Genomic DNA, 57,671 nt, shown 5'->3' with positions numbered 1-57,671 from the left:
AAAAGTTTGGAGATAAAAGGTGAAATCAAAGGAACTTATCTATTTAGCCAGTACAGCTATATTGCTAGCAGCAACGGCTAACGTAGTACAGGCAGAAGAAAATGCGCCGACAACCACAGACCATGAAGTAGCTAAGGCAGAACTTCAAGTAGAAAAGGATCATCAACCTCAGCAGGTAGCCTTACCAGAAGCGGTATCCACAGATCGTCAAGTCAAACAAGAAAGCTCGGTCGCAAAAGCTGAAGCTAGTCCAGTATACAAGGCACCAGAAAATCTGGCACCTGCTGCTAGTCTGGTCAAGGAGAATGTGCCAGAAAATAAAGCGAGTGAACAAGCAAAATCAGCTGCTTCTGAAGAGATTCAGAATCCAGTAAAGGCTGAGCAGACTTCCCCAGCGATCAGCGCCAGTCCTGCATCCAAAAAAGGCAGTACTTCTTTTTATAATGCAGCTTCTTCATCTGGACAAACAGCGCGTGGGAATTCACAAGCAGAAATCAAGGGCTCTACCTTTGTGGATGTGAGTAGTCATAACGGCCATATCAGCGTAGAAGACTATCGCCAATTAGCATCCAAAGGTGTTGGCGGTGTCGTTGTCAAACTGACAGAAGGAACCCACTATACTAATCCTTATGCTGAGTCTCAGGTTCGAAATGCGCAAGCAGCTGGTTTGCAAGTATCAACCTATGCCTTCTCGCATTATACAAATGATGCAGAAGCGAGAGCAGAGGCCCGTTACTATGCTGCTTTTGCTAATAAACTGTCCTTGCCTAAAAATACAGTCATGGTCAGTGATATGGAAGACCCTAAAATGCAAACGGGGATCAACCAGCATACTCAGGCTTGGGCAGATGAAATGCGCAAGCAGGGATATGCAAATCTGATGTATTACACGAGCGCTAGCTGGGTTGACCAGAACAACCTACGCCACAAAGGTTCAATCAATACATCTCTCTTTGGCCTTGATAATTTTTGGATTGCTCAGTATCCAGCACCGAAGCTAAGTGCAAATGATGCTAAAAATTTGAAGTACAATAGCAGAGCAGGAGCTTGGCAATTTACTTCTCAAGCGCAGCTGCTTTCTGGTAAGCATGTTTTCGACCAAAGTATTGACTACTCTGGTAGATTTACAGCTAGAGCTACTTTGGTCAAACAACCGCTGACAGGTAAGATTAGTATTCAAAATAATAATCCAAAAACTGGCACATTTGATGTTGTTGTTTCCGAAGTTTCCGCACCACATGGAGTTCAGGAAGTTAAACTTCCGACTTGGTCCAGTGAGCGTGGGCAAGATGATATTGTTTGGTACACTGCACCGAAGCAAGCCAACGGAACTTATAAGCTGACTGTTAATGCTGCCAACCATAAAGGTTCTACGGGCGAATACAATGTTCATTTGTATTACGTTCAAGGTGACGGCAAGTTGGTTGGCGTCGGTGGTACAACGACTAAGGTTTCAGTTGCTAAACCAGAAGGTAAGTTGACTATTGCCAACAACAATCCCAAGACCGGTACATTCGATGTGATTGTTTCTGAGGTTTCTAGCCCACAAGGCGTTCGTGAAGTCTTGCTTCCGACTTGGTCAAATGAGAATGGTCAGGATGACATCATCTGGCACAAGGCACAAAGACAGTCAGACGGTACATATAAATTTACCGTCCGTTCTAGCGAACACAAAAACTCTGTCGGCGACTACAGTGTCCACTTGTACTATGTCCAAAACGACGGCAAGTTAGTCGGCGTTGGTGGTACGACGACTAAGGTTTCCGTTGCGAAACCAGAAGGCAAGCTGACTATTACCAACAACAATCCTAAGACTGGTACATTCGACGTGATCGTGTCCGAAGTTTCTAGTCCGCAAGGTGTTCGTGAAGTCTTGCTTCCGACTTGGTCAAATGAAAATGGTCAGGATGATATCATCTGGCACAAGGCACAAAGACAGTCAGACGGCACTTATAAATTCACCGTTCGTGCCAGTGAGCACAAAAACTCTGTCGGCGACTACAGTGTCCACTTGTACTATATCCAAAATGACGGCAAGTTAGTCGGCGTTGGTGGTACAACGACTAAGGTTTCAGTTGCGAAGCCAGAAGGCAAGCTGACTATTGCTAACAACAATCCCAAGACCGGTACATTCGATGTGATTGTTTCTGAGGTTTCTAGTCCACAAGGCGTTCGTGAAGTCTTGCTTCCAACTTGGTCACATGAGAATGGCCAGGATGATTTGATTTGGCGCAAGGCACAGAAACAGTCAGACGGTACATATAAATTTACCGTCCGTTCTAGCGAGCATAAGAATTCCGTTGGTGACTACAGTGTCCACTTGTACTATATCCAAAACGACGGCAAGTTAGTCGGTGTCGGTGGTACAACAACTAAGGTTTCAGTTGCTAAACCAGAAGGCAAGCTGACTATTGCCAACAATAATCCCAAGACCGGTACGTTCGATGTGATCGTGTCCGAGGTTTCTAGCCCACAAGGCGTTCGTGAAGTCTTGCTTCCGACTTGGTCAAATGAGAATGGTCAAGATGACATCATTTGGCACAAGGCACAAAGACAGTCAGACGGCACTTATAAATTCACCGTTCGTGCCAGTGAGCACAAAAACTCTGTCGGCGACTACAGTGTCCACTTGTACTATATCCAAAACGACGGCAAGTTGGTCGGCGTCGGTGGTACGACGACTAAGGTTTCAGTTGCTAAGCCAGAAGGCAAGCTGACTATTGCCAACAACAATCCTAAGACCGGTACTTTCGACGTGATCGTGTCCGAGGTTTCTAGCCCACAAGGGGTTCGTGAAGTACTGCTTCCAACTTGGTCAAATGAGAATGGCCAAGATGACATCATCTGGCATAAGGCGCAGAAACAGTCAGACGGTACATATAAATTCACGGTTCGAGCCAGCGAGCATAAGAATTCTGTCGGCGACTACAGTGTTCACTTGTACTATGTCCAAAACGATGGCAAGATGGTTGGCGTTGGTGGTACGACGACTAAGGTTAGTCTTGCTTCCGTTGATAAACCAGAAGGCAAGCTGACTATTGCCAACAACAATCCTAAGACCGGTACTTTCGACGTGATCGTGTCCGAAGTTTCTAGTCCGCAAGGTGTTCGTGAAGTCTTGCTTCCGACTTGGTCCAATGATCAAGGTCAGGACGACATCATTTGGCACAAAGCACAGAAACAGTCAGATGGTACTTATAAATTTACTGTCCGTTCCAGCGAGCATAAGAACTCCGTTGGTGACTACAGTGTCCACTTGTACTATGTCCAAAATGACGGCAAGATGGTCGGTGTTGGCGGTACAACGACCAAGGTTTCAGTTGCTAAGCCAGAAGGCAAGCTGACTATTGCCAACAACGATCCAAAGACCGGTACATTCGATGTGATCGTGTCAGAGGTTTCTAGCCCGCAAGGGGTTCGTGAAGTCTTGCTTCCGACTTGGTCAAATGAGCAAGGTCAGGATGATATTATCTGGCACAAGGCTCAAAGACAGTCAGACGGTACATATAAATTTACCGTTAGTGCCAGCGAGCACAAGAATTCCGTTGGTGACTACAGTGTTCATTTGTATTACGTTCAAGGTGACGGAAAGTTGGTAAACGTCGGTGGTACCACGACTAAGATTTCAGTTGCTAAGCCAGAAGGCAAGCTGACTATTGCCAACAACGATCCAAAGACCGGTACTTTCGACGTGATCGTATCCGAGGTTTCTAGCCCGCAAGGCCTTCGTGAAGTCTTGCTTCCGACTTGGTCAAATGAGCAAGGTCAGGATGATTTGATATGGCACAAGGCGCAGAAACAGTCAGACGGTACATATAAATTCACTGTTCGTGCCAGCGAGCACAAGAATTCCGTTGGTGACTACAGTGTCCACTTGTACTATGTTCAAAATGACGGCAAGATGGTCGGTGTTGGTGGTACAACAACCAAGGTGTCCATTGCGGCAGGGGAGAAACCACAGGGAAAAATCAGTATCCAAAATAAAAACAATGAAACTGGTGAATTTGATATCGTCGTTTCTGGTGTTGTAGCTCCAGAAGGTGTCAAAACTGTCTATTTGCCGACTTGGTCCAGTCAAAATGGACAAGATGATATTCAGTGGTATACGGCGGAACGTCAAGCTGATGGTACTTATCGCAAGCATGTTTATGCAAGAGACCATAAAAATAGCCAAGGCGAGTACAATGTTCACCTATATTACTTGAACAATCGCAATCAGCTGCAAGGAGCTGGTGGAGAGAAAACTACGGTTTCTATTAAACATCCTCAATCGCCTAGCAGTCAGCGTGATCGTGTTCTTGCAGCAGCAGCAGCGATGGTTGGCGTCAAGGGAGGCAGTGCTGAGCACCACCGTTTGGTCAATGACTATAATAGCGTTAGACCGCTACCAGTCGGTTATGCTGTGAAGAATTCAGATGACTGGTGCGATATTTTCACGACAGTTATTTTCCAAAGAGAAGGCTTGAGCGATCTCATCGGTCGTGAATGTGGTGTTGAGCGCCATATTCATATCTTTAAACGTCTAGGTATTTGGAATGAAGATGGAAATTCTACACCTAAAGCCGGCGATATTATCACCTTTAACTGGGACAAAGATACCCAGCAAAATGATGGCTGGGCTGATCATATCGGTATTGTCGAAAAAGTCGAAAATGGCATCATTCATACGATTGAAGGTAACAGTAATAACGAAGTTAAACGCAATACTTACCGTATCGGTCATGGAAATATCCGTGGTTTTGCATCACCTCGTTATAGATAAACACACAAAAAACCAAGGGAAACCTTGGTTTTTTAACGTCTTAGAATTTTCTTTATGAACTGAAGCAGCTTAAATTTGAGAGGGTTAGGATAATAACGGAAAGTTCCCATTTTTCGGATGATGAAGCCGTTGAAGTTCTGTTTGAAGCGCAGAATGCTGTCAGAACCATCGAAAATTCCCATAATACCGAGGAAATTGTAAAATGGAATGCCTCTCTTGATACTTTCGGTCATAACGTATTCCTGCAGCAGGGCTGGAGCGTAGAATTTATTAAACTCAGGATAGGAGCCGCTGAAGAGATAGGTTGCTTCCTGGGGGGTATAGATAAAGAGGCTGGCAGCCAGGATTTGGTCTTGGTCGCCGTACTTGGCAATCAGTTCTTGGGCTTCTGCTTTGCGGGTTTCAAAGCTGTCAAACTGGCTGGAAAGCTCTCGCAGCTGGTTTTGCTTCTTTTCAGATTGAGGATTTTTTTCCAAGTCCGCCTGCAGTTTCTGGATTTTCTGGCCCAGTTTCTCTTGATCCTTTTGTAAGTTCTGAAGATAGTCCTTGAAGTTGAGACTGGCTGCCATAAAGTCTGCTTGCTGACCAAAGCTATCATAAAAATCTTGATAGTAGTCTAGTGGCTTGTCATCGTACTCTCGCCGGTCAGAAGTAGCAGCTGTGATATCTTTGAAAACGCTGAGTTGGTCACGTTCCAGCCTTTTTAGCTTGATACCAAAGGTATTCGCCTTTTTGACGGTCGCCTTGCCATTTTTACTGAAGGATTTGAGCAAGTCTTTCTCCGTCAGACCAGTTAAGTCTTTGACATAATGCCAATCAGGCTCCCCGCCTGGATAGCCCGTCTGTAAGCCGTCAAAGTCAAAGCCCAAATCAGTCAGTTGCTGGATAAGCTCGGCTTTTTCATCAGATGTGGGCTGGCCATTGCTATCAAAAGTCTGATACGTCTCATAGGGCTTGAAAATCAGCTCTAGGGCGCCTTCTTTTTTAGCATAGGCCTGCAAAGCTTGATAGAAAGGAGTCAAGTATTGAGCATCAGTAGAGACAGGACCGCAGTTGATTTCCATATGGAGGCCGCCAGTCATCGGCATACTGTAAAGGACAGCAGACACCACGACCTGTCCCTGCGGGTCGGTATAGCCGACATACTGGGTACTGAAGCCCCGCTTACTCAGCAGCTCTGCCATTTCCACGGTCTGCATAAAAGAGCGTTGGGAGCTAGCTGAGGTATGCTGGATGAATTCTTCTTGGTTGAGAAGTTTAAAGGTCATAGGCTTCCTTTCTGTTAATGCTTGCTGCGCAGTTTCTTTCTGAAGGTGTAAGCGAAATTGGAAAGATGGTAGAGGGGATTGGTCGGAAGGTTAAACTCACCAGCAAATTCCTCAATGGTCGGATTGAACTTGGATTTAAAGCTATAGAGACCACCCTTGAGGTCGTTTTCGATTCCGCCCATATTTTGCCAATCAGCTCCGCGCTCAAAAGCATGTTTGGCTGTTTCGTACCAAGTGATGATGGCTGGCTGGTAACGGCGGTACTCCTCGTCCATCCCGGCATAGATATTTTCAGAGGTTTTGCCGTATTCCAAGACCAGTGTGCCAGACAGGGGAACGACAGCAGCCCCTTGGCTGATTTTGTCCTGCAGAAAGTCAATCTCTTCTTGGAGGCGTTTCTGTTCTTGCTGGTTATTCTCAATCTTGCCGGGCTTGGTTTTCTCGGTAAATTTCTCTGCTTCCTTGAGTGTCTTGGTCAGCTGAGTCTGCAAGTCTTCCAAGCGTGCCTTTAGATCAATGCTAGACAAGGTGATGTAGGAGTGCTCAGGATAAGTATCCAAGAGTTTTTGGTAATAGTCTTTGCCACGCAGGTGGATGTTTTTTCTATTTTCCGTTTTCTTCATCAGGGCTGAAAAGTCATCCAATAGTTCTGCTCCGCCAAATTGGATTTGAATGCCTTTGTTACGGGCTGTACGAATGGCTTGGCGAGTACTCTTAGAAAGCAGCTCCTCGCTGAAATCTTCTTTATGTATATTGGCCTGCAAGCGAGGCTGGATGGTTTCGTCCAGAGACTCAGTCCGTCCAACCCAGACAGCTCCTGCTTCCTGTAACTGTTGAATCAGCTCAACCGTCTCGGCTTTGTCTTGCAATTCGCCACCCATCTTGCTTTCTGCCAGAAAGAGGCTAGGGTCAAATTTGACAAAAAGAGCTTTTTTCTCCTTGGCAAATTTCTTGAGCGACGCCAAAACAAAGGTCAGCAGCTCCTTGTCACTATAGTCCATGATAGGACCGCGCGGGATATAAAGCATGGTCATCCCCAAAGGCAGTGGTTTGATCAGGACACTGGCTGCAGCAACCAAGTGGCCATCTTTGTAGAAGCCCAAGCGCTCATTTCCCCAGTTGTCCTTGATTTGAGCCCAGGTTGCACTCTGAAGGAGATTGGCCTGCGGATGAGCTGTGACAAAATCATCGTGTTCCTGAGCTGAAATTCCAATTTTGTAGCTAAACATTATTTTAAAACCCACTCTCTAATAGCGTGTGCTACGCCGGATTCTTCGTTCGACTTGGTAATGTATTTGGCGATTTTCTTGAGTTCTTCTCTGCCGTTTTCCATGACAACAGGAGAGCCGACTGCTTCTAGCATGGCGCGGTCGTTTTCTTCATCACCGATGGCCATGGTTTGCTCCTTGGTCAAGCCAAGTTTTTCAGCCAGATGGAGGATAGCAGCCCCTTTATTGACAGTTTTTTTGACAATTTCTAGATAGAAGGGAGCGGACTTGACCAGTGTATATTTTTCGGCCAATTCCGGTGGTAGCTTGGCAATGGCTGCATCCAGAATTTCTGGTTCATCAATATACATGCATTTGACGATTTCTTTATCAGCCATTTCTTCAGGTGTGCGATAGAAGATCGGCATGTTGACCAGATTGGATTCGTAAACAGTGTACTTGCCGATGTTGCGATTGGCTGTATAAATGCCGTCTTTTGTGATGGCATGCATGTGAATGCCTAATTTTCGCCCGAGCAGTTCGATATCCAGATAGTCCTCATAAGTCAGTGTTTCTTTGATTAATTCTTCACCTGTGACAGTATCCTGCACCAGTCCGCCATTGAAGGTCACGACATAGTTGTCTGGCTGATTAAGCTCTAGCTCCTCGAGAAGCCTTTGAACACCAGCAATAGGTCGGCCGGTTGCAATGACAATCTTGACGCCAGCAGCCTTGGCATCCTGAACAGCGCTGAAGACTTCAGGAGTGATTTCTTTTTGGTTATTTAAAAGGGTGCCGTCAATGTCGACGGCAACTAATTTGATAGACATATTTATTCTCCGTAGGTAAATTGGTCGTTTTTGATATAATGCATAAAGGCCTGGTTTTTTTCGCTGAAAAGTCCGGTCTCTGCCAGCATTTCCTTGGGGAAGTAGAAGCGATTATCGCCTTGTCTAGTTCCGGCTAGCGAATGAACGATAGGAGACAGGCTGGACAGTTCTGCTAAGCAGCCATCTTTTTGCAGAATTTCTATCTGAGTCCGGGGTTTTTCAACGTCAGGCCGGTAGAAATCATAGGGCAAATCAAAATTACGATGAATAGCAGTATAGTAATCAGGGTCAAAGCCAACCTGTCCAACTAGGTCTCGCATGATATCCAAATGTGTTTCGTTTTCCTGAGAGAAGACGATAGACTTAAAGACCTTGCGATTGATAAAACGCTGAGCCAAGTCAGATAAAATCTTGTCGGGACTCGTCATCCAAACTTGGAAATAGGTATTCATAACACCATCATCCAAGGCCAGATAATCCTGCAGGGTCACTCTGTTTTCAAAGAACGGAATGAGATTGGGCGATGACAGCGCAAAATAATCCTTCTGAGCCGGATAGAGAAACTTGGCCCGCTTGAGCAGATTTTGCAGCAGAACTTCCATAGCACGGCTAGCCGGGTGGAAATAGACCTGCATGTACATCTGGTAGCGGCTGACTACATAGTCCTCCACAGCATGCATGCCATTGCGTTTGAAGGCGATGCCCTTTTCTACAGGACAAATCACTCGTAAAATTCTGGTCAAATCAAATTGCCCATAGGAAGCGCCAGTAAAGAAGGAATCTCGCAAGAGATAATCCATCCGGTCCACATCTATCTGGCTGGAAATCAGCTGGACCACCTGCTTATTGGGATAGGTATGGTTGATGACGCTGGCTACTTTTTCTGGGAAATCCGGCGAAACCTGTACCAGGGCCTGATGAATCTCTGTCTCAGGACTGGTGATGATTTGCCGCGTAATGTCCTCATGATCGGTATCAAAGAGGCGTTCAAAAGTATGTGAATAAGCGCCATGTCCCAAATCATGCAGGAGAGCGGCTGTCATGGTTAGCAGGCTTTCGTGACTATCCCAGACATCGCTATATTTTTCATTGAAAATCTTGGTGATGCGTCGGGCAATCTCGTAAGCTCCCAGACAATGCGAAAAACGGCTGTGCTCCCCGCCGTGGAAAGTATAGCCGGAAGTGCCCAGCTGTTTGATGCGACGCAGCCGTTGAAATTCTTTGGTATTGATTAAATCATAAATGACCTGATGATCCACATGCACATAATTATGGACGGGATCTCGAAATACTTTTTCAATCATAGTCCTATTATATCATAAATGCTCAGTGGACGAAATTCAAAGCCTGAAGTAGAAAGGAAGAATTCTCAAGAAATTTTTGGTAAAATAGAGGAAAGAAACAAGGAATGTGAGAAAATCATGAAAATTAGAATGAGAAATCAAATCAAATTAGATGAACAAATGGAGTTGATTGACCAGGTCTACGATGTAGAATGGACAAAAAAAGGAAGCAATCACTATTTGGTTTATCAGAGCGAGGAGCAGGAAAAGGTTCTTCTAAAATTTAATGAAGACAAGCTGACCATGACCCGCTTTTCTGATCCGAAAACCATTCTTCATTTTATCAAGAATGGTCAGCATTTAGTATCTATCCCGACTCCGCTGGGTGCTCAACAGTTTGTGACGGATACTCAGCACTATCACTTAGATGCAGAAAATCAGGCTTTGGAACTTCACTATGATTTGAAAAGAGCCGACGATGATCAGCTCTTCGCCTCTTATCAGATGAAAATCGAATGGCAAGAATAAAAAATTGAAAAATAACAGCTCTGCCTTGAAAAATACAAAAATTTTGGTATAATAAATACACTCAAGGGAGTAGCTAACGGTTTTACCGTTACAAGGTCGTCAATACGAAAGAAATTTCCGGCCTTGTATGAAATAGCGAGACTTGTTAATAAACAGGTCTCTTTTTTGTTTATTTTGAAAGAGGCCCATCAAAAGGAGGAGACATTTTGTCAAAAGAACAAAAGCGCCAAGCTTTTTATACGCAAAGTCCTGAGGAAGTTTTGCAAGCAATGGAAGCTTCCGAACAAGGGTTGACCAGCAACCAAGCCCAGCAACGTTTGGCGGACTACGGTCGCAATGAACTGGATGAAGGGGAGAAAAAGACTCTCTTGATGAAATTCATTGAGCAGTTCAAGGATTTGATGATTATCATCTTGTTGGTAGCAGCTGTCTTGTCTGTTGTGACGTCAGGTGGTGAGGATATTGCGGATGCTATCATTATCCTAGCCGTGGTCATCATCAATGCCATCTTTGGTGTCTACCAGGAAGGCAAGGCTGAAGAAGCCATTGCGGCTCTCAAATCTATGTCCAGCCCAGCTGCGCGTGTCCTGCGTGATGGCCATGTTACAGAAGTCGATTCTAAGGACTTAGTACCTGGTGATATTGTCCGACTGGAAGCCGGCGATGTTGTACCGGCAGATATGCGACTTTTGGAAGCTAATTCTCTGAAAATCGAAGAAGCAGCTCTGACAGGTGAGTCTGTGCCAGTTGAGAAAGATTTGACTGTTGCAGTAGCGGCAGATGCTGGTATCGGAGACCGGGTCAACATGGCCTTCCAAAACTCCAATGTCACTTACGGTCGAGGAGTAGGGGTTGTTGTCAATACAGGGATGTTCACAGAAGTCGGTCATATCGCAGGTATGTTGCAAGATGCAGATGAAACTGACACACCGCTCAAGCAAAATCTCAATAGCCTGTCTAAGGTTCTGACCTATGCGATCTTAGTGATTGCTGCGGTGACCTTTGTAGTCGGTGTCTTCATTCAAGGAAAAGATCCACTTGGTGAACTGATGACATCAGTTGCTCTTGCGGTTGCGGCTATTCCAGAAGGATTGCCAGCTATCGTTACCATCGTGCTTGCTTTGGGAACTCAGGTTCTGGCTAAGCGAAATTCGATTGTCCGTAAGCTGCCTGCTGTTGAGACTTTGGGATCAACTGAGATTATCGCTTCAGATAAGACTGGTACCCTGACCATGAATAAGATGACGGTCGAAAAAGTCTTTTACGACGGAGTCCTGAATGAAGCTGGGCAAGATATTGAGCTTGGTTTGGAGCTGCCGCTCTTACGTTCGGTTGTCCTAGCCAATGATACTAAGATTGACCAAGAAGGCACGCTAATTGGTGATCCAACAGAAACAGCCTTTATCCAGTATGCCTTGGACAAGGGCTATGATGTTAAAGGATTTTTAGAGAAATATCCTCGTGTGGCTGAGCTGCCGTTTGATTCAGACCGTAAGCTCATGTCTACTGTCCATCCATTGCCAGATGGGAAATTCTTGGTGGCTGTCAAGGGTGCTCCTGACCAACTCTTGAAACGTTGTGTTTCACGTGATAAGGCTGGAGATGTTGCAGCGATTGATGATGCTACATCACAGCTGATCAAGTCTAATAACTCAGAAATGGCTCACCAAGCTCTGCGCGTGCTAGCTGGCGCCTACAAGTTTATTGATGCAGTTCCGGCTGACTTGACATCTGAAAATCTGGAAAATGACTTAATCTTTACAGGTTTAATCGGTATGATTGACCCAGAACGTGCAGAAGCTGCAGAAGCTGTCCGTGTAGCCAAGGAAGCAGGTATTCGTCCGATTATGATTACTGGTGACCACCAAGATACAGCTGAAGCGATTGCTAAGCGCTTGGGAATCATTGAAGCAGGAGATACTGAAGACCATGTCTTGACTGGTGCTGAGCTCAATGAGCTCTCTGATGCAGAATTTGAAAAGGTGGTTGGTCAATACTCTGTCTATGCGCGGGTTTCTCCTGAGCATAAGGTACGGATTGTCAAAGCTTGGCAAAACCAAGGTAAGGTCGTTGCCATGACAGGTGACGGTGTCAATGACGCACCAGCTCTGAAAACAGCCGATATCGGTATCGGTATGGGGATCACTGGTACAGAGGTTTCTAAGGGTGCCTCTGATATGATTCTGGCGGATGATAACTTCGCGACCATTATCGTCGCAGTTGAAGAAGGACGGAAGGTCTTCTCAAACATTCAAAAGACCATTCAGTACCTGCTTTCTGCCAATACAGCTGAAGTGCTGACTATTTTCTTGGCAACCCTCTTTGGATGGGATGTGCTGCAGCCTGTTCATCTGCTTTGGATCAACTTGGTAACGGATACTTTCCCAGCTATTGCTCTGGGGGTTGAACCTGCTGAGCCAGGTGTCATGACTCACAAGCCTCGTGGCCGTAAGTCTAGCTTCTTCTCAGGCGGAGTTCTGAGCTCTATCATCTACCAAGGTGTCCTTCAAGGGGCTTTGGTCCTGGCAGTTTATGGTTATGCCATCTCAAATCCAGTCCATATGGGTGATATGAAGGCTATCCATGCTGATGCCCTTACCATGGCCTTTGCGACTCTGGGGCTCATCCAGCTCTTCCATGCTTACAATGTAAAATCTGTTTACCAATCTATCTTTACAGTTGGCCCATTCAAGTCTAAGACCTTCAACTGGTCTATTCTGGTTTCTTTCATCCTCTTGATTTCAACCATTGTCATTGATCCACTTGAAAAGATTTTCCATGTGACCAAGCTGGACTTGTCACAATGGACAGTTGTTCTGATTGGTAGCTTTGCCATGATTGTCATTGTTGAAATTGTTAAGTTCATCCAACGTAAATTAGGTATGGACAAGAATGCCATTTAACAGCAAAAGTCATCTACGGATGGCTTTTTTGCGTAAATATGGCTTTGGTGGCGGTTATGGATCTGACCAAAAAACAGCTCATTTTCGTGGATAAAGGCTGGGAAGTCTCGAAAAAATCCTAGCAACCCATGTCATTATATTACTTTTTTAACAATTCCGTAACAAGCAGCTCCCATTCTTGCCTATCCATTAAAAATTGTATAAAATGAAGGTGCTTCATTATCTGATTAGGCAAATGTCTGAAAATGTGTTATAATAAAACGATATATGAAAAGAGGTATTTATGGACATTTCAGAAATTCGTCAAAAGATTGACGCAAATCGTGAAAAATTAGCTTCTTTCAGGGGGTCTCTTTGACTTAGAAGGTCTGGAAGAAGAAATTGCCATCTTAGAAAATAAGATGACAGAACCTGACTTTTGGGACGACAACATTGCAGCCCAGAAGACATCTCAAGAGCTCAATGAACTCAAGCAAACCTATGAAAATTTCCATCAGATGACCGAGCTTTTTGATGAATCGGAAATCTTGCTTGATTTTCTGGCTGAGGACGACTCGGTTCAGGAAGAGCTGGAAGAAAAGTTGACCGAGCTTGAGAAGATGATGACTAGCTATGAGATGACTCTCTTGCTGTCAGAGCCTTATGATAATAACAACGCCATTCTTGAAATTCACCCAGGTTCTGGTGGAACAGAGGCTCAGGATTGGGGCGATATGCTGCTGCGAATGTACACGCGCTTCGGCAATGCCAAGGGCTTCAAAGTAGAAGTCTTGGACTATCAGGCTGGTGATGAGGCTGGGATTAAGTCAGTAACCCTTTCATTTGAAGGGCCGCATGCTTATGGTCTACTCAAGTCAGAGATGGGCGTTCATCGCTTGGTTCGGATTTCGCCATTTGATTCAGCGAAACGTCGTCATACTTCCTTTACCTCAGTAGAGGTTATGCCAGAGTTGGACGATACTATTGAAGTAGAAGTCCGTGATGATGACATTAAGATGGATACTTTCCGTTCAGGCGGAGCCGGCGGACAAAACGTCAATAAGGTATCAACTGGTGTGCGATTGACCCATATTCCGACAGGAATTGTCGTACAGTCTACCGTTGACCGGACCCAGTATGGCAACCGTGACCGGGCTATGAAAATGCTGCAGGCTAAGCTCTATCAGTTGGAGCAAGAGAAAAAAGCAGCAGAAGTTGATTCGCTTAAGGGAGATAAAAAAGAGATTTCTTGGGGAAGTCAGATTCGTTCTTATGTCTTTACTCCTTATACCATGGTCAAAGATCATCGAACCAGCTATGAAGTAGCTCAGGTAGATAAGGTTATGGACGGAGACTTAGACGGCTTTATTGATGCCTATTTAAAATGGAGACTCAACTAAAAACAGAGTGAAATCGCTAGATAAAAACTCTGATGAAAGGAATTGTACTAATTCATGTCAATGATTGAAATGAAAGACGTTGTTAAAAAGTATGACAACGGGACAACTGCTCTACGTGGTGTATCTATACATATCGAACCAGGTGAATTTGCCTATATTGTAGGTCCATCAGGAGCAGGTAAATCAACCTTTATTAGACTCCTCTATCGTGAAATTAAAATCGATAAAGGAAACCTTGCTGTAGCAGGGTTTAACTTGGGGAAAATCAAGAAACGGGATATCCCAATGTTGCGCCGTAGAGTCGGTGTGGTTTTCCAAGACTATAAACTACTTCCTAAAAAGACCGTTTATGAGAATATTGCCTATGCCATGGAAGTTATCGGTGAGCGTCGTAGAAATATCAAGAAACGCGTCATGGAAGTTTTGGATCTGGTTGGCCTTAAGCACAAGGTTCGTTCCTTCCCTAATGAGTTATCAGGGGGGGAACAGCAGCGGATTGCAATTGCGCGTGCCATTGTTAACAACCCTCAGGTCTTGATTGCTGACGAGCCGACTGGTAACTTGGACCCAGATAATTCATGGGAAATCATGAATTTGCTGGAGCGCATTAACCTGCAAGGAACTACAGTCCTGATGGCGACTCACAATAGTCAGATTGTAAATACCCTACGTCACCGCGTCATTGCTATCGAAAATGGTCGTGTGGTGCGTGATGAGGCGGAAGGAGAATACGGATACGATGATTAGAAGGTTTTTCCGTCATTTGATTGAATCGCTTAAGAGCCTTAAGCGGAATGGTTGGATGACAGTCGCAGCTGTGAGTTCAGTTACGATTACTCTCAGTTTAGTTGCTATCTTTGCCTCTGTTATTTTAAATACCGCAGAGCTAGCGTCTGATATTTCAAACAACGTTCGTATTGTTGTCTATATGCGTAAAGACATCGCTGACAACAGCAAAACAATCGTTAAAGAAGGTCAGACCGTTAAAAATAATGATTACCATAAGATTTATGACGCCCTAACTTCGATGGACCATGTCTCAAAGGTTACCTACTCAAGTAAAGAAGAGCAGTACGAAAAGCTGACAGAGACAATGGGAAGTGAATGGAAGGTCTTTGAGGGAGATTCAAACCCACTTTATGATGCTTACATTGTCGATACGACAGAGCATAAATACGTAGATTCTGTTGCGGCAGAAGCCAAGAAACTGGAAGGCGTTTCGGAAGTGCAGGATGGTGGAGCTAATACGCAAAAACTCTTTGCCCTATCTGATTTTATCCGAGTATGGGGACTGGTAGGGGCAGGCTTGCTCATCTTTATTGCAGTCTTCCTGATTTCCAATACCATTCGGATTACTATTATTTCACGGAGTCGTGAGATTCAGATTATGCGCTTAGTGGGTGCAAAAAACAGCTATATCCGCGGTCCCTTCCTCTTTGAAGGCGCTTGGATTGGTTTGCTAGGTTCAGTTTTACCAGTAGTTTTAGTTTATTTTGGTTATAATATGGCCTATCAAACCATGAATAAAAATCTCGTTGCGCAAAATCTTTCCATGATTGAGCCACACTTGTTTGTCCCTGCTATGATTGGGGCTGTATCAGTATTGGGAATCTTTATCGGTTCACTTGGCTCATCCATTTCTATGAGACGCTTCTTGAAGATTTAATAAAAAAACAGCCTACAAAGGCTGTTCGGATTGAAAGCAAACATCAATTGGTGTTTGTTTTTTTTATTGCACTAATAAATTGGAGAGAGGGGCAAGGAGTAAAGTAGCATAATTTTATTCATACAAATTACTACTATCGCTTTGTTTTCGATAGGCCAAGGCTGATTATAATGAGGGTAAAAAAGAATGCAGACAGGAGGCCTTTTGTGGTACTGTTTAGAAAAGGCTTGTCAAAAACATAAAAATTATAAGCAGAAAAACCTAATCCAAGGAGAGTTAGTATAGCTGAAATAGCCAGCAGAATTAACAAAATTTTTCTTTTATCCATCATGAAGACCATCATTTATTTTCTATGAACTAAGTATATCATAATAAGCAAAAAGTGACATGACATGGAAGTCAGATTGTAGAGGCAATTTCCTGACTTTTTCTAAAAGCCCTTTTTTCATTCTTACATAGAAACAGTTATTTACTATATAAAAAATGAGGCAATCTTGTTATCTGCCCCACTATCAGTTTATTAGAAAAATGGATTGAAATTCTTTTCGTGGCCAATCGTTGTGTCATTTCCATGGCCGGGATAGACACGATAATCTTTGGGCAAGACAAATAATTCTTCGCGGATGCCAGCAAGGAGCTGGTCCATATTACCAGTTGGTAGATCTGTTCTGCCGATGGTTTCACGGAAGAGAGCATCACCAGTCAGGACGACCTGCTCTTCTGGGAAAATAATGGAAACTCCTCCAATAGAATGACCAGGTGTCTGCACAGCATAGAAATGAAAGTCGTCCAGTTGGTAGTCTTGGTGATAGGCGAAATAATGTTCGGCAGGTCTGAGAATGACGTCTTCCAAATCTGAATGGCGGTCAAGACCGGATAGATTATCTGTCGGAGTATAGAGCCAGCTTGCTTCGCTCTCCGCTACATAGACGGGTGGATTGGCAAAGTTATCTCGGACCTTATCCAGACTCATAATATGGTCGTAATGCGTATGAGTCAGCAAAATAGCAGTGATGGGTTTAGCGATTTCTTCTAGCTTGCGTTGGATTTTCCGCCAGTCGCTGCCGGGGTCAACTACGATGACATGACGGTCATTTTCAAGGATATAAGTATTTTCAAAAGCGATGATATTGACAATTTTGTGAACTTTCATTGGGCTTCCTCTGCGTATGTTTTCTCAATAAAGAGTGTAACAAAAAAGCAGAAATTTTGCACAAAATTAATTTTGGGGCTCAGCTTATTTTCAGATGTCTCAGGCTGGCATTTGTGATATAATCATAGCAGTATGACACAATCGAACTATAAATATGCTGTCATCGACTTGGAGGCTACAAGTGCGAACAGCAATGCAAAAATTATTCAAATCGGCATTGTCATCATTGAAAACGGGGTGATTTGCCAAACGTATGAAACAGATGTGAATCCGCATGAGACTCTGGATGAGCATATTAAACAGCTGACAGGATTGGATGATCAACGCTTGCGCCAAGCTCCGGACTTCTCACAGATTGCCCGTGAAGTTTACGAGCTGATTGAGGATGCGATTTTTGTCGCCCATAATGTCAAGTTTGATGCCAATCTATTGGCAGAAGCTCTCTTTTGGGAAGGTTTTGACCTGCTGACTCCAAGAGTAGATACGGTGGAACTAGCTCAGGTTTTCTATCCGACTTTTGATAAATATGCCTTGGGGAACCTGTGCGAACTTCTGGAGATTCCTCTGGAAAATGCTCATACCGCTTTGGCAGATGCTCAGGCGACAGCTCAGCTATTTCTAAAAATCCAGAAAAAGATGGCAGGACTGCCAAAAACTTTGCTAGAGAAGGTTCTGGAATTTTCCGATAGTCTCATCTATGAGTCACGGCTAGCGATCGAAGAGATTTTTCAGTCGATGCCAGACTATTCTGGTCAGGCTTTGCAGGAGACGTACGGTATCTTTTTGAAAAAGCCGAGAATCCTGCCGCCTGAAAAGAAACTTTCTCAGGACTTTCTGACCAACCTTTATCTGCTGGGATTGGACGAGCGCCCTGAGCAGTTGAGATTTGCGCAATATGTGACTGAGGCGCTTAGTCAGACTGCGGCTAGCTTTTTGGAGGCCCAGACAGGGCTTGGCAAGACCTTTGGCTATTTATTGCCTATTTTGGCTCATGGTCGGGAAAGAGTCTTGGTGACCGTTCCAACGAAGATTTTACAGGATCAACTGATACAAAAGGAAGGTCGACTCTTAGAGGAAGTCTTTCATATCTCCTTTCATAATCTCAAAAGTCCCGAAAATTATCTGAAACTAGATCATTTTTATCAAAGTCTCTCGGTCTTGGATGATAATCGACTTGTTAATCGTTGCAAAATGCAGCTTTTGATCTGGCTGACAGAGACCGAGACGGGTGATTTAAATGAAATCGGTCAGGCTTATCGTTTCGAGTCTTATTTTAGCCAGATACGCCATGATGGGAAATTAAGCAAGCATTCGCTCTTTTATCAAGAGGATTTTTGGCGACTGGGGCAGGTCAAGGCAGCTAGCAGTCGTGTCGTGATTACCAATCATGCTTATCTTTTGACGCGCCTTGAAGATGACCAGTCTTTGCTGGACAATCGGATGCTGGTTGTGGACGAGGCTCAAAAAATGTTTTTTGCCTTGGAAAGTTTATCGCAGGCCTGCATCAATTTGACCAAGCAATTGCAAACTATCAGTCAGGCTCTACAGACAGAAAAACGGATTTTACAAGAACGCATCCTGCAAAGCATCCAATTTGAATTGGCGGATGCTGCTGAAAAGCAGCGGGGTAAGACCAGTGAATTGGATTCCAAGAAAATAGCCAAGCTACGTCAGGATGTGTCTGAGCTGGATGAGAGCTTGCTGCCAGAGCTCAGGGAATTGTTTTCAATCAAGTACCAATACTATTGGCTAACGGAAGAACAATTTGCAGACCATCGGGTGACAAGGCTTCATGCTGGGCGCTCAGAACTCATGAGATTTAAGGATTTCCTGCCTGAGACAGTCAAGGTGATCTTGGTTTCTTCTACTTTGGAGATTAGTTCCAAGGTAAATTTGCCTCAATTACTAGGTTTTGAGGATTATCATTTTTATAAACTTCCTCAGCAAAAAAAGCCCCTGCAGAAACTTTTTTTAGATCTAGATTTTCCAGATGTGGTAGAGTTATCAACGCAGGAATATGCTGAGAGTATTGTCGCAAGCTTGGAGAGTTTAGCTCTACTGAATCTGCCGATGGTGGTTCTCTTTACTTCCAAGGATTTATTGCTGGCCACTTCAGACCAGCTGACCTTGACGCATTTGGCCCAGTATAAGAACGGCGAGCCAGCCAATATCAAGCGTCGTTTTGACAAGGGAGAGGCCCCTATCTTGCTGGGAACAGGCAGTTTCTGGGAAGGAGCGGATTTTGCTCAGCAAGAGCAAATCATTCAGCTGATCACGCGGATTCCTTTTGATAATCCCAGAGACTTCTTTGTGCAAAAGATCAATCATCATCTGAAGGCAGAAGGCAAAAATCCTTTTTACGATTATCAGTTGCCGTCGGCTATTTTACGATTGAAGCAGGCCATGGGGCGAACCCGTCGCAATGAACACCAGAAGTCGGCGGTTATTCTTCTAGACAAGCGTATTTCAACCAAGCGCTACGGTCGGCAGATCCAGCAAAATCTAAACCAGCTGGCATCTCTAGAAATGCTTTCTCAGCCGGATATTGTAAAGGAATTAAAAGAATTTTTCGACTAAAACTGCTTGAAAACAGTCAATTTTATCTGGCTGTTTTTCTAAATGATTGCAAATTTTCTCGGCTACTGATGCCAAAAATCTGCTATAATGAAAAGAATAGGAAGAAGGTTATGACGTGAAAAAGAATCTACCAGGAATTGCTCTATCGTTTGCGATAGCAGCTGTTTCCATTTGTTTAGGGAATTGGTTTCCGCTGATAGGATCCAGTGTGTTTGCCATTGTCTTAGGTATTTTGCTTAGCAATTTATGGAAACTGCCTGACTCTTTTCAGTCGGGATTGACCTATGCAGGAAAGAAACTACTTCAATATTCTATTATTTTTTTAGGCTTTTCCATGTCAATTGGCAAGGTCTCTGCAACGGGTTTGTCTTCTTTGAAGATTAGTATTTTGACTATTTTGATCGCTTTTCTTGCGGCTTATGCCGCTGGGAAATTCTTCAAAATGAGACGTGTTTTAACTATTTTGATTGGCTTTGGAACGGCAATCTGTGGTGGTTCAGCTATTGCAGCAGCTTCGCCTATTTTAGAAGCAGAAGAAGAGGATATTGCTCTTTCCATTTCAACCATCTTCTTTTTCAATATTTTAGCTGTTTTTATCTTTCCTTTTCTGGGGCATCTCATGCAAATGTCTGATGCCTATTTTGGGACTTGGGCAGGGACGGCCATCAATGATACTTCGTCAGTCGTTGCGGCGGGTTATACTTACAGTCAAGCAGCGGGAGATTTGGCAACTATTGTCAAACTAAGCAGAGCCTTGATGATTGTACCAGCCTGCCTCATCTTTGCAGGCTATCGATATGTTCGAGATAAGCGGTCAGCTCAAAAAGTAGACTTGAAGAAGATTCTTCCATGGTTTATTTTGTGGTTTGTCCTGGCTTCTGTAGTGAGCAGTTTGGGAATTTTTCCATCAAATCTAGTTCCTTACACAAAGCTGTTGTCCCAATGGCTGATGGCTATGGCCTTAGCCGGGATTGGAGCCAAGGTTTCATTCAAACAGTTCAAGGAAGCTGGAGCGGGTCCTTTATTAACCGGAGCTTTTGCTTGGTTCTGCGTCGCAGTTTCTAGCTTGATTATCCAATATTTTTTGTAAGAAAGGAAAATTATGCCTTCACAGCAAAGAACATTTGAGTCTCGGATTGATTACAGCTTGCTTTTACCTGTCTTGCTCTTACTATCAATCGGAGTTACGGCTATTTATATAGCGGTTAGTCATGATTATCCAAATAATGTCTTGCAGATTGTTGGTCAGCAAGTTGTTTGGATTTTATTAGGCTTTCTGATTAGCTTTATCGTTATGTTTTTTAACACTAAGTTTCTTTGGAAGATGACACCTTTTCTGTATATTCTAGGCTTAGGACTTATGGTTCTTCCGCTTGTATTTTATAGTGAGAGCTTAGTGGCTTCTACAGGGGCGAAAAACTGGATATCTATTCGCGGTGTTACTCTCTTTCAGCCATCTGAATTTATGAAAATCTCATATATTTTGATGCTTTCGAGAGTTGTAGTGAAGTTTCTGCAGCAAAATAAGAACTATGAGCGGACCATTGCTTTAGATCTCTTTTTGATTGTAAAATTAGCATTATATACCTTGCCGGTTTTGTTGCTTTTGGCCTTGCAGAGTGATTTAGGAACAGCCCTAGTATTTGCTGCAATTTACTGCGGCATTGTTCTCTTATCTGGTGTTTCGTGGAAGATTATTCTACCGGTTTTCTTGACAGTATCCCTTCTTTTTACTGTCTTTATGTTGATCTTTATTTCAAATGGTGGCCGCGCTTTTCTCCATGGTTTAGGGATGCCGACTTACCAGATTAATCGGATCTCAGCCTGGCTCCATCCGTTTGAATATGCTCAGACAGTAACCTATCAGCAGGCACAAGGACAGATTGCTATTGGAAGTGGTGGTTTGCTAGGTCAAGGATTTAATGTCTCAAATCTTCTAGTACCTGTCCGTGAAAGTGATATGATTTTCACCGTGATTGCGGAGGATTTTGGTTTTCTTGGTTCGAGTTTGGTGATTGTTATTTATCTGTTCTTGATTCATCGTATGCTTCAGATTACTATTAAGTCCAACAATCAGTTCTACACCTATATCTCGACCGGTCTCATTATGATGCTGCTCTTTCATATTTTTGAAAATATTGGTGCTGTGACAGGGATTTTGCCTTTGACAGGGATTCCTCTTCCTTTCATTTCTCAAGGTGGCTCCTCCATCGTCAGCAATCTCATCGGAATCGGTCTCCTACTGTCTGTCTCTTATCAAAATAGCTTAGAAGAGGAGAAGCATGCGGTGACTCCGCCTGTTCGTAAAAAAATTGTACTTAGAAAAATAAAATAAGAAGTGGATACCTTGTATCCTAGAAAGGTGTTGTACATGAAAAAAGTAGCTCTCATGTTAGCCAATGGCTTTGAAGAAATTGAAGCCCTCACTGTTGTCGATGTCTTGCGTCGCGCAGGCTTTATCTGTGATATGATTGGTTTTGAGAAGTCTGTGACAGGCTCTCACCAGATTACTGTCAAAGCCGATCAAGTCTGGAATGGGAATCTATCTGCTTATGATATGGTCGTTCTTCCAGGCGGTATGCCAGGATCAACAAATCTGCGAGATGATGACCGCTTGATGGAAGTTCTACAGGAATTTCAAGCAGAAGGTAAATTTGTCGCAGCGATTTGTGCCGCTCCGATTGCTCTTGACCGCGCAGGTCTGCTGAATGGCAAGAACTTTACTTGCTACGATGGAGTGGAAGCAAACATTGAGAAGGGTAGCTATCAGAAGCAGACCGTTGTCGTAGATGGAAAGCTAATCACCAGCCGTGGTCCATCTACAGCCCTTCCTTTTGCCTATGAGTTGGTTCACCAGCTAGGCGGAGATGCGGATCAATTGGCAAGTTCTATGCTTTTTAAAGATGTTTTTGAGAAGTAAAAGATTCACTCGATTTTCGGGTGAATCTTTTCTGTCTAAGTTGGATGAAAAATCTATGAAAATATGCTATTTCATCATAAATAAAAGCCCTTTTCTTCAAAAAATATGATATAATAGAGGGTATGAATTATCAAGATTACATCTGGGATTTGGGTGGAACTCTCTTGGATAATTATGAGACTTCAACCGCAGCTTTTGTCCATACCTTGCAGGACCTTGGTCTGACTGCGAGTCATGATGAAGTTTATAAGGCTCTCAAGGTCTCAACAGATTATGCAGTCCGCCAGTTTGCCCCTGGAAATAAGGAATTTTTAAAGGCTTATAAGGCGAACGAGGCCAAGGAATTAGAACATCCGATCTTGTTTGAGGGAGCTTCAGAATTATTAGCACAAATTATCCAGCAGGGTGGCAGAAATTTTTTGATTTCTCACCGAGATGATCAGGTGTTAGAGATTTTGCAGAAGACGCAGATCAGTGTCTATTTTACAGAAGTAGTGACAGCTACTAATGGTTTTAAACGCAAGCCAGACCCTGAGTCTATGCTGTATTTAAAAGATAAATACCAGATTGAGTCTGGTCTGGTTATAGGAGATCGACCGATTGATATCGAAGCTGGTCAGGCGGCAGGATTTAGCTGCTATCTCTTTGATAATATGAGAAATCTTGAAGAATTTGTAGATATTGAACTAGAAAAGGAATAACATGACAGAAGAAAAGCAACAAGACATACAAGCGCAAGAATATGACGCCAGTCAGATTCAGGTCTTGGAGGGCTTAGAAGCCGTTCGGATGCGTCCTGGTATGTATATTGGTTCGACCTCCAAGGAAGGTCTGCACCACTTAGTCTGGGAAATTGTTGACAACTCGATTGATGAGGCCCTGGCTGGCTTTGCCACTCACATTCAAGTCTTTATTGAAAAAGATAATTCTATTACAGTTGTTGACGATGGTCGAGGAATTCCCGTTGATATTCAGGAAAAAACAGGCCGTCCGGCTGTAGAAACCGTCTTTACTGTCCTTCACGCAGGAGGAAAATTCGGCGGTGGCGGCTACAAGGTCTCAGGAGGTCTGCACGGTGTAGGGTCTTCCGTTGTAAATGCCCTGTCCACTCAGCTGGATGTCCGCGTTTATAAAAACGGCCAGATTCATTACCAAGAATACCGTCGTGGTCATGTAGTCGCGGATCTAGAAGTCATTGGCGAGACGGATCGTACAGGTACGACCGTTCACTTTACGCCAGATCCAGAGATTTTCACTGAAACAGTAGAATTTGACTTTGAGAAGCTTAATAAACGGGTGCAGGAATTAGCTTTCCTCAATCGTGGTCTCAGAATTTCCATCACTGATAAGCGAGATGGAATGGAGCAGGTCAAGGATTACCACTATGAGGGTGGGATTGCCAGCTATGTTCAATACATCAATGAAAACAAGGATGTTATCTTTGATACGCCGATTTACACTGATGGCGAAATGGACGATATTACGGTTGAAGTGGCCATGCAGTACACGACTGGCTACCATGAAACAGTCATGAGCTTTGCCAATAACATCCATACCCACGAGGGTGGAACGCATGAGCAAGGTTTCCGGACAGCCCTAACTCGGGTTATTAATGACTATGCCAAGAAAAATAAACTTCTCAAAGAGAACGAAGATAATCTGACTGGGGAAGATGTGCGTGAGGGACTAACAGCGGTCATCTCTGTCAAGCACCCCAACCCTCAGTTTGAAGGTCAGACCAAGACCAAGCTGGGCAATAGTGAAGTAGTCAAGATTACTAACCGCCTCTTCAGTGAAGCCTTCTCTGATTTCCTTTTGGAAAATCCTGCGGTGGCTCGGAAAATCGTTGAAAAGGGAATTTTGGCTTCTAAGGCAAGAATTGCTGCTAAGCGAGCTCGGGAAGTAACCCGCAAGAAGTCTGGTTTGGAAATCTCTAATCTGCCAGGGAAATTGGCTGATTGCTCGTCCAACAACCCACAGGAAACAGAACTCTTCATCGTGGAGGGGGACTCAGCGGGTGGTTCAGCTAAGTCTGGGCGTAACCGTGAATTTCAGGCTATTTTGCCGATTCGCGGTAAAATTCTCAACGTTGAAAAAGCCAGCATGGATAAGATTCTGGCTAATGAAGAAATCCGCAGTCTCTTTACTGCTATGGGAACTGGTTTTGGGGCTGACTTTGATGTCAGCAAGGCTCGCTATCATAAATTAGTCATCATGACTGATGCGGACGTGGATGGAGCTCACATTCGGACTTTGCTCCTGACTTTGATTTACCGCTACATGAAGCCGGTTCTGGAAGCAGGCTATGTCTACATCGCCCAACCACCCATCTATGGTGTCAAGGTCGGCAGCGAGGTAAAAGAATACATCCAGCCAGGTGCTAATCAAGAAGAAGAACTGCAAGCTGCTCTCGAGCGCTATAGCGAAGGTCGCTCTAAGCCGACGATTCAGCGCTACAAAGGTTTGGGAGAAATGGATGACCATCAGTTGTGGGAAACGACCATGAACCCAGAACACCGTCTAATGGCGCGAGTTTCTGTCGATGATGCAGCAGAAGCTGATAAGATTTTTGATATGCTGATGGGAGATCGTGTAGAGCCTCGTCGTGACTTTATCGAAAAAAATGCAGTATATAGCACACTTGATGTCTAAAAAGTTAGAAAAAACAACCATTACAAATGAATTTGTGATATAATCAATATGTTTGCTTTTTAGTAAAAGAATGAAGGAGTTTTATATGTCTAATGGACTGATTATTCTCATTATTGTAGTAGCAGCACTATTAATTTTAGGCTATTTTACTGCTATCTATATGAGAAAACGAAATGAAGCGAAGCTTCGAAGTTTGGAGGAGAAAAAAGAGGAACTTTACAATCTTCCCGTGAATGATGAAGTGGAAGAAGTTAAAAATTTACATTTGATCGGGCAAAGTCAAGTGACTTTCCGTGAATGGAATCAAAAATGGGTAGACCTCTCTTTAAATTCATTTGCTGATATTGAGAATAATCTCTTTGAGGCAGAGGGCTACAATAATTCTTTCCGTTTCCTCAAAGCCAAGCACGCGATCGAAAATATTGAAAGCCAAATTGATTTAATCAGTGAAGATATTCATGCGATTCGTCAGGCTTTAGAAGATCTCAAAAAACAAGAATCTAAAAATAGCGGACGAGTTTTACACGCCCTAGATCTGTTTGAAAATTTGCAGCATACTGTAGCTAGCAATCCTGACGCTTATGGACGAGCTCTTGCAGAAATTCAGAAGCAAATGGAAAATATTGAGTCTGATTTCTCTCAATTTGTAACTCTCAATTCTTCAGGGGATCCTGTGGAAGCGGCAGAGATCTTAGACAAAACAGAAGATCGTATCTTGGCACTGACACAGATCGTCGAAAAAGTTCCAGCAATTGTAGAAGACTTGACTGAGAAATTACCAGATCAATTAGAAGATTTGGAGTCTGGCTACCGTAAATTATTGGAAACCAATTATCATTTTATTGAGACTGACTTAGAGGCGCGTTTCCAACAACTTCGTGCTAGTTTGAAACGAAATGAAGAAAATCTTGCGGCGTTGGAGTTGGATAATGCCTTGTATGAGAATGAACAAATTCAAGAGGAAATCGATGCTCTGTATGCCATCTTTACTCGAGAAATTGAGGCTCATAAAGTCGTTGAGAAGTTGGTGAACTACCTTCCTGACTATTTAGAACACACTAAAGAGAATAACCAACAGCTTCAAAACGAAATGGAACGTTTATCACATTCCTTCTTGCTACCAGAACCTGAAATAAATCATATCAAGGATTTGAAATCTGAATTATCTGCTCAAGAAGCAGTCGTTCACTCTTCACTTGAAGATACAGCTGAAATGAAGAAACCTTTCTCATTGGTTAGAGAAGAGTTGGAAGCTATTCAAGACCGATTGAAAGAAATCGAAGATGAACAGATTGAACTTGGTGAGCAACTAGAAAAGATCGAAAAAGACGATGTCAATGCCCGTCAAAAAGTTACGATTTACGCCAATAAATTGCATACGATTAAGCGATTTATGGGAAAACGTAATTTACCGGGTATTCCAGAGTCCTTCTTAACAATTTTCTTTGGAGCAAGCGACTATATTGAGGAGCTGGCTAGAGAGTTGGAGGCAACTCGTGTGAATATCGAATCTGTTAACCGCTGGTTAGAGATTCTGGCAAATACAATGAATGAATTGGAAGAAGAGACATATCGAATCGTTCGAAATTCTACCTTAACAGAGCAGTTGCTACAATACTCTAACCGTTATCGTTCCTTCGATGATAATGTGCAGGCAGCCTTCAATGAATCCCTTCATGCCTTTGAAGCTGAATTTGACTATGCAAAATCTTTGGAAATTATTTCAAAAGCCTTGGATATTGTCGAGCCTGGAGTTTCAGCTCGTTTCACCAACTCATATGAAAAAACACGCGAAAATATTCGCTTCTAAGAAAGTTCCTTCGGGAACTTTTTTTCTTTGCAATCTAGCTTGTCTTGTCACTGAAAATCCTGTATAATACAACAAATTACAGAAAATATGAGGTGAACAGATGAGTCGGGTCAAAGGCTTATTGGTGATGGATGTCGATAGCACGCTTATTATGGAAGAGGGCATTGATTTGCTGGGCGAGGAAGCTGGAGTTGGGCAGCAAGTGGCTGATATTACCGAGCGAGCCATGCGCGGGGAACTGGATTTCGAGGCTGCCTTACGGGAGAGGGTTTTTCTCTTGGAGGGGCTTCCAGAAACTATCTTTTCTCAAATAGCTGACAAGATTCATTTCACGCCTGGTGCTAAAAAATTAGTAGATGAGCTGCATGCGCGTGGTTACAAGATTGGTTTGGTTTCAGGTGGTTTTCATGAAACGGTGGATAGGCTGGCTGATCAGCTAGGGATTGACTATGTAAAAGCTAATCGCTTGGAAAGTAAAAAGGGTTTCCTGACCGGTCGAGTTTTGGGAGATATTGTTACCAAAGATATTAAAGTTCAGATGCTGAAAGAATGGGCTCAAGAGAATAATTTGGAATTAAATCAAACTATTGCTATGGGGGATGGCGCAAATGATTTGCCTATGATTCAAACAGCCGGCATTGGAATTGCTTTTAATGCCAAGCAAATTGTAAGAGAGCAAGCACCCTATCAAATCAATGTTTATGACCTCTATCAAGTAATGGATATTTTAGATGGGAAGGAAAAATAGGAGGCATTATGCATATCTTGTTAGCACCAGATTCTTTTAAGGAAAGTTTGTCTGCCGTTCAGGTAGCAGAAGCCTTGAAAGAAGGTTTTTCCCAAGCCTTGCCAGAGGCTACTTTTGATTTGCTGCCTATCGGAGATGGCGGCGAGGGGACTGTAACTGCCTTGATTTCTGCTATGAAGCTAAAAGAGTTTCGTCACTGGGTGACCGGACCTTTCGGCCAGCCAGTCGAAATGAAATATGCAAGACAAGACCAGCTAGCTCTCTTTGAAATGGCAGATTTAGTGGGACTGGCTTTAATTCCTAAGGAAAAACGCAATCCTTTAGGCTTAGAAACCAGAGGGCTGGGGGAGCTGATCCTTTATTTAGCTGAAAATGGGGTCAGGAAGATTCTGGTCGGTGTTGGCGGCTCGGCAACGAATGATGGTGGAATCGGTATGGCAGCAGGTCTGGGCTATGAATTTTTTGATGAAAACAATCATCGACTGCGGCCTGTCGGTTCTTCTTTAGGGAGAGTTGCCCGAATTTCTGCGGAACGTGTTCCAACTTTCCTGAATAATATTGACATCGAAATTTTGACAGATGTGTCCAATCCTTTATGTGGGCAGCAGGGAGCGACTCAGGTCTTTGGACGACAGAAAGGCTTGTCTGAGTGGCTTCTTTCATCTGTCGATCAGGAAATGAGGAAGTTCTATGAACTGGCCAATCCGCAGATTTTCACCCAAGCTGGTGCTGGTGCCGGAGGAGGCATGGCAGCAGGGCTGGTCACATTTGCCAAGGGGAAAGTCGTGTCAGGAATTGATACCTGTCTGGATTTGTTGGATTTTGACCGCAGGGTTAAAGAAGCGGACTTGGTTGTTGTCGGTGAGGGGCGCATGGATAAGCAGTCTTTGGCGGGAAAGGCCCCAGTTGGAATCGCAAGGAGGACGCCAAAAGAGATTCCCGTTCTTGCGATCTGTGGCAGTTTGGCTGATGATTTGCCTCCATTTCCTAGGGAAAATATTCAAGCAGCTTTTCCCATTATCTCCCGAGTTGCGGATTTGGATGAAACCTTAGCTCAAGCGAGGGAAAATCTGGTTCGTACAGCTCGCAATATTGGCAACCTATTAGCCATCAAAAAAAGAGAGTGGGACAGAAATCGGTAATTCGTTAGAATTCGATTTCGTCGTCCCACCTCCGCACAGTTGAGCAGGGCTGTAAAAGCTGATGAAATCAGCGTAGTAGAGCCCGCTCAACCACTGCGTCTTGCTCGACAATCCAAAGACAATTAAGAGGCTAGGACTTTTGTCCCAGCCTCTTTTTCAGTAAATATTCGATCTCTTTGACAATTAAACCGTTTGCAAATTCAAATAGATCGCAGGAAAGTTCCCCGTGGTCATTAACCAAAATTGTTAGAATCCGACTTTGCTCAGAATTGCTGTGATAGTATTGGCAACTAAACTGTGCGGAACTGTTCTGATAGGCCTCCTTTATCCTGTGGAGGTAGGCTTCTTTTACCTGAATGATTTCTGAGGATTCTCCATGCAGCTCCCAGACGACATGCTCGTCTAAACAAGTTTGATAAATGTCCCAGTCACGCTGATTTTCCGCCTCGAAAAAGGCAAATAATTTCTCTAAATTCGTCATTTATGAAACATTTTTTTCCAAAGGGAGGTCTTCTTGAGGGGAGATGGTTTACTATCTGCTGGGTGGAGGACGTCGGCAAATTGCTTGCTCAAGTCCTTTTCTTCCACGGTCACAGGACGATCACTATGGATAACCAAACCGAAAGGAGAGGATTGGCAAAAAGCAGAGACGATGGTAGCCTCGCAGCCTAAGTCTTTGGCGGTTTTTAGGAAGAAAACCTGCTGGCTGGATATGACTTCAGGCGATATTTTGACTGTGACGGGCTGGTAGCTTTCAGTTATCTTCTCAACTATTTCTTTAAAATGCTGTTTTAGAAGCGAAGAATTGGCATCCGAAATAGAGCAGTAAGCAATCACTCGCTCTTCAAAAGTTTCCAGAAATTTGCGTTGTTCATCAGGATTGAGCTTAGCATTTCCCTGAGATTTTTCCATGATAATATTATTTAGATCTGTCATATTTCTAGTATATCATAAATAAAGGATTTCTGATTTTCAAACCGTTAAGAAAAAGATAGGATGTAACCGATTGCATTTCAAAAATTGTGATTTTTCAAGCAAAGCTGCTGTTTTTCCTTGAAAAAAAAGCGCTTTTGAGGTATCATAGACTAGTAAATAATTTTAAACAATAAGGAGAGTCAAAATGTCAATTATTACTGATGTTTACGCTCGCGAAGTCCTCGACTCACGCGGTAACCCAACACTTGAAGTAGAAGTTTATACTGAATCAGGTGCTTTCGGACGTGGTATGGTTCCTTCAGGAGCTTCTACTGGTGAACACGAAGCAGTTGAACTTCGTGATGGCGACAAATCTCGTTACGGCGGTCTTGGTACACAAAAAGCAGTTGACAACGTGAACAACGTTATCGCTGAAGCTATTATCGGTTACGATGTTCGTGACCAACAAGCTATCGACCGTGCAATGATCGCTTTGGACGGTACTCCAAACAAAGGTAAATTGGGTGCGAACGCAATCCTTGGTGTGTCTATCGCTGTAGCTCGTGCTGCTGCTGACTACCTTGAAATCCCACTTTACAGCTATCTTGGTGGATTCAACACTAAGGTTCTTCCAACTCCAATGATGAACATCATCAATGGTGGTTCTCACTCAGACGCTCCAATCGCTTTCCAAGAATTCATGATCGTACCTGCTGGTGCACCATCATTCAAAGAAGCTCTTCGTTGGGGTGCTGAAATCTTCCACGCTCTTAAGAAAATCCTTAAATCTCGTGGTTTGGAAACTGCTGTTGGTGACGAAGGTGGATTTGCTCCTCGTTTCGAAGGAACTGAAGATGGCGTAGAAACTATCATTGCTGCTATCGAAGCTGCTGGTTATGTTCCAGGTAAAGACGTATTTATCGGATTTGACTGTGCTTCATCAGAATTCTACGATAAAGAACGTAAAGTTTACGACTACACTAAATTCGAAGGTGAAGGAGCTGCTGTACGTACTGCTGCAGAACAAATCGACTACCTTGAAGAGTTGGTAAACAAATACCCAATCATCACTATCGAAGATGGTATGGACGAAAACGACTGGGATGGTTGGAAAGCTCTTACTGAACGTCTTGGTGGTAAAGTTCAATTGGTTGGTGACGACTTCTTCGTAACAAACACTTCTTACCTTGAAAAGGGTATTGCAGAAGGCGCAGCCAACTCAATCCTTATCAAAGTTAACCAAATCGGTACTCTTACTGAAACATTCGATGCTATCGAAATGGCGAAAGAAGCTGGTTACACTGCAGTTGTATCACACCGTTCAGGTGAAACTGAAGATTCAACAATTGCTGACATCGCAGTTGCAACTAACGCAGGACAAATCAAGACTGGTTCACTTTCACGTACAGACCGTATTGCTAAATACAACCAATTGCTTCGTATCGAAGATCAACTTGGTGAAGTTGCTGAATACCGTGGATTGAAATCATTCTACAACTTGAAAAAATAATTCATTCTAATGGAATGAAGCAAATCCCTTGAGGCTAACTCAAGGGATTTTTAATAAATAAGGGGAGACTTTTGGGATGTTTTATTTCATTTTGTATATCCTAAGCAGAGAGTGGCCAGCTCTTACTGTTTTATTTATAGGCCTCTTTTTGGCTTATAAACACAAATCAAGCTCTCTGGCGCTTTTGGCAGTTCTTTTATTTCTTACAATCACCAGTATATTCTGGTACCCTCAGTTCAGCCCATGGTTTGCTTTTCCCTTTTTATTTCTTGTTTCCTATTTATTGGTAAAAAAATATAGGTGGGTTCTTTATCCTGCCCTTGCTCTAGGAGCCTTGTTAGTGGCATTTTCTCCTATTCTTGGATATTTTTTCACGGTTTATGTTCCAGTGACCCGGTATGCCCATCTTGAGGAAAGAGGTCAGACAGTAGTGGTTCGGGAAGATTACTATGGAGCATTTTTTAGTGAAAGCGATATAGAAATCATGACCTATGTAAATGGTCAACTCCCTCTGGCCAATAAGATAGTTTATAAAAGGGTTGCTTTACATGATTTTAATAAGGACAAAGATGTCGATAAGGACGTTTTTCTTGCTCAACCTTTGACAAGGGAGCGATTGGAAGAATTAGAGGATTCTATGAATCGGAAATGGACTAAATAAGGCTCGATCAAATAAAAAAGCTGTTGGAATTTTATCCAACAGCTTTTTTAATTAAGATTTTAGAAAATAGACTTAACTTTGTTGATGACGTCGTTGAGCCCTTTTGAATTGGCTACTAAATCTTTTGCTTTATCTAAGTATTCGCCTAGCTCATCTTTGTGGTCTTCAACAAACTTCTTAGCTGCATCAAAATCTTTCTTTTCGATCAATTCTTTGACTTGGTTAAACAATTCTACTGGATTCATTTTGAATGTTCCTTTGATATTTTCTTTTGATTATTGGAAGGTTACGCAGACAGCTTCTGGCACATAGAAATCATGAGAGATTTCTGTTAATCGGCCTGTTTCAGGATCGCGTTTGAAAATAGTTGCATTGTCCGAGTCTTGGTGAACAGCGATGAGGTAGTTTTGGTCAGGGGTGATATTGAAATCACGTGGATTTTTGCCCTTTGTTGGCGTGATTTCAACGAGCTGTAGGCTTCCATCAGCTAGAATTTGATAAACAGCTATTGAATCATGGCCACGGTTAGAGCCGTAGAGGAATTTACCGTCTGCTGAAAGGCGGATGGCTGCCGTTCCGTTAAAATCTTTAAATCCTTCTGGGAGAGTTGAGACGGTCTGCATGTGTTCAAACTGACCAACGCCATCGTAAATCAATACTTCGATAGTAGAATTTAGTTCGCAGATAAGGTAAGCAATTTTATAGTGGTTATGAAAGACAATGTGACGTGCCCCGGCCCCAGCAGCACATGTGTAGGTGGCCAGTTTGTTTAGTTGTCCGTCTTCCGTCACATCGTAGGTAGTGACTTGATCTGTTCCGAGGTCGCAGGTAACTAGATATTGATCGGGAGTCAAGCTAGCATAGTGGACATGGGCAGAGGCTTGATTGGCGTGAGGTCCTTGCCCAACATGGGTGTCTGAATCAGCTAGTTTTAGGCTGCCATCTTCTTGCTGCTTGTAGACCAGCACTTGCCCCTTGTGGTAGTTGGCTCCGTAAACGAGTCCTCTCTCCTCATCTACAGCGACATAGCAAAGCGGAGCGCCTTCTTCAACCACGTGATTGAGCAGCTGCCCTTCTTGATCATAGGCAGCAATCCCGCCTTGTCCGTCTTTTGCACCAACTGTGTACAGATGATCAGCTTGGTCAAAGGCTAGATAAGTAGGGCTTGGTTCTTCGGCTACTAATTCTAAGTTTGAGAGTTGTCCCTTTTCAGTATCAAACTCTGCCTTGTAAATTCCTTTGGAAACTCGTCGGGTGTATGTTCCAAAATAAACTGTTTGAGTCATGTTTCCACCTCATTTTTTAAAATCAATCTATTATACCATAAAACGACTTAAGAAGCTGTTTGGATAGGAAAAGTCCTGTATCTAGAGGACAATCTCAAATTTTATTAAAAAATAGATAAAAAACAGATGGTGGGTAGGAAGGGGATAGACCACTTTGATAGAATGGAATTGTTCAAAAAAACAAATACGATCAGGAAAGCTCAAAATTCCTGTTTTCTAAAACAAAGGAGAAATCAAATGAACGTAAAAAAATTCGCTATGCTTGTAACTCTTATCGGAATGTCTGTCTTCTTCCTAGCTGCATGTGGTTCTAAGACTGCTGACAATAAAGAAATTAGTGATGGGAAAAAAGTAGATTTTAAGAAAGATGCTGTTGATCAAAAAACGAAAACAGTAGACGGCAAGGAAGTGACAGAGTATACCATGCCGGATGGAAATGTAATTCAAATTCCAGCGGATGGAGAAGAATTACCAACAGATGAATCTGAATCAACTGATAAATAAAAGTTAGAACTTGTAGGTTGGAGGCAATATGTTTCAAATAAAAAAAATGAATCGTAAAACCATTCTATTGGGAAGCACGGTCATTCTTGCTTGTGCAGGGCTGGGAGGCTATGTACTTCTTCATCAGGTTAATCAACAACAAGCCATGAAAATGGTCGATAATAAGATTGATTCACTGACGGTCCAAGATGCTGTTAATAACAGTAAAAAGACAAGCCTAGTTTTATCTGGAGAAGTAGTTGCTAACAATAGTAGTAAGGTCAAAATTGACCCATCTAAAGGTGAAGTTAAGGAAGTATTTGTCAAGAATGGCGATACTGTTACGCAAGGGCAGCCCCTCTTTTCCTATGTGACCTCGCAGGAATTGACAGCCCAGTCTGCTCAGTATGATGCTCAAGCTAAGGCTAATAGCATTACGGCTGCTCAAACTAGCGCATCAATCAAATGGGAAACGTATAACCGGAAGCTAGCTAATCTCAATACTCTTAAGAATAAATACAATTCTAGTAAGGATGAGTCTTTGTTAGATCAGATAAAATCTGCTGAAGACGAAGTTGCTCAAGCGCTAAGTGATGCTAAGACTGCTGACAATGAAGTAACGAATGCTCAGATTGAGGCTGAGAAGGCTCAGGTGACAGCTCAGACGGAATCAGACCGCATGAAATATGACACCGTGACGGCTGATACAGCGGGAACCATTACCTCTATGAACGAAGATCTTCCGACTCAATCCAAGGCTAAAAAGGAAGAAGAAACCTTTATCGAAATCATGGACAAGTCCAAAACTTTGATCAAAGGGAGCGTTAGTGAATTTGACCGTGAGAAGCTGAGTGTGGGTCAGAGAGTAGATGTTGTGGACCGCAAGGATCCTAAGAAACGCTGGAGTGGTACCGTGACGCAAGTCGGCACCTTGACAACTGCAAATACTGGAAATAGCAATGGTGGAAATAAACAACAGGAAAATCCCAACCAAGGCAAGTTCCCTTATACTGTCGAGCTGGACCAAGGCGGTGAAATGCCACTTGTAGGCTCCCATTCTTATGTCAATGTCGTAGAAAATGCTCCTGAGGCCGGTAAGGTAGTCGTCAACAAGGCCTATACTTTCAGTAAAAATGGTAAGACCTATGTCTGGAAGGTAGAGGGTAAAAAGGTAAAAATGAAGGAAGTTAAGACCAAGAAAGTCTCTGACCGTTTGGTAGAGATTACAGAAGGTCTGACTATGAAGGATACCATTTCGACGCCTAGAGAAGGCATGAAAGACGGAATGGAGGTAGGACAGAATGTTAAAGCTTAAGAACATCCACAAATCTTATCAACAGGGCAGTCAGGAATTTCCGATTTTGAAAGGAATTGATTTGCATGTGAAAGAGGGGGATTTTCTAGCGATTATGGGGCCGTCTGGATCAGGTAAGTCCACTTTGATGAACATTATCGGCTGTTTGGACAAGGCTAGCGCAGGTTCTTATCATATCGAAGGGACTGACGTCTCTGACCTGTCCGACAACCAACTATCTGATTTGCGTAATCAGAAGATTGGCTTTGTTTTCCAGAATTTCAACCTCATGCCTAAGCTGACAGCCTGTCAAAATGTTGAACTGCCTCTGACTTACATGAAAGTTCCTAAAAAAGAGAGACGTGAGCGCGCTTTAGAAATGCTGCGGCTGGTCGGTCTGGAAGAGAGAAGCGACTTTAAGCCTATGGAGCTGTCCGGTGGTCAAAAGCAACGGGTAGCCATTGCGCGTGCCTTGGTAACCAATCCCAGCTTTATTCTGGGAGACGAGCCGACTGGAGCGCTGGATACCAAGACCAGTGTTCAGATCATGGAGCTGTTCAAGCAATTTAACGAACAAGGCAAAACCATTGTCATCATTACCCACGAGCCGGAAGTGGCTCAGCTTTGCAAGCAAACGGTTGTCTTGCGGGACGGTAATATAGAGACTCGGGCATTAGGATAGAAGGGGGCTATATGGAAGATATTTTTGTAGCTCTAAACTCCATCCTGTCCCACAAAATGCGCTCTATGCTGACCATGCTAGGAATTATCATCGGGATTGGCGCTATTATTGCTATCTTTTCCATCATTGAAGGAAATACAGAAAATACTAAGCGTCAGCTGATCGGTGGTAGCAATAATACCATCAAAGTCGTCTACGACAAGAAAAGCGCCATCGATCCCTCTATTCCAGAAAAATCCCAAGCGCAGAAGCCTTCCTACATTCCCTTCATGGGAGAGGATGTCTTGTCCAAAATCAAGGAAATTCCTGGAGTTAAAAATGCTTTGATGACCTATGGGGCGGACGAAAAAATTTACTATCTCAGTCAAAAGTCATCTAGCAAGGTTCAGGCAGTTTCCCAGTCGGTAGCTGACATCAAGCAGCAAAGGCTGTTGGAAGGGGAGGGCTTTGACTCTGAAGCCTTCAAAAATCAAGAACAAGTAACCTATCTAGAAAAGTCTCTTTATGATACTCTCTTTCCTAAGGGAGACGGCATCGGTAAGTATGTAGAAGTCAAGGGCAATCCTTTTAAAGTTATTGGCGTCTTTGAGTCTACTGAGCAGAGTGGCCTAACCTCTGGTTCGGAAAAGGTAGCCTATATTCCTCTGCAACAATGGCATCGGATTTTTGATACCATCAATGTCAGCCCAGAAGTCACCGTTCAGACCCACAAAGCCGATGATTTGAAGAAGGTGGCCAAGAAGGTCAGTGATTACCTCAATCAGCAGATGCCTCAGTCAGACTATATGTTTGGTGTGCTAAATCTGCAAGAATTTGAGCGCCAATTGGATAACCTCAACCAGTCTAACTTTGTCTTGCTAGCGGGTATTGCCAGCATCTCCCTTTTAGTCGGAGGTATCGGTGTTATGAATATCATGCTGGTTTCAGTGACAGAGCGGACGCGTGAAATCGGGATTAAAAAGGCTCTGGGAGCTCGAAGGAAGATCATTCTCAAGCAGTTCCTGATCGAAGCGGTCATCCTGACCCTGATGGGAGGAATTATTGGCGTAGTAGCAGGTATCGCCTCTGGTTTTGCTATTACCCAGTCTTTGGCCTATCCTTATATTTTATCCCTCTTTTCAGTCTTTGTAAGTTTGCTCTTTTGTTGTATAATAGGAGTAGTATTTGGGCTCTTGCCAGCAGTGAAAGCATCCAAGCTGGATCCAATTGAAGCCCTGCGATTTGAATAAATAAAGGAGAATCAAGCATATATGCACAAGATTTTAGTAGTGGAAGACGATACTACGATCAATCAAGTCATTTGTGAATTTTTAAAAGAAAGTAACTATGCAGTTACACCAGTCTTTGATGGAGGCGAGGCTTTGCTTCAATTTGAAGCAGAGTCTTTTGACTTAGTTATTTTGGACATGATGCTGCCAACCATGAGTGGACTGGATGTCCTCAAGGAAATTCGCAAGACTTCTCAGATTCCGGTCATGATCCTGACGGCGCTAGATGATGAGTACACTCAGCTAGTCAGCTTTAACCACCTCATCAGCGACTATGTGACCAAGCCTTTCTCACCACTAATCTTAGTTAAACGGATTGAGAATATTCTGCGACGAAATACGGTTGCGTCAGAGATTACTGTTGGTGATTTGACCGTCTCTATCGATGATTGTACCGTTTACTGGCAGGAAGAAAAGATGCCTCTGACCAAGAAAGAGTATGAGATCTTGCAGGCTCTAGCCAAGAGAAAGGATCATTTAGTGACCCGCGATCAGCTCATGAATACCATTTGGGGCTACAGCGAGCTAGATAGCCGGGTGCTGGACAATCACATCAAGAACATTCGTAAGAAAATCCCAGGTATCCCTCTAAAAACCATCACAGGTATGGGCTATCAGCTTGGAGGAGAAGACACGTGAAGATTGTCAAAAAGAACTTCCTCTTGACGACTTTCATCATCTTTGTTGTTGTGACGATCGTTCTATCCACTCTCTATTTCGCCATGCCGGTTTATTACCAGCAGGTCAAGGGGGGAGAAGCCCAGCGTGAGTTTGCTCAGGTAGCCAAGCAGGTCAAGGGAAAGTCCAGCCAAGAAATCAGTGAGCTTTTGAGTAATTATAGCAAAAAAAGCAATCAGATCTGGTTCACCTTGCTGGCAAAAGACAATACAATTCTTTACCCAGCACTCGAAACGAATGGAGAAAGCTCTCTCCAGCTGACCATTGTTCCGACCATTGCCAATAGCAATTATGAGAGTAAGACCCTGTCAGAAAGTTTTCGGACATCAGATGGCAAAGAAGTAGTCCTGCGTGGGGAATATTCCCTGCAACCCGTTTCGGACGCCAGTCGGATCTTGCTCAATCTCTATCCCTTTGTATTATTCTTGTCGCTGAGTCTGGGTGGGCTTGCCGCCTATCTCTATAGTCGGACCTCCAGTCAGCGGATTAAGGATATCTCTTCTAGCACTCGGCAGATGACCAGTCTGCTTCCAGATGTTTCCTGTCAGGTGAAAGGGCATGACGAGATTGCTGATTTGGCTCAGGATATCAATCACTTATATGCTAACCTCTTAACCAGTATGGAAGCTCTGCGATTAGAAAATGAGAAAGTCGCAGAAAGCGAGCGCGAAAAGGCAGAATTTCTCCGAATGACTTCCCACGAACTCAAGACACCCATCACCAGTATGATGGGAATGATTGACGGGATGATTTATGGAGTGGGCGATTTTAAAGATCGGGACAAATACCTACAGAAGTGCCGCGAAATATTGGAAGAGCAATCAGGCTTAGTCCAGTCCATCCTAGCCATTTCAAAACTAGAAATGACCATGGAGACAGAGCGAGAAATCTTCTCTCTCAAAGAGCTGCTTGAAGCAAATATCAGTACATACAAGGTTCTGGCGGACCTCAAACACTATCATTTTAATGTCCAACTCTCAGAAGCAAAAGTCCGAGGTAATAAGACTTATTTACTAAAGGCTATTAAAAATCTGATTGACAATGCCTTTCATTATACAGTGGAAGGTGGAGAAATCTTGGTTCGTTTAGAAAATGGAATATTAATTGTAGAAAATGAAGCTGAGCGAGTGCTGGATGAGTCACAGATTCAGCAGATTTTCCAGCCATTTTATCGACCAGACTACAGTCGCAATCGCAAGGATGGCGGTACTGGACTGGGACTCTTTATCGTGCAGCAAATTTTAGAAAAGCACCATCTCACTTATCGCTTTGAAGCAGTTGAAAATAGATGGATGCGCTTCACAATTTTTTTACCTCAAACGGAACAGATGAGAGTGGGACAGAAATCGGTAATTCGTTAGAATTCGATTTCGTCGTCCCACCTCCGCAAAGTTGAGTAGGGCTGTAAAAGCTGATGAAATCAGCGTAATAGAGCCCACTCAACCACTGCGTCTTGCTCAACAATCCAAAGACAATTGAGAGGCTAGGACTTTTGTCCCAGCCTCTTTTGCTTGGATTTTTATAGGATAAATGTTTGAAAAGCACTTTTATTCAAGTTTTGTTTTAAATTTAAAAGAAAAGTGCAAAAAACGCTTACAATATCACAAAATAATTGACTATTACCTTTATTAGGAGTAAACTAATGGGGTACATTTAAAAAAATAAAAGGAGAATTCATCATGAATTTAACATTTTTAGGACTTTGTATTGCCTGCTTTGGCGTCTCATTAGCTGAAGGTTTGATTATGAGTAATCTGTTTAAAGCAGCTTCACGTCAGCCAGAAATGGTTGATCAATTAAGAAGCTTGCTCATCATGGGTGTCGCTTTTGTTGAAGGTACTTTCTTCGTTACTTTGGTTATGTCTTTCATTATCAAATAGTTTTTTCTATTTTAGAAAAGGGGGTGTCAAACCTTGGAAGAGAGTCTTAATCCGACTATTCAGCTAGGCCCAATATCCTTTGATTTGACCCTGCTTGCTATGTCACTTGTGACCGTTTTGATGGTCTTTGGCTTTATCTACTGGGGCAGTAGAAAAATGTCCATCCGACCAAAAGGAAAGCAAAACTTACTTGAGTACGTCTATGATTTTGTCATTGGATTTACTAAAGAAAATATTGGGGAACACTACATCAAAGATTATTCTTTGTTTATGTTTGCCTTGTTTCTTTTTATTGCAGTTGCCAATAATATCGGTTTGATGGCTAAAATTCAAACCACCAATGGCTACAATCTCTGGACCTCACCGACGGCAAATTTGGGCTATGACCTAGCCTTGTCCTTTATCATTACATTGATTAGTCATGTGGAAGGAATCCGTCGTCGTGGTTTTAAAGATTACTTAAAAGCTTTTGCAACACCTGGATTTATGACTCCAATGAATATCTTGGAAGAATTTACCAATTTTGCCTCCTTAGCTCTGCGGATTTTCGGAAATATCTTTGCAGGGGAAGTCTTGGCTGGCTTGTTGCTTACCTTGTCACATCAAGCATTTTATTGGTATCCAGCTGCTTTCCTAGGTAGTATGTTATGGACAGCCTTCTCGATATTTATTTCATGTATCCAGGCCTATGTCTTTACCATGCTGTCTTCGATGTATATCGGTAAGAAAATAAACGGTGAAGAATAGTAAGTAGAAAGGAAGAAAAGGAATGCACGTAACTATCGGTGCCATTATTGGTGACTTTATTCTCATCGCTGGTTCCTTCCTTTTATTAATTTTTTTAGTAAAGAAGTTTGCCTGGGGCAATATTACCAGTATCTTAGAAGAACGTTCTAAAAAGATTACGGATGATATTGACGGGGCTGAGTCAGCCCGTAAAAAGGCTGAGGAACTTGCGCAAAAACGTGAGAATGAATTAGCAGGAAGTCGTCAGGAAGCAACGACGATTATCGAACATGCTAAGGAAACAGCTGAAAAAAATAAGGCTGGAATTTTAGCGGATGCAGCTGAAGAAGCTGGACGTTTGAAAGCAAAAGCCAATCAGGAAATTGCTCAAAGCAAGGCAGAAGCCTTGAATAGCATTAAAGACGATGTGGCTGACCTAACAGTAAGTCTTGCAAGTAAGATCTTGAGCCAGCAGCTTGATACAAAAGCACACAGTGAGCTTATTGATCGTTATATTGATAAATTAGGAGATGCTTAATGGACAAAAAGCACTATGCGGTAATTGAAAAATATACCTTGCCTTTTGTTCAATTAGTATTTGAAAAAGGTCAGCAACAAGATGTTTTTGAAAAACTAAGCCAAATTAGGGCCGTGTTTGAGGAAACAAATCTTGCTGACTTTTTATCACATATTGGCGTTGATGAGGGAGAGAAGGAGAAGGCTCTTCGACTTTTCCAAAACTCAGATTCACAGCTGATTGATAACTTTATCGAAGTCGTTATTCTCAATCATCGAGCAGATTTGTTCTACGATATGTTGGTAGAAATTCAGCATCAGATTGAGAAACAAAGCAATGAATTTGAAGTGACGGTTAAATCTGTTCAAGCATTGACAGACAGTCAAAAAGAAAGATTGAAACCAATGATTGAGCAAAAAATGGGCCTTAAGGTTCGCTCGCTCAAGCAGAAATTAGATGCTAGCCTGATTGGTGGCTTCGTCATTTCAGCCAATAATAAGACAATTGATGCAAGTATAAAACGTCAATTACAACTCGTAAAAGAAAATTTGAAATAGAAAGTGGTGTGAATTTTGGCGATTAACGCACAAGAAATCAGCGCTTTAATTAAGCAACAAATTGAAAATTTCCAGCCAAATTTTGACGTCACAGAAACTGGGGTCGTCACTTATATTGGTGATGGAATCGCTCGTGCCCACGGTCTTGATAATGCCATGAGTGGCGAGCTCTTGATTTTTGAAAATGGTTCTTATGGTATGGCCCAAAACTTGGAGTCAACCGATGTCGGAATCATTATCTTGGGTGATTTTACAGATATTCGTGAGGGCGATACGATTCGCCGCACGGGTAAAATCATGGAAGTTCCTGTCGGAGATGCTTTGATTGGTCGTGTCGTAGATCCACTTGGTCGTCCTGTTGACGGCTTAGGTGAGCTTGCTACAACTAAAACACGCCCTGTAGAAGCACCAGCTCCAGGAGTTATGCAACGGAAGTCTGTATCAGAACCATTGCAAACAGGTTTGAAAGCTATTGATGCCCTTGTACCAATTGGTCGCGGCCAACGGGAATTGATTATCGGTGACCGTCAGACTGGTAAAACTAGTATTGCCATCGATGCTATCCTCAACCAAAAAGGGCAGGATATGATCTGTATCTATGTTGCCATTGGTCAAAAGGAATCTACTGTCCGTACACAAGTGGAAACTCTCCGTCAGTATGGAGCCTTGGATTATACTATCGTGGTAACAGCGTCAGCTTCTCAGCCTTCTCCATTGCTTTTCTTGGCTCCTTATGCCGGTGTAGCAATGGCTGAAGAATTTATGTACAATGGCAAGCACGTCCTCATTGTTTATGATGACTTGTCAAAACAAGCGGTAGCCTATCGTGAACTTTCTCTCTTGCTTCGCCGTCCGCCGGGTCGTGAAGCCTTCCCAGGGGATGTCTTCTACCTTCACAGCCGTCTGCTTGAACGTTCAGCTAAAGTTTCTGATGAGCTTGGTGGTGGATCAATCACCGCATTGCCATTCATCGAAACGCAGGCAGGAGATATCTCAGCTTATATTGCAACCAACGTAATTTCAATTACAGATGGACAAATCTTCCTTGGAGATGGTCTCTTTAATGCAGGGATTCGTCCAGCTATTGACGCTGGTTCTTCTGTATCTCGGGTAGGTGGATCTGCACAAATCAAGGCCATGAAGAAGGTTGCAGGAACCCTGCGTATTGACCTTGCTTCATATCGTGAGTTGGAAGCCTTTACCAAATTTGGTAGTGACCTCGATGCAGCAACCCAGGCTAAGTTGAACCGTGGACGCCGTACAGTAGAAGTATTGAAACAGCCAGTTCATGAGCCACTGCCAGTTGAAAAGCAAGTTGTGATCCTCTATGCGTTGACTCACGGCTTCCTTGATGCAGTACCAGTAGATGAGATTCTTCGGTTTGAAGCAGAGATTTTTGCTTACTTTGACGCTCATCATGAAGATATTTATGAAACCATTCGTCAGACAAAAGATTTGCCGAGCGAAGAAGTGCTGGATGCCGCTATTACTGAATTTATAAATCAGTCTAACTTCAAATAAGAATAGAGGTGTCAGATGGCAGTTTCATTAAATGATATAAAAAATAAAATTGCATCCACAAAAAACACCAGTCAAATCACTAATGCGATGCAGATGGTTTCTGCATCTAAGTTGGGAAAGTCCGAAGAAGCAGCAAAAAACTTCCAGGTTTATGCTTCTAAGGTTCGAAAACTCTTGACCGACCTTTTGCATGGTCATGAGGAAGAAAATGTTAGCCACCATCCACTGCTAAAGAGCAGACCAGTTCAGAAAACGGCTTATATCGTCATTACGTCTGATCGTGGTTTGGTCGGTGGCTACAACGCAACCATCCTCAAATCCATGATGGAATTGATTTCTGAATACCACGAAAAGGATGACTATGTCATTATTTCGATCGGAGGAATGGGAGCGGATTTCTTCCGCGCACGAGGCATTCAGCCGATTTATGAATTGCGCGGCTTGGCTAATCATCCGAGTTTTGATGAAGTTCGGAAAATCATTTCCAAGACCATTGAAATGTATCAGAATGAGCTTTTTGATGAACTTTATGTGTGTTATAACCACCATGTCAACAGTTTGACCAGTCAGATGCGGGTAGAGCAAATGTTGCCAATCGTCGACTTGGATCCTAGTGAAGCGGATGAGAACTATATCCTCAATCTAGAATTAGAATCCAGCCGAAACGCGATTTTAGATCAGCTCTTGCCTCAGTTTGCTGAAAGTATGATTTATGGAGCGATTATTGACGCAAAAACTGCTGAAAATGCTGCTGGTATGACAGCCATGCAGACAGCAACGGATAACGCTAAAAAAGTTATCAATGATTTGACCATTCAGTATAACCGTGCTAGACAAGCAGCTATCACGCAGGAAATTACTGAAATTGTGGCGGGTGCAAGTGCACTGGAATAGTGTCACAGAAAATAAATAGTATAAAGAGGAGAAAAGAATGAGCTCAGGCAAAATTACTCAGGTTATCGGACCGGTTGTAGATGTAGCGTTTGCAGCTGGCGACAAGCTACCTGAGATCAATAATGCACTTGTAGTCTATAAAAATGACGAAAAAAAATCAAAAATCGTCCTTGAAGTAGCTCTTGAGCTTGGTGATGGAGTGGTTCGGACCATCGCTATGGAATCAACGGATGGGTTGACTCGTGGCATGGAAGTGCTAGATACTGGCCGTCCAATTTCTGTGCCAGTCGGCAAAGAAACACTTGGTCGCGTCTTTAACGTTTTGGGAGATACCATTGACTTGGATGCTCCTTTTGCGGATGATGCAGAGCGTCAACCAATCCATAAAAAAGCTCCAACCTTTGATGAGTTGTCTACTTCATCAGAAATCTTAGAAACAGGTATCAAGGTTATCGACCTGTTAGCACCTTATCTGAAAGGTGGTAAAGTCGGACTCTTCGGTGGTGCCGGAGTTGGTAAGACCGTCCTGATTCAAGAATTGATCCATAACATTGCCCAAGAACACGGTGGTATTTCTGTATTTACTGGTGTTGGGGAACGTACCCGTGAAGGGAATGACCTTTACTGGGAAATGAAGGAATCCGGCGTTATCGAGAAAACAGCTATGGTCTTCGGTCAGATGAATGAACCACCAGGAGCACGTATGCGAGTTGCTTTGACTGGTTTGACGATTGCAGAATACTTCCGTGATGTGGAAGGTCAAGATGTCTTGCTCTTCATCGACAACATCTTCCGTTTCACGCAGGCAGGTTCTGAAGTTTCTGCCCTTTTGGGTCGGATGCCATCAGCCGTTGGTTACCAACCAACACTTGCGACAGAAATGGGGCAATTGCAAGAGCGTATCACATCGACTAAGAAGGGTTCTGTAACCTCGATCCAGGCCATCTACGTGCCAGCCGATGACTATACTGACCCAGCTCCAGCAACGGCTTTTGCCCACTTGGACTCTACAACCAACTTGGAACGTAAATTGGTTCAATTGGGGATTTATCCAGCCGTGGATCCACTTGCTTCAAGCTCTCGAGCTCTTTCTCCTGAGATTGTTGGTGAAGAGCACTATGCAGTAGCTGCCGAAGTGAAACGCGTATTGCAACGTTATCATGAATTGCAGGATATCATTGCCATCCTAGGTATGGATGAGTTGTCAGATGAAGAAAAGACTTTGGTTGCGCGTGCGCGTCGGATTCAATTCTTCCTGTCTCAAAACTTCAACGTTGCGGAGCAATTTACTGGCCAGCCAGGATCTTATGTGCCTGTAGCTGAGACAGTTCGTGGCTTTAAAGAGATCCTCGAAGGCAAGTATGATAAGTTACCAGAAGATGCCTTCCGTGGTGTCGGTTCGATTGAGGATGTCATCGCTAAAGCTGAAAAAATGGGATTCTAAGAGGTGAATGATGGCTCAAATGACAGTACAAATCGTTACACCGGATGGTCTGATTTATGACCACCGTGCTGCATTTGTTTCCGTAAAAACGATTGACGGAGAAATGGGGATTTTGCCTCGCCATATCAATACAATTGCTGTTTTGGAAGTGGATCAAGTCAAGGTACGCAGAATTGATGATGACAAGCATATTGACTGGATTGCGGTCAACGGTGGCATCATAGAAATTGCTGATAATGTGATTACCATTATCGCGGACTCAGCTGAGCGTGAGCGTGATATTGATATCAGCCGTGCCGAGCGAGCTAAGCTGCGTGCTGAGAAAGAGATCGAAGAAGCCCAAGACAAGCATTTGATTGACCAAGAGCGACGCGCTAAAATCGCCCTCCAGCGTGCCATCAACCGTATTAACGTTGGAACAAGAATGTAATGAAAAAAGAATGGAATTTCCATTCTTTTTTATTGTCCCATACTCCTTTTCGCTAGAAACAGCTTTTCTTATGGTATAATAAAATCTATGATAGAATTAATATTTCGATTATGCAGTCATCTGCTCTTTATTTTTGTGTCTTTTCACCTTTTGGCGACAGTGGTCAGTTGGGAAAAATTTTTAAAAGTAAATGCTGATAATGCCATCAAAATTCGTTTTTTGATTTTATTGCTAAGTATTGCCTTGGGCTACATGGCTAGCCTATTTTTTATCGGTATTTATGATATGAGTCGGGCAATCTTTAATGGAACTTTATAAGGTCAGAATCTTGATTTTATGGTATGATAGTAGGATGAATTTTTAAGATTTGGAGTAACTAGTTAGTATGGAAAAAATTATTATTCAGGGTGGAAATAACCGTCTGGTTGGTAGAGTTAAGATTGAAGGAGCTAAAAATGCGGTGTTGCCGTTGTTGGCAGCAACTGTTTTAGCCAGTGAGGGAAAAACAACTCTTAAAAATGTGCCAGTCCTTTCGGATGTTTTTACCATGAACAATGTTGTTCGCGGCTTGAATACGCAGGTAGACTTTGACCAAGATGAAAATACTGTAGTTGTAGATGCGACTAAACCATTGACAGAAGAGGCTCCTTATAAGTATGTCAGCAAGATGCGGGCTTCGATTGTTGTATTGGGTCCCATTCTTGCTCGTAATGGGCATGCTAAAGTGTCCATGCCGGGCGGTTGTACGATTGGTAGCCGGCCTATCGACCTTCATTTGAAGGGCTTGGAGGCAATGGGTGCTCAGATTACGCAGACTGCTGGATACATTGAAGCCAAGGCAGACCGCTTGATGGGGGCGCATATTTACATGGACTTCCCAAGTGTTGGTGCGACACAGAATATTATGATGGCGGCAACTTTAGCTCAAGGTACCACTGTTATTGAAAATGCTGCTCGAGAACCTGAAATTGTCGACTTGGCTTTATTGTTAAATAAAATGGGCGCTAAAGTCAGAGGAGCAGGAACGGAGAATATAACAATTATCGGTGTTGAAAAACTTCATGGAGCTGAGCACAATGTCGTGCAAGACCGTATCGAAGCTGGTACATTTATGGTTGCCGCTGCTATGACGGGTGGTGATTTGCTGATTGAGGATGCGATTTGGGAGCATAATCGTCCGCTTCTGTCAAAGATGCAAGAAATGAGAGTAGAAGTGACGGAAGAAGATGAAGGAATTCGCGTCCGCTCAGATGTTTCAAAGTTAAAAGCTGTTTCTGTCAAAACCTTGCCTTATCCAGGTTTCCCAACCGATATGCAGGCTCAGTTTACTGCCTTGATGGCGATAGCCCAAGGAGAGTCTGTCATGGTTGAGACGGTCTTTGAAAACCGCTTCCAGCACTTAGAAGAGATGCGACGGATGGGTCTTCACTCCGATATTATGCGGGATACCGCTCGGATTTGGGGTGGTAGCAGCTTGCAAGGAGCAGAAGTCATGTCGACAGATCTCCGAGCTAGTGCGACCTTGATTTTGATGGGCTTGATTGCTGAAGGGGAAACAAAGGTTAGCAAGTTAGTCCATTTGGATCGTGGCTACTATAAATTTCATGAAAAGCTGGCAGCTCTTGGTGCCAACATCAAACGCGTAAAGGAAGAAGATGATGAGTGAAAATTGGAAATATTTGGCTAGACAACTAGGCATCATTGCCTTGGTGCTGGTAGTTGCTTTTATCATTTTTTGTCTTGGTCTGGTTATCGGATATGGCGTGATTGGAAATGCAGAAAATCCTTGGTCTATCTTATCGCTAGATACTTGGCATGAACTTGTTTCTAAGTTCACTGGACATTGATCTGCCGAGAGTGTTCACTAATTTACCGACTGTGCAGAATTTTGTGCAGTCCTTTTAAATGGAAATGGAAAGATGCCAAAAAAGAAATTACAAAAAAAGAGCACTAAATCTACTCAGACGATAGCTGGGCTTCTGGTTGCTCTGACTTTATCACTGGGAGCCTACTTTTTTGGAAATGGCAATCAGTCACCAGCGGTAAATACATCGTCAGCCATTAGTCAAAATAGGGATACCAGCACACCAGATCAAGCGCTGGCTGAGAGTGTTCTCACAGACTCAGTGCGTTCTCAACTTGGTGGAAAAATCGAGTGGAATGGGACTGGCGCCTTCATCATCAATGGGAATCAAACGAACTTAGATGCCAAAGTGTCGAGTGCGCCTTATGCAGATAATAAAACGAAGATGGTTCAGGGGCAGACGGTTCCAACAGTTGCCAATGCCTTGCTTGCCAAATCTACCCGCCAATATAAATCGCGTGAAGAAACGGGAAATGCTTCCACTTCTTGGGTTCCTGCTGGTTGGCACCAAGTCAAACATCTATCAGGTGAATACAACCATGCAGTGGATCGCGGGCATCTTTTAGCTTACTCTCTAATCGGTGGCTTAAAGGGATTCGACGCCTCTACTAGCAATCCAGCCAATATCGCAGTCCAGACAGCTTGGGCCAATCAGGCCAATAAAGATAACTCGACAGGGCAGAATTACTATGAAACTCAGATTCGTCGTGCCTTGGACCAGAATAAGCGAGTCCGCTATCGTGTCACCTTGATCTATGCTTCAGAAAATGATCTGGTGTCCTCTGGCTCGCATTTAGAAGCTAAGTCCAGCGATGGAAGTTTGGAATTCAATGTTTTTGTCCCAAATGTCCAATCAGGAATTGTCTTTGATTATCGCACTGGCAAAGTGAGCATTAGTATGATTTAAATAATATGATCCATTTGAAGTTAGCAGCTAGTATTGATTGTAGATTTCAAATGGATTTTTCTATCTTTCTTCTAAGAATAATCTACATTTCTACTGTAAAATAATTTGACACTTCTTAAAATATTTGATATATTAAAAAAGAGTATATTAACATAAAATAAGAAAGGGATAGAAGGGGTTTATAACAGCCTAAAAATTTTAAGGTTTATTGTAAACGCTTACTATTGGTGGTTGTCAAATGGATAGAGATTTATTTGATAAAAGATGTAAGTTTGGGATTCGCAAGCTAACTTTAGGTGTTTGCTCTGTTATAATCGGAGCAATCTTGTTTGGGGTCAATCAAGTATCGGCTGACAGTCTAGCAGATACAACAACTAGCCCAGCAGGAGTAGTTGCGGTATCTCAACCAAGTGTGGCACCTCCTGCTACTGAAGTTACGGGAGAGACAACATCTTCTGAGGTAAATGGGAAAGTAGAAAACGAGGATAAGCCTGCAGCAGCAACTGCTACTGCACCAGTATCTACAGAAAATGTAGCTACACCCGTATCTCCATCAACAGATACAGGTACCACTTTAGAAAAACCTTCTGATGCAACTGCTGAGACAGAAGAAACGGTTGAAAGAGACTATTATTCCCGTTCTTTAAAGAATGTCAAGCCTGTCTTGGAAAAAGAAGATATTACGATTAACAAAACAGATCACGCCAAAGAGGATCTATCCAGCGAGCTAGATAAAGTAAAAAAATTAAAGAATGCAACGGTTCATTTGGAGTTTAAGCCAGATGCAAACTCACCAAAGTTTTATAGTGTATTCTCTGCTTCTAGCTCCTCGCATGTCAACGAATACTTTACTCTTGCGGTCAATAATGGAACAGCAGTTGTCGAAGGTCGTGATCGCAATGGGCAGCAATTCTATGAAAATTATAACAATGCCCCTCTGAAAGTCAATGCTGGTCAGTGGAACTCCATCACCTATACAGTAGAAAGACTAAAACCAGATTCGCCAGAGGGTCGCGTGCGCCTCTATGTCAATGGGGTTCTATCAAGAACCAGCTATCAGTCAGGGAAATTCCTGAGTGACATGCCGGATTTGACCAACATGCAGCTGGGTGCTACAGTGCGTGGTAAGCAAAACCATTGGCCAGGAACGTTTGCCGTTCGAAATCTAACTATTTATGACCGCGCTCTTTCGCCAGAGGAAGTAGCTCAGCGTAGCCAAATTTTAAAACGGAAAGAACTCGAAGGACAGCTAGCTCCTGGTGCCTCCCTGAGTGAAAAGGCAGATGTATTTGAGAGTGGAGCTGGCGGTCAGGCTAATAGTCAAGGAATTAAAAGCTATCGAATCCCAGCCTTGTTAAAGACTCAGAAAGGCACCTTGATTGCAGCTGCGGATCAGCGCCGCTTGCATGCGTCAGACTGGGGGGATATCGGCACAGTTATTCGCCGTAGTACAGATGGCGGCCAGACTTGGGGGCCAGAAAAGACGATTGTCAATTTGCGCAATAATCCCAAAGCAACGGATTCGAATCAGGGCTCTCCTGTAACAATTGATGTGGCTATGGTTCAGGATAAAGACGGAACCATTCATGCCATCTATGATATGTTTACAGAAGGGCGGGCTGTCTTTGACCTACCTGCTAAAAACGAAGAAGCCTATACAACGGTTGATGGTAAGGTTTATCAGATTCTTTATCACGAAAATGGTCAAAAATATACAATTCGTGAAAATGGAACAGTCTATGATGCAAACGGTGCAGCGACAACCTATCGTGTAGTGGTCAATCCACAGGAAAAAGACTATCGAGATAAAGGTGACCTTTATGACGGAGATCGCCTGATTGATAATATTTATTTCACGACTAAGAAAGATTCGCCTTTCCGTGTCGCTCGGACTAGCTATCTATGGACATCAGTGAGTAAGGATGATGGACTGACTTGGTCTGCTCCGCGTGATATCACTCCTATGGTCAAGGAAAACTGGATGAAGTTCTACGGGGTCGGCCCTGGTACAGGCATTCGTCTTCATACAGGTTCGCACAAGGGACGTTTAGTTATTCCGACTTATTCGACTAACGAATCTTCCCATTTACATGGTTCTCAGTCTTCTCGGGTTATCTATTCAGATGATAATGGACAAACTTGGCATTCTGGAGCAGCAGTTAATGATGGTCGCAGAGTGAATAATACAGAGATTCAATCCAGCACCATGAATCATCCTTCGGCTCAAAACACTGAAGCAACCATCGTGCAGTTAGCAAACGGCCAGCTAAAAATGTTCATGCGTGGATTGACGCGAGACCTGCAAGTTGCAACCAGTGAAGATGGAGGTGCTACTTGGCTTCCTGAAGTGAAACGCTACAAAGATGTGCCTGATGTCTATGTACAAATGTCAGCGATTAGAACAGTCAAAGATGGACAAGAATATGTGATTTTGGCGAATGCAAGCGGGCCTGGCAGAAATAATGGTCATGTTCGAGTTGCCAGAGTGGATCAGGCTGGCAATCTGACTTGGATTGCTCATCGGGAAATCAATAAAGGAAAATTTGCCTACAACTCTCTGCAACAAATCAATGATCAAGAGTTTGGCTTGCTCTATGAAGGAGCGGAAGGGAATAAAAATGACTATACTCTCTCCTTCAAGAAGTTTAACTGGGATTTCTTACTGAAAAACAGTGTTTATCCGACAGAGGCTAAGGTAGTCAGCGCGAAACACACAGAAGAAGGACTCGTTGCCCTGCGTTTTGATCACGAAGTGATTGTCAATGAAGCGCCAGTATTTGAGCTAGAAAACGGCAAGGAAGCTACCTTTGTTACTCAGGCAGACAGTAAGACACTCCTGTTTTACGCAGATGATGATTCGGCTGGTCAGAAGATTACTAAGATAAAATCAGGCAACATCGAAAGTATTCATAATTTGGCTGTTTCTGTAATCGGAACGAGACTTCCAGCCGCAGGTTCGGCTCCAGAAGCAGTCACACCTTATATTGCACCAACACCAACAGTTCCAGATCCTGATTTAGTTGCAAGATTTGCAGCTAAGAAGACAGCTGAGTGGACTCCTGTCGGAACAACAGAGCAGCATGGAATAGTCACTACGGTTGAGAAGAACGGTGTACGCTATAATCAGCTCTCCTCAAAATCTACTCATGATAACAACCAAAACCCAGCCCTCTTCCAGAAAGAAGGCTTGCAGGTAGATCAAGAAGGAAATGCTAGCGTAAACTTAACTTTTGTAGAAAATTCTGAAACAAACCATGGTCGCTTTGGTGTCTTTATGAAATATAAAGATACATCAAACAATGTCTTTGTCGGTTATGACAAAGAAGGCTGGTTCTGGGAATATAAAACGCCAGGCAATGGCAATAGTGCTTGGTATCGCCAAACTCGTGTACCAGCACCGAAAAAAGGTTCAACCAATAACTTGGTGGTAACTCTGAAAGCAGATGGTCAGCTCAATGCGACCAATAATGGCGAGCAACTCTTTAATACAGTGACCTTACCAGCTGCAGTCAAGGAAAATCTCAAGAATGAGCGCAAGATTTTGGTCAAGGCCGGTACTTATCAGGGCACTGAACTGACTTCTGTTTTGATAAAGACAGATAACCAAGAAGGCATGACCCCAACTCAGCCGACAGGAGAAAAGGAAACAGGTCCTGCTGTAGATGACTCTAAAGTCACTTATGATAAGATTCACTCAGCAACGATGGAAGTTCTGATTGATAAGGCCTTCCCGCGTGTCAAGAGCTACACAGTCAACAAGCACACACTGACAGGTCAAGTCAAACAGCTGGATCAAGTCACTATTAACTCACATGCTATCAAGCCGAAAGTGACTTACCGCAAGGTTGATGAGCAGACAGCTGAGTATGATTTGGTCTTGAAGGATCCAGAGCATTTGATTGATGCAGAAATGACCGTTCGCTTGAAAGTAGTGGACAACCAGTTGCACTTTGATGTGACAAGAATCGTCAACCACAATCAAGTCGAGGATGGTAAGCCAGTCGATGATGTTAGAAAATTAATTTCTTCTATCAACTTTGCAGATAATGCTTTAGTATCTGTATCTAGCGAGCAGGCAGGTGCTAAGTTTGATGGAGCGACCATGTCCAACAATACCCATGTCAGCGGAGATGACCATATCAATGTGACCAATCCGATGTCGGATTTGCGCAAGGGCTACATGTACGGATTTGTCTCAACAGACAAGCTGGCGGCTGGTGTATGGAGTAACTCTCAAAACAGCTTTGGCGGTGGATCAAACGATTTTACACGCTTGACTGCTTACAAGCAAACAGTGGGTAACGCTAACTATGTCGCAATCAAGAGCTCACCATGGCAATGGCAAAAAGAATATAAAGGAATTGTTTACCCAGATTATACTTTGGAATTGCCAAGTGCTAAGGTGGTCGTGACCGAAGATGCCAACAAGGATAATCAAGTAGACTGGCAGGATGCTGCTGTAGCTTATCGTCAAATCATGAACAACCCGCAAGGCTGGGAAAAGGTTAAAGACATTACCGCTTATCGGATTGCCATGAACTTTGGCTCTCAAGCTCAAAATCCATTCCTGATGACTCTGGATGGTATTAAGAAAATCAATCTTCATACCGATGGACTTGGCCAAGGTGTCCTCTTGAAGGGATATGGAAATGAAGGGCATGACTCAGGTCACTTGAACTATGCAGATATTGGTAAACGAATCGGTGGAGTTGAAGATTTCAAAACTCTGATCGCCAAGGCTAAGGAATATGGTGCTCACATCGGTATCCACGTCAACGCATCAGAAACCTATCCAGAATCCAAATATTTCAAAGAGGAAATCCTACGCAAGAATCCTGACGGTAGCTATAGCTATGGCTGGAACTGGCTTGACCAAGGTATCAATATTGATGCTGCCTATGACCTCGCTCATGGTCGACTCAAACGCTGGCAAGATTTGAAAGAAAAACTTGGCGAAGGGTTAGACTTTATCTATGTCGATGTTTGGGGTAATGGTCAGTCAGGTGATAATGGTGCTTGGGCAACTCATGTCTTGGCAAAAGAAATCAACCAACAGGGCTGGCGCTTTGCGATTGAGTGGGGACATGGAGGTGAGTACGACTCTACCTTCCAGCACTGGGCAGCTGACTTGACCTATGGTGGCTATACCAACAAGGGGATTAACAGTAGCATTGTCCGCTTTATCCGCAACCACCAAAAAGATTCTTGGATTGGTGACTATCCGTCCTATGGCGGCGCAGCCAACTATCCGCTGCTTGGTGGTTACAGCATGAAGGATTTTGAGGGCTGGCAAGGACGGAGTGACTACAATGGCTACGTGACCAACCTCTTTGCTCATGATGTCATGACCAAGTATTTCCAACACTTCACTGTCACAACATGGAAGAATGGTAATCCGGTTACCATGAATGATAATGGCGGTAGCTACAAGTGGACACCAGAAATGGAAATAGGTCTGACAGACAAGGACAACAATCAAGTTACTATTCGCCGTAAATCAAACGATGTGGCAAATCCAGGCTACCGTGAGAGAACAGTTACACTTAATGGTCGCGTGATTCAAGACGGCTCAGCTTATCTAGTACCATGGAATTGGGATGCCAACGGTAATAAGCTGGAAAAAGCTCAAGAAAAGATGTATTATTACAATACAAAAGCAGGCCAGACAACTTGGACCCTGCCGAGTGATTGGAATGATAAGGTTTACCTCTATAAGCTGACCGACCAAGGTAAGGTTGAAGAGCAAGAGCTGACAGTGACGAATAATCAGCTGACGCTGGATCTTTTGGCAAATCAGCCATACGTTCTCTATCGTACAAGACAGGTCAACAAGGAAATATCTTGGAGCGAAGGAATGCATATCTATGATCAAGGCTTCAACAGTGGCAAGCTGGATCATTGGACAATTACAGGCGACAAGTCTAAGGCTGAGATTGTCAAGTCACAGGGTGCCAATGATATGCTCCGTATTCAAAACAATACAAGTACTGTGACTCTGACTCAGAAATTAACGGGTCTCAAGCCAAATACTAAGTATGCTGCTTATGTCGGAGTGGATAATAGAAGTGATGCTAAGGCAAGTATCACAGTCCAATCAGGTGGTAAGACAATCACCAACTATACTAATAAATCTATTGCTCAAAACTATGTTAAGGCATATGCTCACAATACAAATCGTAGCAATGCGACAGTGGATAATGCCAGCTATTTCCAAAATATGTATGTTTACTTCACGACAGGTGATGACGTGTCCAATGTGACCCTGACCCTGAGCCGTGAAGCAGGTGAAAAAGCAACTTACTTTGATGAAATTCGAGTCTTTGAGAATAATTCTACAATGTATGCCGGTGGTCATGATAACCAAAAAGGTGTCTTCAAACAGAACTTTGAAAATGTCGGTCAAGGGATCTTCCCATTTGTTATCGGTGGTATCGAAGGTGTTGAGGACAATCGGACTCACTTATCAGAAAAGAACGCACCATATACACAACGTGGCTGGAATGGTAAGAAGATTGATGATGTTATCGAGGGCGACTGGTCACTCAAGACCAATGGTTTAGTTAGCCGTCAACGCATGGTTTACCAAACTATTCCGCAAAACTTCCGCTTTGAAGCAGGTAAGACTTATCGAGTAACCTTTGACTACGAAGCGGGCTCTGATGGCACTTACGCCTTTGTCAGCGGCAATGGTGAAGTAACTTGGAAGCAGGCAGGTAACCAATGGACTAGTGATTTGGGCAATGCACAAGTGCATGAGCTACCAAACACTTGGAAAGGCTCTCAAAAAGCCAAAAGAGCGACCTTCCTCGTTACGGGAGCGCCAGATGGCAATACTTGGATTGGTATCTATTCTACTGCTAGAGGTGGCAATACAAATGGCGATGCAGGCGGAGATGCAAACTTCCGTGGCTACAATGACTTTGTAATGGATCGTCTACAAATTGAAGAAGTCGAGCTGACAGGTAAGATGCTGATTGACGAAGCAGTGAACAACTACCTGCCACTAGTTGCCAGAACGAATTACACTACTGAGTCTATGAATGCGTTGAAAGATGCGGTTTATAATCTGACTCAGCAGGATGATGACATCTCAGTTGATGCTGCTAGACAGGCAATCGCTGCAGTGGATCACCTCAAGGCTGCCTTGGTAGAGAAGAAGACTTCCCTCAAAGCAGCAGACTTTGAATCTCTGGAAGCACCTGCTCAGCCAGGAGAAGAGTTAGCTAAAGCCTTTGATGGTAACCGCTCTAGCCTGTGGCATACACCGTGGTCTGGTGGTGGTGCTAATAAACCGGCTACTATGGTCTTGAGAGAACCAACTGATTTGACAGGTTTGACTTATGTACCACGTTCTTCAGGATCAAATGGTAATCTCAAAAATCTAACTCTGGTGGTAACGGATGAAGCAGGTCAAGAACACCGTTTCTCAGCCAATAATTGGCCAAATAATGCAGCAACTAAAACTATTGACTTTGGTCGGGTTATCAAGGCTAAGAAGATTGTCTTGACAGGTACTCAGACTTATGGCGATAGCGAAAATGAATACCAATCAGCGGCGGAACTAGTCTTTAATCTACCAACAACAAGCGAGGCTGCTCTGGACACAAGTGCTTATGATAAGGCTCTTGCGCGTGCTAAAACATTGACAAGCCAGGCTAATCGTGAAGCAGTAGAAGAGTTCTTGCAGGTGGCTGCTTACGTGACAAATAACCACTTGTTAACTCCAACTCGCTTGGCAGAATTTACAACTTATCTCAATAGTTTAGAAGATACACCAGCTACACCGCCAGTTCACAAGACGACTCCAGACGAAGGCGTTAAGATTCCAGTTGTCGAACAGCCACGCTTGGATATTGTGACAGAAGTTCTATCGTTTAATACTGTTGAACATGAAAGTGCTCAATTGCCTAAGGGCATCCGAAAAGTTGTCCAAGAAGGCAAGGATGGTGAGAAGACCACACTTGTCGAAGTGACCATCGAAAATGGTCAAGAAACTGGTCGAGTGACTCGCGATAGTTTCGTTTCCAAAGACGCAGTTGATAAGATTGTGGAAGTTGGCAAGCCAGTTGAGCAAGTAACACCAGATCAAGGTCTTAAGAATCTGGTTGTCGAGCAACCACGACTTGATATCGTGACAGAAGTTCTACCGTTTAATACCGTCGAACGTGAAAATCCACAATTGCCGAAGGGCATCCGAAAAGTTGTCCAAGAAGGCAAGAACGGCGAGAAGACCACGCTTGTCGAAGTGACCATCGAAAATGGTCAAGAAACTGGCCGTGTGACTCGTGACAGCTTCGTTTCCAAAACCCCAGTCGACAAGATTGTGGAAGTTGGCAAGCCAGCTGAGCAGGTTACACCAGCAGAAGGCGTTAAGAATCTGGTTGTCGAGCAGCCACGCTTGGATGTGGTAACTGAAGCTCTACCGTTCAACACCGTTGAGCGCGAAAATCCACAATTGCCTAAGGGCACCCGAAAAGTTGTCCAAGAAGGCAAGGCCGGTGAGAAGACCACGCTTGTTGAAGTGACGATTGAGAATGGCAAGGAAAGCGGTCGAGTGACTCGTGATAGCTTCGTTTCCAAAACCCCAGTGGACCAGATTGTGGAAGTTGGCAAGCCAGTCGAGCAAATCACTCCAGCTGAAGGCGTTAAGAATCTGGTTGTCGAGCAGCCACGCTTGGATGTGGTGACTGAAGAGGTTGGCTTTAATACCGTCGAACGTGAAAATGCTCAATTGCCGAAGGGCACCCGAAAAGTTGTCCAAGAAGGCAAGGTTGGTGAGAAGACCACGCTTGTGGAAGTCGCGATTGAAAATGGTCAGGAAACTGGTCGAGTGACTCGCGATAGCTTCGTTTCTAAAGATCCCGTTGATCAGATTGTGGAAGTTGGAAGCAAGGAAGAAAAACCAAACAAACCAACTACACCAGAGAAGCCTGTAGAGCCATCTAAACCATCTAAGCCAGAAAATAATTTGCGTATCTTGACGGATGAAGCTACCAAGGTTCAAGTGATTGGCATGAAGTCTACGCTTGATCAAGTTGTGGCCTTGAAGGTTAAGAAAGTGGCAGCTCAAAGCCTAGAAGGTAAGCTCTACGATGCTTATGACATTAGACTAGAAGACCAATTTGGCAAAGCTGTTCAGCCTAAGGGCAAGGTCTTTGTCAGCCTTCCAGTTGCATCTAATAAAGATGTTGAAAATGTCTTCTTTATGACAGTAGCTAATCAGCTTGATGCGGTATCCTTCCAGCAAAAAGGTCATTATGTCGAGTACATGACAGATCAGCTAGGTGTTTATGCGGTTGTTTACAAGTCAACTGCAACCCCGCAG

The 57,671-nt window shown here is 43.4% G+C and carries 45 protein-coding genes; 36 read left to right on the top strand and 9 right to left on the bottom strand.

Annotated elements, in window-relative coordinates; genetic code table 11:
• Positions 1–19 precede the first annotated feature (19 nt).
• Positions 20–4,762: a GBS Bsp-like repeat-containing protein gene (locus tag O3651_RS04755; protein ID WP_371609725.1), complete on the top strand. Its 4,743-nt coding sequence runs from the start codon at positions 20–22 to the stop codon at positions 4,760–4,762.
• Between the two features lie 32 nt (positions 4,763–4,794).
• Here O3651_RS04755 and O3651_RS04750 read toward each other — a convergent pair whose 3' ends face one another.
• Genes O3651_RS04750 through O3651_RS04735 form a run of 4 tightly spaced genes read right to left on the bottom strand, consistent with a single transcriptional unit; the run spans position 4,795 to position 9,372 of the window.
• A complete protein-coding gene (locus O3651_RS04750; protein ID WP_371609724.1) occupies positions 4,795–6,030 on the bottom strand; it encodes an aminoacyltransferase in 1,236 nt (411 codons plus the stop codon).
• Between the two features lie 14 nt (positions 6,031–6,044).
• Positions 6,045–7,259 (bottom strand): aminoacyltransferase, encoded by a 1,215-nt coding sequence (locus tag O3651_RS04745; protein ID WP_371609723.1) that lies wholly within the window; start codon positions 7,257–7,259, stop codon positions 6,045–6,047.
• Positions 7,259–8,068 (bottom strand): sugar-phosphatase, encoded by an 810-nt coding sequence (gene yidA / locus O3651_RS04740; protein WP_371609722.1) that lies wholly within the window; start codon positions 8,066–8,068, stop codon positions 7,259–7,261. Before yidA ends, O3651_RS04745 begins: the two co-directional genes overlap by 1 nt.
• Positions 8,069–8,070: 2 nt before the next feature.
• A complete protein-coding gene (locus tag O3651_RS04735; RefSeq protein WP_371609721.1) occupies positions 8,071–9,372 on the bottom strand; it encodes an HD domain-containing protein in 1,302 nt (433 codons plus the stop codon).
• 117 nt (positions 9,373–9,489) lie between these two features.
• On the opposite strand from O3651_RS04735, the gene O3651_RS04730 reads away from it, so the two are divergent.
• The 5 genes from O3651_RS04730 (at position 9,490) to ftsX (ending at position 15,827) form a co-directional block, all read left to right on the top strand.
• The gene (locus O3651_RS04730; RefSeq protein ID WP_185761020.1) at positions 9,490–9,879 is read left to right on the top strand and encodes a DUF1934 domain-containing protein; all 390 of its coding nucleotides are present in this window, start codon (positions 9,490–9,492) and stop codon (positions 9,877–9,879) included.
• Positions 9,880–10,085: 206 nt separating this feature from the next.
• Positions 10,086–12,782, top strand: coding sequence for a cation-translocating P-type ATPase (locus O3651_RS04725; protein ID WP_371609720.1), 2,697 nt, complete (start codon positions 10,086–10,088; stop codon positions 12,780–12,782).
• Positions 12,783–13,065: 283 nt separating this feature from the next.
• Positions 13,066–14,161 (top strand): peptide chain release factor 2 gene (gene prfB, locus O3651_RS04720; RefSeq protein WP_111705360.1). Its coding sequence is split into 2 segments (ribosomal slippage): positions 13,066–13,137 and positions 13,139–14,161, totalling 1,095 coding nucleotides; the frame shifts between segments, so codons are not numbered across the junction.
• Between the two features lie 54 nt (positions 14,162–14,215).
• The gene (gene ftsE / locus O3651_RS04715) at positions 14,216–14,908 is read left to right on the top strand and encodes a cell division ATP-binding protein FtsE (RefSeq protein ID WP_005589698.1); all 693 of its coding nucleotides are present in this window, start codon (positions 14,216–14,218) and stop codon (positions 14,906–14,908) included.
• A complete protein-coding gene (gene ftsX, locus O3651_RS04710; protein WP_371609719.1) occupies positions 14,901–15,827 on the top strand; it encodes a permease-like cell division protein FtsX in 927 nt (308 codons plus the stop codon). Before ftsE ends, ftsX begins: the two co-directional genes overlap by 8 nt.
• A gap of 520 nt (positions 15,828–16,347) precedes the next feature.
• Here the strand turns inward: ftsX and O3651_RS04705 are convergent.
• On the bottom strand, positions 16,348–16,980 hold the full coding sequence (locus tag O3651_RS04705; RefSeq protein ID WP_371609718.1) for an MBL fold metallo-hydrolase: 633 nt from the start codon (positions 16,978–16,980) through the stop codon (positions 16,348–16,350).
• Positions 16,981–17,112: 132 nt separating this feature from the next.
• Between O3651_RS04705 and O3651_RS04700 the strand changes: the two genes are divergently transcribed.
• From O3651_RS04700 to O3651_RS04660, 9 genes are all read left to right on the top strand, one after another.
• The gene (locus O3651_RS04700; RefSeq protein ID WP_371609717.1) at positions 17,113–19,557 is read left to right on the top strand and encodes a bifunctional DnaQ family exonuclease/ATP-dependent helicase; all 2,445 of its coding nucleotides are present in this window, start codon (positions 17,113–17,115) and stop codon (positions 19,555–19,557) included.
• 115 nt (positions 19,558–19,672) lie between these two features.
• Positions 19,673–20,647: a YeiH family protein gene (locus O3651_RS04695; RefSeq protein ID WP_371609716.1), complete on the top strand. Its 975-nt coding sequence runs from the start codon at positions 19,673–19,675 to the stop codon at positions 20,645–20,647.
• Between the two features lie 12 nt (positions 20,648–20,659).
• The gene (locus O3651_RS04690; RefSeq protein ID WP_371609715.1) at positions 20,660–21,892 is read left to right on the top strand and encodes an FtsW/RodA/SpoVE family cell cycle protein; all 1,233 of its coding nucleotides are present in this window, start codon (positions 20,660–20,662) and stop codon (positions 21,890–21,892) included.
• 36 nt (positions 21,893–21,928) lie between these two features.
• Positions 21,929–22,477 carry a DJ-1 family glyoxalase III gene (locus tag O3651_RS04685; protein ID WP_371609714.1) on the top strand — a complete coding sequence of 183 codons (549 nt, stop codon included), beginning with the start codon at positions 21,929–21,931 and terminating at the stop codon, positions 22,475–22,477.
• A 122-nt stretch (positions 22,478–22,599) separates the two neighbouring features.
• Complete coding sequence (locus O3651_RS04680) at positions 22,600–23,178, top strand: HAD-IA family hydrolase (RefSeq protein ID WP_371609713.1); 579 nt, start codon at positions 22,600–22,602, stop codon at positions 23,176–23,178.
• A 1-nt stretch (position 23,179) separates the two neighbouring features.
• Positions 23,180–25,129 carry a DNA topoisomerase (ATP-hydrolyzing) subunit B gene (gene gyrB / locus O3651_RS04675; RefSeq protein WP_314481813.1) on the top strand — a complete coding sequence of 650 codons (1,950 nt, stop codon included), beginning with the start codon at positions 23,180–23,182 and terminating at the stop codon, positions 25,127–25,129.
• Between the two features lie 85 nt (positions 25,130–25,214).
• Entirely contained in the window at positions 25,215–26,939 is a 1,725-nt protein-coding gene (gene ezrA, locus O3651_RS04670) for a septation ring formation regulator EzrA (RefSeq protein WP_371609712.1), read from the top strand.
• A 100-nt stretch (positions 26,940–27,039) separates the two neighbouring features.
• Entirely contained in the window at positions 27,040–27,687 is a 648-nt protein-coding gene (gene serB / locus O3651_RS04665; RefSeq protein WP_371609711.1) for a phosphoserine phosphatase SerB, read from the top strand.
• 8 nt (positions 27,688–27,695) lie between these two features.
• Positions 27,696–28,829: a glycerate kinase gene (locus O3651_RS04660; protein WP_371609710.1), complete on the top strand. Its 1,134-nt coding sequence runs from the start codon at positions 27,696–27,698 to the stop codon at positions 28,827–28,829.
• Between the two features lie 130 nt (positions 28,830–28,959).
• Here the strand turns inward: O3651_RS04660 and O3651_RS04655 are convergent, their stop codons facing one another.
• Positions 28,960–29,310, bottom strand: coding sequence for a nuclear transport factor 2 family protein (locus O3651_RS04655; RefSeq protein WP_371609709.1), 351 nt, complete (start codon positions 29,308–29,310; stop codon positions 28,960–28,962).
• Positions 29,307–29,765: a DUF1694 domain-containing protein gene (locus O3651_RS04650; RefSeq protein WP_239192310.1), complete on the bottom strand. Its 459-nt coding sequence runs from the start codon at positions 29,763–29,765 to the stop codon at positions 29,307–29,309. Before O3651_RS04650 ends, O3651_RS04655 begins: the two co-directional genes overlap by 4 nt.
• A 184-nt stretch (positions 29,766–29,949) precedes the next feature.
• Here O3651_RS04650 and eno point away from each other — a divergent pair, with 184 nt between their 5' ends.
• Positions 29,950–31,254, top strand: a complete 1,305-nt coding sequence (gene eno / locus O3651_RS04645; RefSeq protein WP_015604660.1) for a surface-displayed alpha-enolase — start codon at positions 29,950–29,952, stop codon at positions 31,252–31,254.
• A 76-nt stretch (positions 31,255–31,330) separates the two neighbouring features.
• Positions 31,331–31,915, top strand: a complete 585-nt coding sequence (locus O3651_RS04640) for a hypothetical protein (RefSeq protein WP_371609708.1) — start codon at positions 31,331–31,333, stop codon at positions 31,913–31,915.
• Positions 31,916–31,974: 59 nt separating this feature from the next.
• Here O3651_RS04640 and O3651_RS04635 read toward each other — a convergent pair whose 3' ends face one another.
• Positions 31,975–32,160: a hypothetical protein gene (locus O3651_RS04635; protein WP_005589722.1), complete on the bottom strand. Its 186-nt coding sequence runs from the start codon at positions 32,158–32,160 to the stop codon at positions 31,975–31,977.
• 30 nt (positions 32,161–32,190) lie between these two features.
• Positions 32,191–33,201 (bottom strand): lactonase family protein, encoded by a 1,011-nt coding sequence (locus O3651_RS04630; protein ID WP_371609707.1) that lies wholly within the window; start codon positions 33,199–33,201, stop codon positions 32,191–32,193.
• 237 nt (positions 33,202–33,438) lie between these two features.
• Between O3651_RS04630 and O3651_RS04625 the strand changes: the two genes are divergently transcribed.
• From O3651_RS04625 to O3651_RS04535, 19 genes are all read left to right on the top strand, one after another.
• A complete protein-coding gene (locus tag O3651_RS04625) occupies positions 33,439–33,705 on the top strand; it encodes a hypothetical protein (protein ID WP_148888063.1) in 267 nt (88 codons plus the stop codon).
• Positions 33,706–33,733: 28 nt separating this feature from the next.
• A complete protein-coding gene (locus O3651_RS04620) occupies positions 33,734–34,999 on the top strand; it encodes an efflux RND transporter periplasmic adaptor subunit (RefSeq protein ID WP_371609706.1) in 1,266 nt (421 codons plus the stop codon).
• Positions 34,986–35,660: an ABC transporter ATP-binding protein gene (locus O3651_RS04615; protein WP_005589728.1), complete on the top strand. Its 675-nt coding sequence runs from the start codon at positions 34,986–34,988 to the stop codon at positions 35,658–35,660. The genes O3651_RS04620 and O3651_RS04615 overlap by 14 nt, the downstream gene beginning before the upstream one ends.
• An 11-nt stretch (positions 35,661–35,671) precedes the next feature.
• The gene (locus tag O3651_RS04610) at positions 35,672–36,889 is read left to right on the top strand and encodes an ABC transporter permease (protein ID WP_048764025.1); all 1,218 of its coding nucleotides are present in this window, start codon (positions 35,672–35,674) and stop codon (positions 36,887–36,889) included.
• 21 nt (positions 36,890–36,910) lie between these two features.
• The gene (locus O3651_RS04605) at positions 36,911–37,567 is read left to right on the top strand and encodes a response regulator transcription factor (protein WP_045496783.1); all 657 of its coding nucleotides are present in this window, start codon (positions 36,911–36,913) and stop codon (positions 37,565–37,567) included.
• Positions 37,564–38,967, top strand: coding sequence for a cell wall metabolism sensor histidine kinase WalK (locus O3651_RS04600; RefSeq protein WP_015604683.1), 1,404 nt, complete (start codon positions 37,564–37,566; stop codon positions 38,965–38,967). The genes O3651_RS04605 and O3651_RS04600 overlap by 4 nt, the downstream gene beginning before the upstream one ends.
• A 318-nt stretch (positions 38,968–39,285) precedes the next feature.
• Positions 39,286–39,486, top strand: coding sequence for a F0F1 ATP synthase subunit C (locus tag O3651_RS04595; protein ID WP_005589732.1), 201 nt, complete (start codon positions 39,286–39,288; stop codon positions 39,484–39,486).
• Between the two features lie 33 nt (positions 39,487–39,519).
• Positions 39,520–40,233, top strand: a complete 714-nt coding sequence (gene atpB / locus O3651_RS04590; RefSeq protein ID WP_048764192.1) for a F0F1 ATP synthase subunit A — start codon at positions 39,520–39,522, stop codon at positions 40,231–40,233.
• Between the two features lie 22 nt (positions 40,234–40,255).
• Positions 40,256–40,750, top strand: a complete 495-nt coding sequence (gene atpF, locus O3651_RS04585; protein WP_005589735.1) for a F0F1 ATP synthase subunit B — start codon at positions 40,256–40,258, stop codon at positions 40,748–40,750.
• Positions 40,750–41,286, top strand: a complete 537-nt coding sequence (locus O3651_RS04580) for a F0F1 ATP synthase subunit delta (protein WP_371609705.1) — start codon at positions 40,750–40,752, stop codon at positions 41,284–41,286. Before atpF ends, O3651_RS04580 begins: the two co-directional genes overlap by 1 nt.
• 15 nt (positions 41,287–41,301) lie before the next feature.
• Entirely contained in the window at positions 41,302–42,807 is a 1,506-nt protein-coding gene (gene atpA, locus O3651_RS04575) for a F0F1 ATP synthase subunit alpha (RefSeq protein ID WP_045496794.1), read from the top strand.
• A gap of 15 nt (positions 42,808–42,822) precedes the next feature.
• Positions 42,823–43,701 (top strand): F0F1 ATP synthase subunit gamma, encoded by an 879-nt coding sequence (locus tag O3651_RS04570; protein ID WP_005589739.1) that lies wholly within the window; start codon positions 42,823–42,825, stop codon positions 43,699–43,701.
• A 37-nt stretch (positions 43,702–43,738) separates the two neighbouring features.
• Positions 43,739–45,145, top strand: a complete 1,407-nt coding sequence (atpD, locus tag O3651_RS04565) for a F0F1 ATP synthase subunit beta (RefSeq protein ID WP_005589740.1) — start codon at positions 43,739–43,741, stop codon at positions 45,143–45,145.
• Positions 45,146–45,152: 7 nt separating this feature from the next.
• On the top strand, positions 45,153–45,575 hold the full coding sequence (locus O3651_RS04560) for a F0F1 ATP synthase subunit epsilon (RefSeq protein WP_005589741.1): 423 nt from the start codon (positions 45,153–45,155) through the stop codon (positions 45,573–45,575).
• An 87-nt stretch (positions 45,576–45,662) separates the two neighbouring features.
• On the top strand, positions 45,663–45,893 hold the full coding sequence (locus O3651_RS04555) for a DUF1146 family protein (protein ID WP_371609704.1): 231 nt from the start codon (positions 45,663–45,665) through the stop codon (positions 45,891–45,893).
• A 67-nt stretch (positions 45,894–45,960) separates the two neighbouring features.
• Complete coding sequence (gene murA / locus O3651_RS04550; protein WP_371609703.1) at positions 45,961–47,241, top strand: UDP-N-acetylglucosamine 1-carboxyvinyltransferase; 1,281 nt, start codon at positions 45,961–45,963, stop codon at positions 47,239–47,241.
• Complete coding sequence (locus O3651_RS04545) at positions 47,234–47,422, top strand: DNA-directed RNA polymerase subunit beta (protein WP_371609702.1); 189 nt, start codon at positions 47,234–47,236, stop codon at positions 47,420–47,422. The genes murA and O3651_RS04545 overlap by 8 nt, the downstream gene beginning before the upstream one ends.
• 72 nt (positions 47,423–47,494) lie before the next feature.
• The gene (locus tag O3651_RS04540; RefSeq protein ID WP_371609701.1) at positions 47,495–48,346 is read left to right on the top strand and encodes a DNA/RNA non-specific endonuclease; all 852 of its coding nucleotides are present in this window, start codon (positions 47,495–47,497) and stop codon (positions 48,344–48,346) included.
• A gap of 238 nt (positions 48,347–48,584) precedes the next feature.
• Positions 48,585–57,671: SpGH101 family endo-alpha-N-acetylgalactosaminidase (locus tag O3651_RS04535; RefSeq protein ID WP_371609700.1), on the top strand; the 9,087-nt coding region annotated here is incomplete at its 3' end.

The organism is Streptococcus sp. 27098_8_73 (assembly GCF_041432495.1).
In the GTDB taxonomy this organism is placed as follows: Bacteria; Bacillota; Bacilli; order Lactobacillales; family Streptococcaceae; genus Streptococcus.
Note: the sequence above shows the minus strand (reverse complement) of the source record. Positions and strands in the feature narration are given on the sequence as shown.

Coding starts and splice junctions, on each gene's coding strand:
- O3651_RS04625 (WP_148888063.1), top strand. CDS start 33,439: ATGAACGTAAAAAAATTCGCTATGCTTGTAACTCTTATCGGAATGTCT.
- O3651_RS04560 (WP_005589741.1), top strand. CDS start 45,153: ATGATGGCTCAAATGACAGTACAAATCGTTACACCGGATGGTCTGATT.
- O3651_RS04545 (WP_371609702.1), top strand. CDS start 47,234: ATGAGTGAAAATTGGAAATATTTGGCTAGACAACTAGGCATCATTGCC.
- O3651_RS04630 (WP_371609707.1), bottom strand. CDS start 33,201: ATGACTCAAACAGTTTATTTTGGAACATACACCCGACGAGTTTCCAAA.
- O3651_RS04610 (WP_048764025.1), top strand. CDS start 35,672: ATGGAAGATATTTTTGTAGCTCTAAACTCCATCCTGTCCCACAAAATG.
- yidA (WP_371609722.1), bottom strand. CDS start 8,068: ATGTCTATCAAATTAGTTGCCGTCGACATTGACGGCACCCTTTTAAAT.
- O3651_RS04655 (WP_371609709.1), bottom strand. CDS start 29,310: ATGACGAATTTAGAGAAATTATTTGCCTTTTTCGAGGCGGAAAATCAG.
- atpF (WP_005589735.1), top strand. CDS start 40,256: ATGCACGTAACTATCGGTGCCATTATTGGTGACTTTATTCTCATCGCT.
- murA (WP_371609703.1), top strand. CDS start 45,961: ATGGAAAAAATTATTATTCAGGGTGGAAATAACCGTCTGGTTGGTAGA.
- serB (WP_371609711.1), top strand. CDS start 27,040: ATGAGTCGGGTCAAAGGCTTATTGGTGATGGATGTCGATAGCACGCTT.
- O3651_RS04635 (WP_005589722.1), bottom strand. CDS start 32,160: ATGAATCCAGTAGAATTGTTTAACCAAGTCAAAGAATTGATCGAAAAG.
- O3651_RS04605 (WP_045496783.1), top strand. CDS start 36,911: ATGCACAAGATTTTAGTAGTGGAAGACGATACTACGATCAATCAAGTC.
- ftsX (WP_371609719.1), top strand. CDS start 14,901: ATGATTAGAAGGTTTTTCCGTCATTTGATTGAATCGCTTAAGAGCCTT.
- O3651_RS04615 (WP_005589728.1), top strand. CDS start 34,986: ATGTTAAAGCTTAAGAACATCCACAAATCTTATCAACAGGGCAGTCAG.
- O3651_RS04730 (WP_185761020.1), top strand. CDS start 9,490: ATGAAAATTAGAATGAGAAATCAAATCAAATTAGATGAACAAATGGAG.
- O3651_RS04690 (WP_371609715.1), top strand. CDS start 20,660: ATGCCTTCACAGCAAAGAACATTTGAGTCTCGGATTGATTACAGCTTG.
- O3651_RS04700 (WP_371609717.1), top strand. CDS start 17,113: ATGACACAATCGAACTATAAATATGCTGTCATCGACTTGGAGGCTACA.
- O3651_RS04620 (WP_371609706.1), top strand. CDS start 33,734: ATGTTTCAAATAAAAAAAATGAATCGTAAAACCATTCTATTGGGAAGC.
- O3651_RS04555 (WP_371609704.1), top strand. CDS start 45,663: ATGATAGAATTAATATTTCGATTATGCAGTCATCTGCTCTTTATTTTT.
- O3651_RS04705 (WP_371609718.1), bottom strand. CDS start 16,980: ATGAAAGTTCACAAAATTGTCAATATCATCGCTTTTGAAAATACTTAT.
- O3651_RS04680 (WP_371609713.1), top strand. CDS start 22,600: ATGAATTATCAAGATTACATCTGGGATTTGGGTGGAACTCTCTTGGAT.
- gyrB (WP_314481813.1), top strand. CDS start 23,180: ATGACAGAAGAAAAGCAACAAGACATACAAGCGCAAGAATATGACGCC.
- O3651_RS04640 (WP_371609708.1), top strand. CDS start 31,331: ATGTTTTATTTCATTTTGTATATCCTAAGCAGAGAGTGGCCAGCTCTT.
- O3651_RS04540 (WP_371609701.1), top strand. CDS start 47,495: ATGCCAAAAAAGAAATTACAAAAAAAGAGCACTAAATCTACTCAGACG.
- eno (WP_015604660.1), top strand. CDS start 29,950: ATGTCAATTATTACTGATGTTTACGCTCGCGAAGTCCTCGACTCACGC.
- ezrA (WP_371609712.1), top strand. CDS start 25,215: ATGTCTAATGGACTGATTATTCTCATTATTGTAGTAGCAGCACTATTA.
- O3651_RS04650 (WP_239192310.1), bottom strand. CDS start 29,765: ATGACAGATCTAAATAATATTATCATGGAAAAATCTCAGGGAAATGCT.
- atpD (WP_005589740.1), top strand. CDS start 43,739: ATGAGCTCAGGCAAAATTACTCAGGTTATCGGACCGGTTGTAGATGTA.
- ftsE (WP_005589698.1), top strand. CDS start 14,216: ATGTCAATGATTGAAATGAAAGACGTTGTTAAAAAGTATGACAACGGG.
- O3651_RS04750 (WP_371609724.1), bottom strand. CDS start 6,030: ATGACCTTTAAACTTCTCAACCAAGAAGAATTCATCCAGCATACCTCA.
- O3651_RS04660 (WP_371609710.1), top strand. CDS start 27,696: ATGCATATCTTGTTAGCACCAGATTCTTTTAAGGAAAGTTTGTCTGCC.
- O3651_RS04595 (WP_005589732.1), top strand. CDS start 39,286: ATGAATTTAACATTTTTAGGACTTTGTATTGCCTGCTTTGGCGTCTCA.
- O3651_RS04735 (WP_371609721.1), bottom strand. CDS start 9,372: ATGATTGAAAAAGTATTTCGAGATCCCGTCCATAATTATGTGCATGTG.
- O3651_RS04685 (WP_371609714.1), top strand. CDS start 21,929: ATGAAAAAAGTAGCTCTCATGTTAGCCAATGGCTTTGAAGAAATTGAA.
- O3651_RS04580 (WP_371609705.1), top strand. CDS start 40,750: ATGGACAAAAAGCACTATGCGGTAATTGAAAAATATACCTTGCCTTTT.
- O3651_RS04745 (WP_371609723.1), bottom strand. CDS start 7,259: ATGTTTAGCTACAAAATTGGAATTTCAGCTCAGGAACACGATGATTTT.
- O3651_RS04570 (WP_005589739.1), top strand. CDS start 42,823: ATGGCAGTTTCATTAAATGATATAAAAAATAAAATTGCATCCACAAAA.